We start from the raw sequence: 57,671 nt of genomic DNA, 5'->3' as shown, positions 1-57,671 counted from the left end.
GGATTGACGAAATTCGTTCGGGGTGTGCAATCCCCGATCCGGCCCGGTCGCCAAGGCGCCTCAACGGTAACGTCGAGGTCAAGGTCCCTACTTCCCTCTGGCAAATTGGACAGAGGAAGCATTGCCCCGGACAAAGGATTCACTCCAACTTCAGATCTGTATCGCTGCTGAATCCCTCCAAGCCAGTCGCGCACCAGCTCGAACTGCTGGAGATAGAAATCTAGCGCCTTCGTTGCAGCATGACCGTCGGTTGACCAATTACGTAGGTTCTCTGAGTAGTCGGTTCCCACGTCGAGGAGGTTCTGGAGTCGCTGAGGGGCAACGGTGTCGGCGAAAGCTGGATTTTCGAGCAACAGCCGGGCATAGGCCCGCGATGCGAGTGACCACTGCTGCATATTCGGAATTCGATCTTGGCTAAGAGGTGTGATCCCGGCGGCCGCTCCGGCACGTTGCAGGTAGTTCTCGTTACCGGCGTATGGCGCCTGAAGCTCTTTGAGGAGGTTGCTTGGATCGGTGGGACGTGAATCTCCTCCAATGGCTGCACGATCACTGGCAGTCCTCGTACCCCATGTGTAGAGAAGACTCTCAAGTTCCCTGAACTCAGCAGTGGTCATATCTCCAGCAGCGGTCTTAGCCCGATCTATGGCATCCAAAAGCGGGCGCACAGCCGCATCATAGTCTCGCTGCCGCTCATCAGTTTGCCAATCCGCGACATCCTGGAGTAACGCAACTAAAGTCGCGCGGATGGATCCCGCCTCCTGGCTCAGGCGACGGAGACCGTAGTTGATGTTGTTGAGCTGAGCAATAGTAATGTCTTGTATCGCCGCTAGCCGGCGATCTATCTGGTCAAGGCGAAGGCGCATGTCCGACCGAAGCTTGATGATCTCGTCATGGACTCGCCGAACCTCGGCTATGACTCCGTCCTCAGCGGTAGTCCCAGCGAACGCTGCGAAAAGGGCCAGAGCCGCCCCGACAACACCTGCCGTAAGAGCCGTTGCCGATGCGACCGCCGTGAGTGTTAGCGCAGCACCGGCTTCACCGAGTGCGGCGGCGCCCGTCGTAAACTCAACAAGCGCGACGGCCAAGCCAATACTGGCCATTCCCACCGCTTCGAACTGCTGACCTGCCCGCTGGTCGATGAATCCGATCATCGAGGACAAAAGGAATATGGCAGCGCGGGCTCCCGCGATCCGAGTTTGGTATTCACTGTGCTTTCGCTCTCGCTCATTGCGCTTTTCCTCTTCTTCAGCTGCCCTCAGGTCTCGGATAACCTGCGCTTCTAGATGTTTAAGAATTTGCACCTGAGTGTCGGAAATAGCGTTGAGGTCCTTATGTAGGGCATCGATATTTTCATGGACTTGCTTGAATTGATCTTCCAGGTTCTTTTTGAGGTTTTCGAGTGAGACCTGGACCTCTTTCACTCCGCGGTAGCTGCTGCCATGGATCTGCTGCAAGCGCTCGACCTGCTCTGAGATACCTTCCTGCGACAACAGGAGTCGGACGATTGGGCTGATGCTCGCGTAGTCGTCTAGATTGCCTTTCAGCGGCACACCGGTCGAGCGGCCAACGAGGATGTCGGCCGTGGTACAGAAGTTTTCTTGGCCGGAATCGTTGTTGCATTGGTGCCAAGCTTCGGCATACAGCCTCCGAGCATGACCGTGTAGGGCACCGCTAGAGTCACCACGTAGGGCGCGATTGTAGGCGGTCTCAAGATCGAGGTCGTTCTTCCAGCTCTCGATAAACGGGCGATCCACGAAGCCTAGGATTTCGGCCCCGGCGGCTCCTGCGCCTTCGAGAGGACCCACTCCCGTCGCCGTACCAACAGCCTCAAGGACTCTCATCGCGACGCCGAGTGCCTCAGACTGATTCTTATACTTAGCTAAATCGTCGTAGCCGAGGGCATCGGCCGCCTTCGCCCACTCGGACTTCATCGCCAGAAACTTCCTAGTCGCTTCGGCGCGATCCATCCCAGGATTTTCGCGATGGAGCTGCGCCAGATATGCGTAATCGATCGCGTTCTGAAGGTAGTCCGGGTGGTCTGCTCGTTCGGACACTGCAGCGAGATACGCAGCGCCTTCGGCCTGGCCCGGAGTTAGTTTGTCGTCCAGCGCTTTTGCTGGCAAAGCCGGAAAAACCGCGGACGAAACGAGTACTAGCGCAGCAGTCACCAAGACAGTGAAAGGGTTCTTCGCTCGCATGCTCGCACCTGGATTCGTTAGCAACCGAGCGCCAATTCGCTTCGGACGAATATAGCGGCTGGAGTGTCCATGACGAGCTGACACCCAAGCCCGTTACTACTGCGTTACTGTGTCCGGTCCTTCAACAGCAGTGCTTGGCTTGCAGCCGGACGGGTCGGCATGTGCCTCGGAGAGTGTGCCGCAGGGCTTTCCGGAGCCGTACTCAGATGGACGCCCTCATGTTTGGCAATAGCGGCAGCATCCTGCGGTCGATCTTCGGGCGCCGCGAATCGGGTTGACGAAATCTCCATTATCGGCGTTTAAAGCACGGGAGTAGAAGTAGTTGCGTGCACTCCCGTTTCATGACGGATCTAAAGTTTCCCAGAGTCAGAAATTGGCGCAGACCGCAAGCGAACTGCTGCAACCATTCTGATGGGCTGCATTCAGCACTGAAGCTGGAGGCTCCATGCATCTAGTGCATGTTGCCACGGTAGCTAAGTCACTTCTCACCAGTCAGCCTTCCTGAATTGCCCAAAAACCGGTCCGACGGGCGATGAGAGTCTGCGCGTCGAGGGCCACGCCGACCAGGCCAAGGGGCAGGTTGAAGCAGGCCGGCGAGAAGGTCAAGGACGCCGTCAAGAAAGGCCTGCCGAGACCCCGACAAAAGGGGCGCACTCACGGGGGGCGCCCCTTTGCTGTGCTCGGCGAAGATCGACGAGTTCCTAGGGCGTGCTGCGGGTTAAGGGTTTCGCTGGTTTCGCTCCCCACCCGGGGCAAATAACGGGGGCCGTCCGGCTTGGCCAGTGTCGTGGCCTGGGCGCGGAGTTCTTCGACGCGGGCCGCTGCGAGCAGGGCCATGGCCTTCTCGTGTTCCACGGCCGCCTTGCGCGTCTCTTCCTGGCTGCGGGCCAGCTCATCCTGCCGGGCCTTCTCCGTGGTGATGGTCTGAATCACTGACTCCAGATAGTCGGCGTCCGCGACGGCAGATCTCATCCTCAGTAGGCGGATTGATGCGCAACACCACTTCACTGCCCCACACCTCATCGGCGCCCACAATCAGAGCACCCGCTTCGGAATCATCACAGAAGAGGCCGACTCCCCCGCCTTTCTCGACCACAACGTCGTAGCCCATCTCCGCCAACTGCCTGACTGTGACAGGTGTCCCCGCCACCCTCGTTTCGAGACCTAACCGGGCCACGATGCCAATACGTGTCACTTTTGCCCTCTACTCTCTTAGATGGGTAACGTGGCCCAGCGGGAATCCGCGCGAGACAACCGACCGGGGTGGAACAACCGCCCGTTCATTCTTTCGGAGGCCCCCACCCGGTCCAGGTACGGTGTGATGCCGCCCAGGTGCAGCGGCCAGCCGGCCCCAGCAATCATGCACAGATCAACGTCTTCCGGAGCGGCAACGACGCCTTCATCCAGCAGAAGCCGAATCTCCTCCGCCAACGCCAGTTGAACACGTTCCAAGAGTTTTTCAGAGGTGATCGGTGACGTGCCGACCTCCAGCACGTCCAGCGTGGACTGCGGGACCTGACGGAGGCCGTCCTCGTCAGTGGCCCAGATCCCCTTGATCTCCCGGTCAATGAGCTTCTGCTGGTTCGCCGAGACAGGAAACCGGTCACCAAAGGCTGCATTCAGGGATTCGGTAACGTGCTGGGCCACCGGAATGCCGATCATCGCCAGTAGGGTGAATGGCGTCATCGGCAGGCCCATCGGTTTGAGAGCGTTGTCAGCGGTTTCGGCCGGAGTGCCTTCATCGAAGGCACGGATGACTTCACCCATCAGCCGCAGCAGGACGCGGTTGACCACAAAGGCGGTGGCGTCCTGTGTCAGTACCGTGGTTTTCTTCAGGGCCTTACCCAGCACAAACGCTGTTGCCTGGGCCACGTTGCTGGTCATGGGGGCCGGGACGATTTCCAGCAGGGGCATGACGGCCACGGGGTTAAAGAAGTGGAACCCAATCACCCGTTCGGGATGCAGCAGGTCCGCCGCCATCTTGGTGACGGACAGCGAGGAGGTGTTGGTGGCGAGAATGCACTCATCCGAGACGATGGCTTCGACCTCTGCGAAGACCTGTTTCTTGACGGAAAGCTCCTCGAAGACAGCCTCGATCACAAAATCCGCGTCAGCCAAGACTTCCTTGCTGACCGAGCCAGTGACCAGCGCCTTGATTCTCCTGGCGTCATCGGCAGAAATCTGTTTCCTGGCGAGGAGCTTATCCACCTCGGCGTGGACATAGCTCACGCCTTTGTCCACACGGCCCTGATCGATATCGGTCAGGGCCACCGGTACCCGAAGCTGCCGGGCGAAAAGCAGCGCCAACTGGCCGGCCATCAGGCCAGCACCAACGACGCCGACCTTCCGGACGGGCCGCGCGAGATCCGGATCTGGCGCCCCGGAGGGATTCTTGGCCCGTCGCTGGAGCAGATCCAGGAGTGCGTACACCGAATTCTTGAACTCGGGCGTCAGGATCAGTTCGGTGAGCGCTCGGATCTCAAGTTCCGCGGATTCGGATTGGGTCAGGGTCCGGCCGCGTTCCAGCAGATCCAGCACGCGTGACGGTGCCGGCGCGCTGGTGGCATTCCTCGCCGTGATGAAGGCGTAGCCCGCGTCCAGAGCGGCGTACCAGTCTTCATCGGAAACGCAGGCCTTTTCGCTGCGCCGGGCTGCCAGCGCATGGACGACCTGCCGGTCGCTGGCGATGATCGAGCCCGCCCAGGCGATGGATTCCGCCAGGAAATCGGCTGGTTCGTAGATGGTGTCGGCAATCCCCAGATCATGGGCCGCCGTGCTGCTGAGGGCCCTGTTATTGCTGAGCGCGTTCTCAATCATCACCTTGACTGCGTTGCGCGGGCCGATCAGCCGCGGCAGCCGGTACACGCTGCCCCATCCGGGGACCAACCCCAGATACGCCTCCGGCAATGCGATTCCGTTTGCGCCTGCGGAGACCGACCGGTAGTCGGCGGCGAGGGCTGTTTCCAGTCCCCCGCCAATCGCTGCACCGTTGATAAAAGCGAAAGTGGGTACCGTCATCTCCGCGAGGACACCGAATACATTGTGGCCAAGGGCCGCGATCTCCCGGGCCGCAGCCGCGTCCGTGAGGCTCCGCATGGCCGTCAGGTCCGCGCCAGCGACAAAACTTCTGCCGTGACCGGTAATACCGACCCCGGCAAACTCTCCCGCCGCTGCACGATCCCCGACCTGCTGAAGGAGTGTGCCGAGTTCGTTCAGTGACTCGGGGCTGAAGGTGGCCGGTTTGCGGTCGCGGCCCGTCAACGTAATAAGGGCGAACGTGCCCAGTCCGGGCAGCTGGATCTCCTCCAGGGACGGATATGCAGTGCTCACACCCGGTTCGTACTCCACCAGGTACTCGCCCGCCATTGGACCCGAATTCATGGAAGAACGTGCTTCGGCTGTCATGCCCTCATTCCTTCCCGACCGCGGCGGCGCCAGATGATGACGTCGACGTCGACCGTGAAGACGTCGGTGCCCTCCAGATCACACAGTGCGCCGTGGAGCAGCACCGGCGCTCGGATTTCCGAGGACAGGTCGACCTCGACCACGGTTACGGAGCCGGTGAGGGTACGCGCCTGCAACACTGGCTTCAGAAACCGAACACTCTGCAGGCTGCGTCCGGCGAGCACATCGAGCCGACTGTAAACGGACTCCACAGCGAGTCGCTGGAAGATGCCGAGAGTGTGCACACCGCTGGCGATGACATCGCCAAAGTAGCCGGTTCGGGCAGCCGCGATGTCGGTGTGAAACGGCTGTGGGTCCCACGCGGTGGCGTACTCAACGATCTCGTTGCGGGTCGGAGTGTGCTCGCCGAGCTGGAACACGTGGCCGACGATGAGGTCATCGGCGGTGAGCATGCCGCGGGCGACGGTCACCGGGCGCTCCATCCGCCGTCCATCACCCAAGACGCGCCGGTCGCCATCGAAGCAGCGTCGGAGGTGAACCAGGCGACGAGCTCGCCGATATCTTCTGGTTCGATCGGGCGTTTGATTGTGCTGCGCTTGAGCAGCACGGTCTCCACCACCTCCTGATCGGAGATGCCGTGCGCGGTCGCCTGGTCGCCAAACTGCTGTTCGACGAGTGCGGCGCGAACGTATCCTGGGTTGACGTAGTTGCTCGTAACCCCGCGAGGGCCGCCTTCAGCTGCGACAACTTTCGACAGACCCTCAAGGGCGTGCTTGGCGGTAACGTACGCGACGGTCACGTTCGCACCGCGGGCCGCAAGCGCGCGCACGCACGCCTCCCCGATCCCACCGCCCGCGCCAGTTACCAGCGCCACTCGGCCCTGTAATTCACCCATGATCACTCCGTTCAGTTTCTCAGATCGTCGCAGCCCGCGGGTGCCGCCAGGCCCCGCGGAGGTATTGCGGCGGGTATGGCAAGGTATCCCGGTCCAGCCCGAGTTCGTGGCCAGCGCGCAGCGGCCAGCTCGCGTCTCGCAGCGCGGCGCGGCCGATGAAGACGGCGTCCGCTGCGCCCGAAGCGAGCACCTCGTCGGCTTGGGTTGCCTCAACAATGAGTCCGACTGCAGCCGTCGGGATGCCGGCCCGCTCCCTGATCTCTTTGGCGAACGGTACCTGATAGCCGGGACCGACCGCGATCCCGCCAGCAGGGCCGACGCCCCCAGACGACGCGTCGATGAGATCGACGCCGAGCGGCTCGACGAGAGCGGCGAGTCGGGCGCAATCGGCCGTATCCCAGCCGCCGTCCACCCACTCCGTGCCAGACAGGCGCATGAACAGCGGCTTATGCGCAGGCCAGCGGCGGCGAACGCTCTTGACCACTTCGGTCGCGAAGAGGCTTCGGGCTTCAAAATCACCGCCATAGGCGTCAGTGCGGTGGTTCGACAGCGGAGACAGGAACTGGTGAATCAGGTAACCGTGGGCGGCGTGCAGCTCGACGACGTCGAACCCGGCCCAGTGGGCTCGTTCTGCGGCGTCGCCGAAAGCCTCGACCACTGTGCCGATGTCATCCAAAGTCATCGCATGCGGGGCCGGCAGCCCGGGTAGTGGCGTGGTGGTAGGACCCCAGGTCTGCCACCCGCCTTCTTCCATTGGCACCGCGCCACGGTGAGGTGCGTGGAGGGCGTACGTAGATGCTTTGCGTCCAGCATGCGCGAGCTGGATCCCGATCGCCGCACCCTGGCTGTGCACGAACTCCGCGATCCGCCTCCAGGCAACCGCCTGGATGTCACTCCACAGACCTGTGTCCTGCGGGCTGATTCGCCCGACGGGATCTACCGCAGTCGCCTCCGCCATGACGAGACCGAAGCCACCCGCCGCGCGGGCGCCAAGGTGCACGAGGTGCCAGTCGCTCGGAACACCGTCCATTGCCTCCACCGAGTACTGGCACATCGGCGACAGCCAGACGCGGTTACGCACCGTGAGCCCACGAATCGTGAGCGGCGCGAACAACCGGGATGCCGTAGCCGCGGCCCCACGGCTGCTCGCTCGCGCGATCACGACAGGCGCTCCAAAACAACTGTCATACCCTGGCCGCCACCGACGCACATCGTCACGAGGCCGGTCTGCTTGTCGTGCCACTGCAGCGAGTTCAGCATGGTCGTAACGATGCGGGCGCCGCTCATGCCGAACGGGTGACCAACCGCCAGCGCACCGCCGTTCACGTTGAGTCGGTCGAGTTCGATCCCGAGTTCTCGCTGGGACGCGAGAACTTGGGCAGCGAACGCCTCGTTGATCTCGACGAGGTCAACGTCGCCGATCGACATTCCGGCTCGCGTCAGAGCGCGCCGGGAAGCCTCGACGGGGCCAAGTCCCATGATCTCCGGCGACAGGCCCGAGACTCCCGTCGAGATGATGCGGGCCAGGGGAGTCACGCCGCGGCGCTTCGCTTCTGTGGCGCTCATGATCACGAGCGCCGCAGCGCCGTCGTTGAGCGGGCAACAGTTCCCCGCAGTTACCGTCCCATCCGGACGGAATATGGGTTGCAGGCCGGCGAGGCCCTCAGCGGTGGTATCCGGCCTGGGCGAGTCGTCCGCAGACACGGTCGTGCCGTTCGGCGTGACGACCGGGGTGATCTCACGCGCCCAGAACCCACTTGCGGCAGCTTCCTTTGTGCGCTGCTGGCTGCGGAGTGCGAATGCGTCCTGGTCTTCGCGGCTGACTCCCTTCAGCTGCGCGACATTCTCCGCGGTGTGCCCCATCGCGATGTAGATGTCGGGAAGGCCGCCCAGCTGGCGAGGATCCGACCACACTTTTCTGCCTTCGGCGAAGGTCGCGGTGCGCTGCTGTGCGGGGTCGAACTTCAGGTTGACCGTGTCGGGAAGGAAGTCGCTGGTGCCCTTGAAGGCGCGACTGACCGCCTCGACTCCGGCGCTGACAAAGACATCGCCCTCCCCCGCTTTGATGGCGTGGAAGGCCATGCGCGTGGTCTGCAGACTCGAGGCGCAGTAGCGCGTCACCGTCGTCCCAGGGACGGAGTCCCAGCCGAGCAGGGTCGTAACCACGCCGGCCATGTTGTACCCCTGCTCACCGCCTGGGCAACCACACCCAAGCATGAGATCTTCGATGTCGGAGGGGTCGAGCCCCTCGACAGATTCGACCGCGGCGCCGACTATCATCGCGGCGAGGTCGTCCGGGCGGACTTCTTTGAGCGAGCCCTTCATGGCGCGTCCTATCGGCGAACGTTTCGCCGCGACGATCACTGCTTCTACCATCTCATTTCCTTCCACATCGATGATTGGCCGGTCGTTCCGGCATCACTGCCACCGCAGCTGGTCTGCCGTCGTGGCCGCAAGGATTTCCACGTGGCGCGTGAGTTCGGCGGCGTCGACCACATCGCCGGCGCCTTCACCTGCGCGGTAGCGCCCCTGCACGCCGAGTGTAATGACTGCGAGGCGCCATGCGGCGAAAGCCACGTAGTACCCCAGGTCGCTGAGGTCCAGTCCGCTGGCTGCAGCGTACTGGCCCTCGATCGCATCGCGGGGGCTGAATCCGGGCAGCCCGCTCCCTTTCGGCAAAATGTCGGCAAGCTCCGCACTCGGCTGCCAGTACAACACCATCCAGCCGAGGTCTACGAGGGGGTCCCCCTGTGTTGAGAGCTCCCAGTCGAGTACCGCTAGCACGCCGCCCTCCGGCGATAGGACGCAGTTGTCGAGCCGGTAGTCGCCATGAATAAGGGCGGTGGTCTGCTGCGCGGGCATCGCCTTGAGGAGCTGCGTGTGCAGCCGGATCAAGTCAGCGGCACATGGTGCGTTCTCGTGGACCTGCACCGCCCAGCGTCGCAAGTTCCGCTCCAGGTAGCCGGTTGGCTTCCCGAGCGTCTCGAGCCCAGCTGCGGCCGGGTCGACCCTATGGAGCACGGCAAGTTCGTCGATCATGGCTGCACCGGCGCGTCCTCTCGCGGTCTGCGAGAGGGATTCTGCCGTATCAAGGTCCCGCACGATCACGCCGTCCACAAAATCCATGAGGTAGAACGGAGCGTCAATCGGCCCGTTGTCCTCCGACGCCGCTATCGGGATCGGAACCCGAACCGGTGAGGTCGCGCTGAGTGCGGTGAGGATGCGGTACTCCCGGAGGACATCATGTGCGCCCTGCGCCTCGATGCGTAGCGGCGGGCGTCGCAGCACGAGACGCCTGCCGGTCGAGTCGGTGAGCAGGTATGTCAGGTTCGACCGTCCTGCGGCGATGAGACGACTCTCGACGAACCCCGCCAGGCCGTCGACACGGTCCCGGGCCCATGCAGAAAGCGCGTCGAGCGGCAATCCGGCCGCCCGCGGCGATGCCGCCGCACTCATCATGACTTCGCCTCCCAGCGCTGTGCCTCGAGCTTCGCCGTAATGTCCGCCCGCAGCTGCTTCTTGGCGACCTTGCCGACGGGGGTCAGCGGCAGCTCGGTGACGAGTTCCACCCGTTCAGGGAGTTTGAACTTCGCAAGGCCCTGCTCCAAGAGGTAGGTGGCGATGGTCTCGACAGTCGGTGTTGGCTGACCGCCACGGGCGACGATGTAGGCGCACACCTTCTCCCCAAGCTCGGGGTCGGGCATTGCGACGATCGCGGCTGAGACGACAGCGGGGTGGGCACTGAGCTGCGACTCGATCTCGTCTGCGTTGATCTTCTCGCCACCTCGATCGATGTTGTCCTTGATCCTGCCCTCGATCGCGTAATAGACCCGGCCGTCGACCTCCGTCGCACGCGCGAGGTCACCGGTTCGGAAGAACCCGTCGGGGGTGAGGGCACCCGCGTTGTACGTCTCGGCGTCGTAGTACCCGAGAATTGTGTACGGCCCGCGGGTTGTAAGCTCGCCGACCTCGCCGGTTGCCACCTCGTTACAGTTCTCGTCAACGAGCCGAACCTCGTCGAGCGGATGAATCGGGACCCCGACTGTGTTACGCCGCAGCTCCGCAGTTGCGTTCCATGGAGTCGCCATGATGAGCCCCTCGCCCATGCCAAAGACGCCGAGGGCGCGTAAACCCAGCTCCTCCTCGAATCGCTTCGCGTGCTCTACGTTCTGCGGCCCGACACACACCCGACGCAGCGAGGAGGTATCGGCCGCGCGAAACTCGGGCGATTCCAACATCCGGAATGCGACGGTCGCGTTGATCACCATGTCGCTGACCCGCTCCTGTTCTATTAGCTTCGCCATTACCGCCGGGTCGACCCGGGGCGCCAGCACGGCGGTACCGCCGACCATGTGCGAGGCGACCAGAGAGAGCACGAGCCCCGCGTTGTGCATGATCGGCAGTACATGCATTGACACGACCCGCTCGTCCCAGCCCCAGAATGCGCCCCACGTTCGCGCGTTGCAAACGTAGTCGCAGTGCAGTCTGGGGATGAGCTTCGGGGTACCGGTGGTCCCCCCCGACAATTGCAGCAGAGCAAGTCCTTCCGAATTGAGTTCGGGCAAGGCACCGATCGGTTCGTTGACCAGTTCCTCGAGCGCGACGCCGCCGTCGATCCTGCCGCGGACGGCTAGCACGACCTCGAGGTGGTCGTGGCGCTCCCGCATGGTGACGGCGAGTGCCGCGAGGTCGGCGCGGGGCCAGTCAGCTTGTGCGACATGGACTCTTGCGCGCGTAAGCGCGATAAGGTCGCTGATCTCTTTCTCGCGATGCTGTGGCAGAGCGCAAACAGGCACCGCTCCCGCGAGAATGAGTCCGTAGAGAGCAACGATTGTTTGCACCGTGTTGCCCGACTGCATCACAGCGGGGTCGCCGGGCCTGATGCCGCGGCGGATCAATCCGCTTGCGACCGCCCAGGCCTGCGCGATTAACTCTCGATATGTGATCGACGAGCTGTCATCGACCACGGCAACCCGATCGGGGAACTGCTGAGCCACCTGGCGTAATTCATCCCCGATTGTGCGTCCCGCCCATGCCCCGGTCGATCGGTAACGCTCGATGAGCTCCTCCGATCGTCGTGGGAATGCACCGTCAGGCACTGGCGACCTCCATATCTGGAGCGTCGTGGGGCAACGGATGGTCGGCCGGAACCACCTGGCTGAGCAGCGCGGTCGCACAGCCAGGGCAGAAGATCTGCCGAAACACCACCAACTCGTCGATATAGGTCGCTGAGTCAGCCCAGATGTGCGGACCGGCCGCCGCAGGCGCGGCCTCGTCCCTCGGTAGGCGCGCAAGGTAGTCGGCTCCGGCCGCGCCGAGCGTCTCGCCGCAGTGCCGACAAGCGACGCTGGAGCCGCTCATTGTGACGTTGATGTCGAGCGAACCGTCACCGCCTGGTATCAGCGCCGCCGGGTCGAGCGGACGCGTCTCGCCCGCCACTTCGGCTCGCGCCAGACGGTCTCGCCTGATCGTCTCACGACGGAGGTGTGTGGCCGTATCATCGACTTCGCCGTCGTTGGTGAAAACCACTCCGTACAAGTCGTGCGCCGCCTGCTTCGACACTCTCGCCTCGGTGACGTCGTCGGCGACCGCCTTTGCTTTCCGTAGGATCGGGTCCCCGTAGCCACCACCGCTCTGCCAATGCACGAACACAGCATCATCCAGCCCGATGGACGTTTCGACCTCCGCGCCAATCACATCCTGCACCCCACCGAGATCGGTGACCTCCTGCGGAATGCGGCCGGCGGCGAACGCGGCGCGCACGTCGCTGCCACGGACGACGATGTCGAGCTGAGTATTGCCCGGGTATCCGCCGGCCAGGCCCGTGTTCATCGCTGTCGCCTTTCCAGATCCCGAGAACACGGCGCTCATCGGTTCGGGAGTGCCATGCGGTATCAAACACACGGAACCACTCATACCGCCTCGCTGCATGCCGGGGCCGCCGGAGTCCGTCTCCTCCCTTCGCCACAGAAGCAGGACGGGCGACGTGAGTTCGGTCATCTCGGCGTCGGGAGCCCGACCCATCGGGATGACGAACATGCCGCCGGTGTCCTGGCCGTCGCGAGTCACTCCGGCACCATAGCCGCCGGCCATCGTGTCCATCACCAACGAAACGAACGGAATCTGCTGGTCGTTGACGCCTGCCAGTGCGACCATGTCGAAAGTCCCGCCACAGACCGACTGCACGGACTCGCGCATGGCCGGCCTGGAATCGAGCATCTTCGCGAAGCACTCGTTCACGAGGTTGCCGACAGCCCAGGCCGGCCCAACGGGGCCCTTGCCGACAGCAGCGGGGAAAGACGCATTGATCATGGAGCCTTCGTCTACGATGATGTCGAAGCAGCGCATCAAACCGCCGGCCGCCCACGGAATGTCACCAGCGAGCACGGGGAGCAGCGTCGACATGATGCCGGCACGCACTCCCGAATACGGGCAGTTGATCATTCCCGTCTGCTCGCTTGTTCCGCGGAAGTCGAAGGTCAAGTGGTCGTCGGTCTTCGTGAGAGCGAGTTCAATTTTGTAGATGCCGCGGTCTCCCATGCCGGAGTGCTCCTGGTAGCCGGTGGCATACCAGGTGCCGTCGGGGAGTGACCGGAGTTTCGACCGAAGCCGAGTCTCGGCGTCGTTCATGATGCGCTTCATGACCGCCTTGACCGTGTCCGCACCGTAGGTCTCCAGCAGTTCGCGGAGCCGGCTTCGAGCCGTCATATTCGCGCCCACCTTCGCACGCAGGTCAAGCGCAACGAGTTGCGGCATGCGCGACCGTCGGGTCCAAACCTCCTCTACATCGCGTTGGATGACGCCGTCCCGTACGACCTTGATCGGTGGCGTCGGCAGTGACTCCCAGAAGATGTCCTGGGCGCGCGGCGTCCACGAACCAGGTGCGACACCGCCCACGTCGAGTTCATGTGCGACCGCTGACGACCAACCGAAAAGCTGACCGTCGAAGAAGTATGGAGCGAACACAGTCGCGTCGTTCTGGTGGAGACCGCCGCCGACCCACGGGTCGTTGCACAGGAACATGTCGCCGTCGTTGATCCCCGGGTTCTCGGCGCGGTTCTGAAGAGTCCAGTACACAGCGAGATCCAGCGAGGCGGACAGAAAGGTGTTGTAGAGCCCGATCTGTACCTCCTGACCGAGTTCGTCGCAGATGGCGAAGTCGAAGTCATTCGCCTCTGTTACGACGATCGAGCCGGACATCCTCTTCAGGGTGTCGCCCATCTCGTCGGTGATCGACCAGAGTCGGTGGCGGATGACCTCGTAGGTCAGGGGGTCCACACCGTCGATCACGTCCTGCGAGACGGTGTGGAGTTTCAAGTTTGCTGGGACACTTGCCCGCAGCACGTCGAGATCGATTGGACGGCTATTGAATATTTCCGAGCCTGGGATGCCGCTCATTTCTGAGTCTCCGTTCCATGAGTGAGAACCAAGTTTCCAAGGTGGTCGATCTTGGCTGTATCGTTCGCCGAGACCGTTACTGTGGTGGTGGGCACTTCCACGATGGCGGGCCCCGTAATGGTGTGGCCCGGCCGCAGCTTCAGATAGTCGTAGATCGGCGTCACCTCGAAGCCCCGTGCGGGGTCGATGAGCACCGGGCGATGCCCGACGATCGCCTGCTCGACCGTGAGACCGTTCGCCGGTTCCGCCGTCGGAAGTCGCACCTCGGTCGGCATGACTCCGACCGCTCGAACCCGATACGTGATGAACTGGAAGCCCGCACCGGCGAATCCGGTGCCCTTGCCGAAGGCCTGAGCGTAGCGCTCCTCGAATGCCGCAACGATACCCGCAACGTCTGTCTCGGTTAGGATGCCGCTCGGCGCCGGGGCGGCCAGCTCTGCCAGCTGCATTGTGTACCGCACGTCGACCTGGCGGTGAATCACGATTTCGGTAAAATCGATGTGCTGCTTCGCCAGCGCCTCACGGGCGTCCCGTTCCAGCCCCTCGAAGACCTCATTGACCTTCGCGGAAGGCACCGGGTAGAAGCCCGGGTCCGAGATCTCCTTCACGATGGAGACATCGCTCGCAGCCAGCCCATACGCAGAGAAGGCCGCCGCAGAAGAGCCGAGTGGCACCACGGTCGCCTGCACGCCCAGATCGGCACCGTATGCGAAGCAGTGGACGGGTCCGGCACCGCCGAATGCATACATGACGAACTCGCTCGGGTCACGCCCTGACTCTACGACGACCTTGCGGACGAGGTCCGCGGTCTGCGCGTTCTGCACTGCGAAGATCGCCGCAGCTGCCTCGTCCACCGTCATGCCGAGCGGGTCCGCGATGTGTTCCCGGATGGCCTCCCGCGATCGCTCGATTGAGAGCCTTTTGCGCCCGCCAAGGAAATTCTCCGGGTTGAGGATGCCGAGCACGAGGTTCGCGTCCGTAACGGTCGGCTGTGTCCCGCCCTGGTCGTAGCACGCCGGCCCAGGAACGGCCTGCGCGCTGTTCGGGCCGACTCGCAGGTTGCCGCCCGCGTCGAGGTGGGCGATCGCGCCCCCGCCGCTGCCGATAATCTGCACCTTCAGCATCGGTACGTCGACCTCGTGCTGGTTGATTACCGCCGACGATGAGGCGAGTGGCTCGCCGTTGATGACGAGCCCGACGAGGAAGGTCGTGCCGCCCACATCGGTGCAGATCACGTTGCGGTGACCAAGCTGCTCGGCGAGCCGGGTGGCGCCGGAAACTCCGCCGCTGAGCACAGAACCCACCGTCGTAATGGCGCTCTTCGGCGCCTCGCTCGCGGCGACCGTGCCGCCGGTGCCCTGCATGACGAGAAGCGGACCGGTGAGCCCGCGGTCGCGCAGCTCATCCTCAAGTCCGGTGAGGTAGCGACCGAGGCGCGGGCCCACCTGCGTACTCATGATCGTCGTCGCATTCCTGGAGAACTCGCGGATTCGGGGCGACAGCTCGCTTGAGAGCGTCACGTACATGCCCGGCTCCTGCTCGTGGACGAGTTCCCGTAGCCGGCGCTCATGCACCGGGTTGCGGAAAGACCACAAGAGCGAGATAGCAATCGCCTCGACGCCCTGCTCGAGCAGATCTGCGATCTGACGGCGCGCCTGATCCTCATCGAGGGGTACGACGACAGCGCCGCTGCTGTCGATCCGCTCGATAATCTCTTTCGCCCTTCGCTTCGGTAGCAGCGGCTGCGGCTTTCGGGTCGAGAGGATGTCCTGAATCTGCTCGGGGCTGTTACCCGCGTAGCGACCGACGACATTCATGATGTAGATGGAGTCGCGGTGTCCCATGGTGGCGAGCCACCCGATCTTCGCGACATCGCGGGTCACCAAGGCGTTCAGCGTAGAAGTCGTGCCGTGCGCGATGTAGCTGGTGTCTCCCAAGAGCTCCTTCGTGGACACCCCGATTCGCTCGGCAAGGTCGTCGAGCACCGAAACGACGCCCTTGGCGTAGTTCTCAGGTGTCGACGGCGACTTCGTCGAGTACATAGTGCCGTCGTCGCAGGACGCGACGGCATCCGTGAACGTCCCTCCGACGTCCACACCGATCACATAGCTCATGCCAGTTTCTCCTCGTTGAGTTCGACTTTTAACTTGTGGCCCTGACTGCCGTCAGGGGTGGATCGTTCCCGATTCCGCTCGTTCCGGCGCTGGGTGCGCCGTTCGTCGCGGCGTTCGGCAGGCGGGAAGGTCTCCAGCAGCTTCGCCGGTACGCCTAACGGGTCAAGGCAGATGCCGAACCGCTCGAGGTTGTGGGCGTGTGCGAGCTGGTGAAGGGCGAACGCCGCCTTGATCGCGCCTGGCTGACCGGTCGCATCCGTTGACTGGTTCACCGCCTCCTTGGTGAGCCGGAGGGCGAACATTGGCTTCGCCGCGATCTTTCTCGCCAGCTGAAGAGTGAAGTCCGCGAGGTCCTCCCGCGGCACAACGTGATTCACCATGCCCATCTCGCGGGCCTCCTGCGCATTCCAGAAATCCGCAGTGAAGAGCAACTCCTTCGCCTTCCTACTGCCCATCTCCCAAGGGTGGACGAACCACTCGACGCCGCACACACCCATGTCGACGACCGGATCGGCAAAGGAGGCGTCGTCGGCGGCGACGATCAGGTCGCACACCCAGGCAAGCATGAGCCCCCCGCCGATCGTCTTACCGTGCACTGCTGCGATGGTCGGCTTAGGGATGTCCCGCCACCGTCGACACATCCCGAGGTAGATCTCCTCCTCGCGTGCCACCCAGCCCTCGGCGCCGGGCTCATGGAACCCGCCCCACGTGCTGGTCGCGTCGAACTCGTCGTGCCATACGACATCGCGCAGGTCGTGACCGGCGGAGAAGTGGTTACCGTCGCCGGCCAGAATGATGACCTTGATGTCGTCGTCTGCGGCGGCACGTTCGAAGGCAGCGTTGAGCTCGTAGGTCATCCGCACGTCTTGCGCGTTCGCCTTCTCGGGCCGCGAGAGCGAGATCTTCGCGATCCCGGATTCGACGATCTCGTACCGAACATGGTCAGCGCTCATGAGTCTGCTCACTTTCTCGTCTATCACGACTGTTCGAAGGGCCGAGTGGCCATCGCCAGTGCTGTCTTGCGTAGGGTCGGGAGGTGCTCGGAAGGAACGCCGTCGGCGGGCGGCTGCACATTGCGCAGGAGCAGTCTCGCGGCGGTTTGGCGATGCACCTCATCGGGGCCGTCCAGAATGCGTGCACCGCGCGCCCTGCGGTACATCGACTCCAGCGGCAGATCGGCAGAGAAACCTAGCGAGCCGTGCACTTGTACTGCACGGTCGATCACGTCGTGCAGCACTTTGACGTCGTAGAACTTGATCAATGCGATGTCTGCTCGCGCGTCCTTCGCTCCGACGGTGTCGATCCGCCACGCTGCGTGCAGGGTCAGCAGGCGTGCAGCGGCGATCTCGGCTGCTGAGTCAGCGATCCAATTCTGAATCGTCTGCTTCTCGGCGAGCACCGAACCGTGCGATTCTCGGTAAGTGACCCGCTCGCAGAGCATGTCGAAGGCCCGCTGCGCTTGACCAATCCAGCGCATGCAGTGATGCAGGCGTGCGGGGCCCAGCCGTTCTTGCATCATCGCGAACCCGCGACCAGGATCGCCGAGCACGGCTTCCGCGGGTAAATCGACATCGGTGAACTCGATCTCACAGTGGTTCTCGATCTGCCCCGCACGCGGCTCCGGGTCTTCCATCGAAGGGATATCGCGCAGCACGTTCACTCCGGGTGCATCACGATCGACGATGACGATCGTCGCGCGTTCCCGCGGCGCGGCAGCGGGATCGCTGACCCCCATCACGAGAAAGAAATCGGCCACAGACGCGTTCGATGCGAACCACTTTCTCCCATTTAGCCGCCACCGGTCACCGACGCGCTCCAGGCTGGTAGTCAGCAGGGTGGGGTCGGAGCCCGCACCTGGCTCCGTCATGGCTACGGCAGAACGTGCCGTGCCGGCCACGAGCGGCTTCAAGTACTGCTCGCGCTGCTCCAGGCTTCCATGGGCGCCGAGCATCTCCATGTTGCCGGAGTCCGGCGGGTTCGTGCCGAAGAGGAGCGGTCCGATGCGGGAACGCCCGACGATCTCGTTCATGAGCGCGAGCCGCAGCTGACCTCGGCCGGAGCCGCCGTGGGCGGGGTCGAGGTGCGCCGCCCACAGCCCGTGCGCCTTTACCTCGGCGATGAGTGGTGCGGCTACCCGCTGGAACTCCTCGGTCGGCAGGTTTATGGCCTCGAGCGGCACGGCTCGCGTATCGATGAAATCGCGGATCCACGCGAGCTCGACGTCGGTGTCGGCGTCCGTACTGAAGTCCCAGCTCACCGCAGCACCCCCCTCGTCGTCCAGAGGTCGCGCTCCCGCTCGGCGATCTCTAACAGTAGGTTCGGCTGCGCAGTCGGCGAGTCGAGGCGGCGCACCCCGAGCGGGTCGATCCGCCCTCGGATCCAAAGCAACTCCTCCTGTGTGGGCGGCGCAGTGCGCGGCACTTCGCCCTCAGGCACGAGGACCTCAAAGCCACTCGCGGCCTGCACGTCGTCGACCGTCACCCCAGCGTGCAGAGAACGGATGCGCATCCCCCTGCCATCGCGATCGAAGTCGAATACGCCCAGGTTCGTCACGAGCATCCGGATGTCACCGTTCGCCAATCCGCTCTCCGCGCGCCCGGGCCCGTAGCCAATCCCGGAGCGAAAGTCGACCTGGGCGACGACGCTGCGCGGATTGTGGTTCCGCACGTGGTAGGTGAGCTCCTTCAGCCGGGCCTGATCGTCTGGGATACCGCGCGACCCGATGAGCTGGACCTTCGGGCTGTGCCAGTCGCCGAGAACGGAGATGTTGCAGTTGCCGTATTGATCGACCTGGACGGGTCCCATGCAGATGGCGTACTTGCCGGCGGCGATGAGGTCGAAAGTCTCGATCCAGTCGGAGCCCCGCAGCGAACTGCTACGGCCGATCCACTCGTCATTCAGGCCCTTCGGCGCCCAGTCGCTATCGTATCCGGCCATGCTGCCTCCGGCCATGAGCACAACCTCTGGGGCGTAAAGCGCCTTCGCCAGCCGCACCGCGATCTCCGCAGACGCGGTCGCACCGACGGCGATGACTTCGCCACGGTAGATCTCGGTCAGCACCGAGATCACCTGCTCCTCGACGGTGTATTCCGTCGTCAGTTCCGATGCGGTCATCGCACGGCTCCCATCACTAGGTCTTCGCAGTATCGCTGCAGCCAGTTGCGATCTCGCGCGTTCTGGACATACTCATTGGCGGCGCGGTAGTCGAGTGGGTATTGCGGATAGACAGACGTGAACCCGCCCCCACCGGGCACTTCGGCGACGGCCGTGACCCATATCCGCGAGATGGTGGTCTCGTGGTCAGTGATGTCTTCCGGTAGCCGGTCGACAACCTGGTCGGCAGTCACGAGCACTTGCTTCGCAGCGCGCGCGATGTACGGGTCGAGGAAGCCGTCGCCCTCGATCCGGACGTTGCCCGCGTGGTCGGCCTGGTTCACATGGAGCAGCAGCACGTCCGGCACAATCGCAGGGACGGCGGTGAGCGGGGCACCTGTCAGGGGGCATACGAATCGCACGAACGGCGCTTCGGGGAGCTCCATCAGTTCCGCGCCCGGGCCGCTCAGTGTCGGCATGAACGGAAGGCGCCGGGACGCCGCCTCCGTGCCTGCGATGTACATCGCCTCGGTCCACTCGACGACGGGAAGGCCACCCTTCTCACGCGCCTGGCGAAAGTTCGGCGCGAGTCCGAGCGCATCCATTCCTACGTAGGCAAAGTCGAGCTTGTTCACCGCGCCCATGCCGACAAGCAAATCGACTTCAGGGCCGCCGAGGAACGCGGTCAGGTCGAAGCGTGCGTCACGCAGCGCCAGCGCAGCGCACGCGGCAAGCGGCTTGCGGACCATGCCGCCACCGCCGAACGAGACGAGCGATCCGGGGGCGACGTGCGCCACCAATTCCTGCAGAGAACGAACTTTGTTCATAGCAGCTTTTGCACCCCTTCGTGCGTAAAACATATGCGCATGCACCCGTTGATGCGTAATACATATGCGTAGAATATTTGACTATTTCGTCGATTCTGACGGGTTTGACGCTCTGTGTCAAGCGTTACACCGCGCCACGCGGTACGCGACGTCCAGCGCCGTTTCAGGGCACTCACCCGAGGTCCTCGACGAGATCGATCCGACGTGTTAGTAGTACAGTTTCGACCGCGTCGAGCTGAACTGGGTCGCTGAGCTGCGCCGCGAGCGCCACCGGAACACCGAGTGCTTGTCGCAGTCGATCGGCCAGCATCGCACCCGGCAGCGCCTCGTGGAAGCGCGGAGCGCAGGTGGGCCGCAACTGCACGATCGTTCCCGCGGGAAGGTCCGCTGCTCGCAGTGACTCGATGAGTGCGTCGGACGCGGCAGACTCCGGATCCGTGTCGGTGATGTCCACCCGGCGCACGCGCTCCACGTTCCCTGACATCAGCACTCGTCCGGACAGCTCGCGATCGCCAACGCGCAGGGATTGCGACAAGACCCCGGTCGCCCCGCGGTACTCCCTCGGCAGGGTGCCCCTGGCCTCGCTGACGATGTCAGCGTCGTGACTCAGTATGCGGTGAATGCCGTACCGTCCCGTTCTCGTGGCGTAGTGCAGTGCGAGGAGCGGGAGGGGGAGGTCGAGGCGCCGTGCAAACGTCTCCCACCAGCGCTGACTGGCGAATGCCGCATCCTGCAGGCGTTCCACGGCAGGACGCCGTTCCGCCTCATAGGCGGCTAGCGCAGCGGGAAGGTCGTCGTGGCTGACGAGTGCGCGGCTGAGCGCCAGCGCATCCTCCATTGCCATTCGGGTCCCCGATCCGATCGACGGGTGCGCGGTGTGCGCCGCGTCGCCGACGAGGACGACATTGCCGGCGTGCCAGGAGGCGTTGCGTACCATGCGGAAGCGCGACCAGCGCGATGCACTGGTAACGATCTCGGCACCCTGCAGGTGATCGGCAAAGAGGAGCTCAAGGTACTGGCGCGTGACATGGTCCGACTCCGCAGGCTTCAGTCCATCAGCGATGCCGTCGAGACCGGCCTTCTTAAGCGTCGCGGCGTCGGCTTCGAACATGAAGCCGGACATTCCGCCGTTGTAGGGGTACGAATGCGTCGCGAAGCCGCCATGCTCGTTCTCCTTGAAGGCAAACACCGGGCCGGGCAGGTCCACCCGTGCGGCGCACCAATAGAAGTAGCCGTGCCCATACTCGACATCGGGCCCGAGCTCAGCGGCCCAACGCTGCCGAACCGCGCTGTTGCTGCCGTCTGTGGCGACCACGAGGTCGGCGTCGGCGACCTCGTCGTATGATGCAGCGCGCTCGAACTCGAAAGCCACGCCGACCTCCTGCGCCCGCCGCTGCAGACAGGAGACCAGGGTCTTGCGGGCGATCGATAGGGTCGTCCAGTCGCCCCAGTGCCAGGTGATCTCCTGTCCACCGAGATGGATCCGCTGCCGTGAGGTGTGGCTCAGCCCCGACGAGCGAAGCTCCTCGACTAGCTCCGGGTCGATGCCTTCGAGAGGCTGCAGCGCTTTGGGGCCCAGCCCGATGCCGAAACCGTACGTAGCTCCAGCAGGATCACGCTCATAGACGGTGATATCCCACTCGGCGCCCTGCATCTTCAGCAAGCGCGCAAGCAGTGCCCCGGCTGGACCACCCCCGATGATCGCCATGGTTCGGTTGCCCTGTCGGCTCATGTCCACCCTCCCTTGAGATGCATTTCAACTTACATGTAAAATATCCAACAGCAGCGTTGATGTCAAAAGGCGCTTACCAACCGGCACGAAAATGGGCCTCTCCCACGTTCACGGCGCGCTGCGGCAGCTGGAGCGCTGATTCGAAGTGTCGGTCCTTTGAGGGCGAGGATTCGGTATCTAAAGAGGACCTGTGCCGCTGCGATACATAGAAAAGGCTGGTGTACTGATCAGTGCGAAGAGTCAAATTTAAAGCGGAAGCGCGATGTAACCGGGATGCGTCCCACTCCAGATCAAAAGAAAGGGATCGGAATTTTCGTTCCCGAGCGACAACCCTTCTTGCCTCGCGTCCAGCAACGTTTGCAACCATTTGCTGGGGGTTCGCCGCGCGTCTAACGTCGGAGCCCTGGGTTCTCGGTCGTCGCCCTCATGGGTGGAGCACCCTTCTCGACACTCTCTTTCATGTCGACTTTGGGCGACCGCTATTCGTGTCGTTTTCCGCATTGATCTTGTACCCGATTGCGGCTGCGTTATCAGATCACTGGGACGCCGGCCCTTCATCGTCGCGGCAGCGGTCGATGGTGCGAGGGGCGCCAAGCGGCACATGGGGGTGCGTTTTGGTTCCCGTCAGAGACGCTGCATGAGAAACGGTCTGGAATGTCACTTCCTGCGCCTGTCCAGCCGGTCTTTCCCGGTTCGGCGCATCCGTAAATTAACTGATCAACGTATGTGTCAAATTTTTGACCAGCTGACGATGGCATCGGTATGATTGCCTAATGAGCACATCGAAACAACGCGCGTCCACTGTCGGCCCCGCGGGAGCACCCGCGGGCGTTCAGGAGGGCGACGAAGGCCGCACGAATATGAGGCATGAACTTGTCCAGCAGGACATCTTTGACAACGCGACCCGCCTCTTCGCCGAGCGCGGGTATGCGGGCACCAGCTTCCAGGACATCGCCGAGGCCGTCGGCCTCACCCGCCCGGCGCTCTATCACTATGTCAGCAGCAAAGAAGCCTTGCTTGCCAAGCTCATCACCGAGACGACCGAGGAAGCCGCCACCTCCATCCAGTCGATCGCTGCCCGTCAAGATCTCGGCCCAGCCGAGATCCTCCGTGAGATCGTCGCCTCCGGAGTGCGACGCCAGGCGCTGTGGTCGGAGCGCTTCAAGCTCCTGATCCGCTCGGAAGCTGACCTTCCCGCCGACATCGCCGTACAGCACGAGTCGGACCGTCGCCATATACTCCGCACCGTTACCACCGTCATCGAGATCGGAATTCGCGACGGCATCTTCCGGCCACTTGACCCCCGGATCGCTGCATTCGCAATCCTCGGAATCAACAACTGGGTCGCTTGGTGGTATCACCCCGACCCGAAGACCGACCTGGATCTGGTGTGCGACCAGCTCGCCGATATGGCGGTGGCGTCGCTCATCACCGCCGAAGTTCGCGAAGCACACAATGCGGGCATGCCGGGCGCGCTAGCGATGATGCGCCAGGACCTCGACCGGCTTGAGCGCCTATACGTAGAGAGCGAAACCAAACCATAGACCTGAGGAGGCCTATCCTTCTCGTATCGCAGTGAGCTTGTATTTCTTGCTCGACGATGTCCTCTGCAGCACCGCCAGGGTACGCGAACGCAGCCCACGCGACTGGTCCGCGAGTCACACCCAGAGCCAAATGTCACATTGGAGAACGCGTGGATCAGTACGAGACTTTGTCTTATGAGGTGCAAGACGGCATCCTTACGCTGTGGCTAGATCGACCACGCCAACTTAACGCCTTCACTGTGGAAATGGCGGCCGAGCTGGTTGGCGCCTTCGATCGGGCATCTTCGGACGACGAGGTTATCGCAGTCGTAGTGACAGGGAGGGGCCGAGCGTTTTGCGCCGGGATGGACTTGACGTCGCCTGGCAACGTATTCGGTCTGGATGAGTCGCTGAGGCCGACTTTAGAAGATGTGCAGCAGAGATTTGACGACGACCCGGTTCTGCATGGGGTGCGTGATCCAGGCGGGCGCGTGACGTGGGCGATTTTCAACTGCACAAAGCCCGTGATCGGTGCGGTTAATGGGTCAGCTGTGGGCATTGGCGCTACGATGACCTGTGCGATGGACGCTCGTCTCGTTTCAACTGATGCCCGTATTGGTTTCGTGTTCGGACGGCTCGGGATCGTGCCCGAGGCGTCTTCTTCTTGGTTCCTCCCCCGAATCGTTGGCCTCGACACAGCACTCGACCTGATGTACTCGGCTGATATTTTGAATGCGTCGGAGGCGCGAGAAATCGGTTTGGTGCGGTCAGTTCACGAGCCGAATGATCTGCTGCCGGCCGCCTATGATCTGGCTCGTCGCTACACCCGTGGCAGGTCACCGGTGTCCGTCGCACTTACGCGGCAGATGCTTTACCGCAACGCGGCGCTGGCATCGCCGCTGGAAGCCAGTCGGATCGAGTCGCTCGCCATGTTCTACACGTCGATCGGCGACGGAAAGGAGGGGGTGGCCGCATTCTTGGAGAAGCGTACTCCGCGGTTCACCGAGTCCACGAACGAAATGCCGCCATTCTACCCGTGGTGGTAACTGTCGGACCCGGTCTTAGACACCTTCGGCTTGTTGCGCGCAGCGGCGTTCCACACGGCCGCAGCTTGAATAGCCAGGTGCGGGGAGTAAATCCATTCTTCACGCAGAGCACCAGGCGCACGACCTGACCGCCTCACACCCCAATACCAGGTGGGTATTCCGCGGCGCCTCTCCCGGGCGTCACATCCACCCCGGACACCTCACAACCCGCCTCAGCAAGCTGTTCAGTACACGGGCCGCACGGCTGGGAACTCTCCACGAACTCACGAAACTCGCACCCGTGGCCATCATCGCCGAAACCCTCGGATACTCCCCTGCAACCATCGAACGCCACGCCACCGACTCGGCCGCCGCTTACGCCCAGTACGTCGCTGCAGCAAAAGCTGTCAGGAAAAACCCCTAAAACCCCATCACTCTCGGCCATGTCGGCGAACTTTTCCCAGTCCATATTGGCGATGTTCAAGGCCGGTCCGAGACACGACTCGATGTTGTTTGCGCCCCGGGTGGTACTCCCGGCCCATGAATACCCGCGTATGCCAGTTAAAAATCCCCGGAAAAGCGGGGGAGAAGCCGCATCCGGCGACCGTTTCGGCCACCCGTCCGACGATTCGGCGGTGCAGATCCGGACTTGCCGTGGTGGGAAAGGTTGCGCGGCCGCCGCGCGCCCGGCGCAGTTCGCGTCATCCCTCTATCCGGGGGCCTCTCGCCAGGTATATTGGGCCGACTCGACGACTACTCGACGATCCGCCAACTCAGACTTTGGCGGTTTGGACGCGCCTTCCTGAATGTAGGAAATCCAAACATTCTTCATTGCTTTCCCGCGTTCGACTCGACCCAGTTGCGTAGGTGGGCAAGGGGTTCCGCTGCGCTCCTGCCCAACGGGGTCAGGGAGTATTCAACATGGAGGGGAACTTCGGGATACACGGTGCGGTCGACCAGCCCGTTGTCTTCGAGCTTTCTGAGTGTCTGGGCCAGCACCTTGGGGCTCACGCCTTCCAGCGTCTTTCTCAGAACGCCAAAGCGCAGAGGCCCCGCCTCCAACGCGCCAATTGCCAAAGCGGACCACTTGTTGGCCAGCAGATCCAACATGTCACGGCAGGGGCACGCCGCCATGTAGACGTCGTTCCGTTCACAGGAATCAGTAGTCACCATGCCTTCATGGTAACCAAAAGGAACTAAGGGTCCTTGACGGTAACTACTCCCCTGGGATCACTATGGGTTCATGACCGAAACCATGAACGCCGTTGCCTACACGAAGAACCTTCCGATCTCTGATGATGCCAGCCTTGAAGATGTCCTACTCCCCATACCTGAAGTCGGTCCGAAGGATCTTCTGGTGGAAGTCAATGCGGTCTCCGTCAATCCTGTTGATGTGAAAGTACGTTCCGGCAAGGACCCGGCCGGACGGCCCACGGTGCTTGGCTACGACGCAGCCGGCACTGTCCGCGCCGTAGGCGCCGACGTGACATTGTTCAGGGCAGGTGATGATGTCTTTTACGCGGGGGCCATCGACCGTGGCGGAAGCAACGCACAATTCCAGGCAGTGGATGAGCGGGTCGTTGGAGGCAAGCCGAAGACCCTTGACTTCGCGCAGGCCGCCGCACTTCCGCTCACGTCCATCACAGCGTGGGAGGGTCTGTTCGTCAAACTGGGCCTGTCCGCGGACAGTGCCGGGACATTGCTCATGATCGGCGGTGCAGGTGGCGTCGGGTCCATGGTGGTCCAGCTGGCTAAAGCCCTCATACCGGGTTTGCGTGTCATCGCCTCCGCCAGCCGCACAGAAAGCCAGGAGTGGGTCCGTTCCCTCGGAGCCGATGAGACCGTCAGGCATGGAGAAGCCCTGCGGGAGGATGTCCAGCGTGTGGCACCCGAGGGCGTTGACTACATCTTCACCACGAACTCGGCCGGCCAACTGGCCGCTTTTGTGGAGATCCTGAAACCGTTCGGCCAGATCGTGGCCATCGACGACCCGGGTCAGGTCGACGTGGCACAGCTCAAGAGCAAAAGCCTCACGTGGCACTGGGAGCTCATGTTTACCCGCTCCTTGTTCCAAACACCGGACATGATCGAACAGCACCACCTGCTCAACAAGGTCGCCTCGATGGTCGACGCGGGGATCATCCGCAGCACGATCACCCACACGCTCCACCCGATCAACGCCGAGAATCTTCGCAACGCACATGCCATGGTCGAATCCGGCCACACGCTAGGCAAAATCGTCGTTGCGGCGAGCGATCCTCACTAACCGAGGGCCAGCTGGAAACGGCGGCCACAGTCATCGTGGCCGCCGCCCCGTTCTGATCTTCCAAGGTTCTGGACGGAATACTGCCGGTACCCAAATACCCTCCAAGGACTCACCAACAGGCAGTCCTTCCCGTGAATGGCTCCGAATGGATGTCCCGCCGGAGGTTTGCCAGTTCTGGTCTGTCGAACCTACTCGCGTTTCGCACGACCGTATCTCGCCTCAGGTCGCGTTAGGAACGAAGGCCGCTGCCTGGCCCTGAACGCACTTTTGCTCGTCGTGTTGGCGGTGGCAATGACCTTCGGGCCGCGGGTGAGTCCCGCGGCGGGCCCCTGGAGACAATCCGTGGGGAACCAATTGTCGGGGCTCGGCCGGGGGTGAGAACACCGCTGGCTCCTGCTGCACTCTCGGCGCCAGCCGGCTCTCGTGCCTCAGACGGGCTCAGCCCCGTGCGGGACGGGCGCGGACCGGAGGAAGCGCTCGAACTCCACACGCGCGGGTGTCGGCTTCAGATCCTTGCGGCGCGCGAGCACGATCTCGCGCATAACCTGGGGTTCGGTGATGCGGATGATGCGGATACCTTCGACGCCGGTCAGGTCGAGACCCAGCCGGCTCATGACGCCGACCCCGAGCCCGACCCGGACAAGTGAGGCCAGGGTGTTGGGCGAGGCGACCCGCCGGGTGGCTGCCGGGACCACGTCGGCAAGGAACGGAGCGACCTCGGGTGAGATCCCTTGGGCGCCGTCGCCGCTACCGGGCGTGATGACGGTTTCACCGTTGAGTTCGCGGATCGAGGCCTCCTGCCGGTCGGCGAGGCGATGGGTCGGCGCAACCAGGAGATAGAGCGCCTCGCGCCAGAGCGGGACGTATTCGATCTCCGGAACCGACTCGACATACGGGCGCGGGACGAGGGCGAGAACGGCAACGTGCTGGAGCAGCTGCGCGGCCAGGGTTCCTGTTGCTCCCTCGACCACCTCGACCAGGACGTTCGGAGCGCTGCGGCGGAACCTGTCCAATAGCCCCGGGAGGACGAGACCGGCAATGCTGGGGGGAACCGCGATGCGCACGGTCCCGTAGGCGGCGCCGCCGAGCGCGGCGATCTCTGCACGGGCGGCCTGCACTTCGCGGAGGATGTCACGCGCCCGCCCGATGAACACCTCGCCGGCCGCGGTGAGTGTGACCGGGCGCGTCGTCCGGTCAATGAGTTTGGAGCCAAGCTCGCGTTCCAAATTCTGTACCTGCGTACTCACTCTCGACTGGCTGCGGCCGAGCACGAGCCCAGCCCGAAAGAATCCCTGCTGGTCGACAACACCAACCAACGACTCGATCCAATCCAGATGCACAGTCATCCTTTCTATCCGGAAAACGAATACAGTCTATCCGGATTACGTGGATTCAGACCTGCCCTGCCGCGCCTAGAGTCGACATCATCGCCGAGCAGGTGAACAAACAAGGAGCAAACAATGACAATCAACGATGCAGCACCCACCATCGTCGGCACGAGCCACGACCGCACCCGCTACACGAATGCGATGGGCCCCCGAGGCGTCATTGGCATCATGACGCCCGGTCCGAATGTCATCGTGGAGAACGAGATGATGGACATGCGCCCCCCGGGCGTCATCAACGCAGTCGACCGCTACTACGTACCGAACCAGCCCATCTCAGAGGACGAGGACTGGGCCATTATCATGCGCCACGTCGCCGCCAACCTGGGCGAGTCAGTCCGGCGCCTGAACGAGGCACTCATCGATCATCTGATCCTGGGCATGTCCTCGCAGAGCTTCATGGGCGGGGTCAAGGGAAGCTTCGCGCTCCTCGAGCACCTCCAGGAGACTTCCGGGGTCCCCGTCACAATGGGCGCACAGGCAGCCGAGGCAGCGTTCGAGGAAGTCGGAGCCAAAAAAATTGCCCTGGTCACGCCCTACTATCCGATTATCGAACGGCATGCGGCCAGCTACTTCACCGACCGCGGCTACGAGATCGTCCACATCGAGGGCCTCAAGTGCAAGAGCATCATCGAGGTCGCCTCCCAGACTCCGGAGCGCCTGAGAGAGGCCGTCCTGGCAGCCGAGCAGCACCGGCCGGACGCAATCCTCCAGCTCGGCACGAACCTGCGCTTCGCCGAGGTCGCTGCCACCATGGAGTCGGAGCTGAAGAAACCGGTCTTCGCGGTGGGGACCGCCATATACTGGAAGGCCCTGCGGGACATGGGGATCGAGGACCAGTACCCCGGCTTCGGCAGCCTGCTCGAGCGACACTGACCTCCGTCCCCGCACCCGACCTCGGAGCCAATGATGCCTCTTGAACTAATCTCGATCGCTGTTCTTGTTGCGATCTTTTTGCTTTCGTCCCTCCTGAAGCTGCACATGGGCGCCCTGGCACTTGTGGCCGCCTTCGTCCTCGGGGTCGGTGTCGTTGGGGAGAGCGCCGACGACGTCCTCTCCGGCTTCCCCTCGGGCCTGTTCGTCATCCTCGTGGGGGTGACATTCCTGTTCGCGATTGCCCAGGGCAACGGCACGATCGACTGGATCGTTGACCGAGCCGTCCGACTTGTCGGGGGCCGCGTCTGGGCGCTGCCGTGGGTCATCTTCGCCCTGGCCGCAGGGCTCGCGGCGGCCGGCGCCGTGCCACCGGCCGCCGTCGCCATCATCGTCCCGACGGCGATGGGACTGGCATACCGGAACGGGATCCCGCCGCTCTATATGGGCCTTATGGTCGCGAACGGGGTCGGGGCCGGGGAGTTCTCGCCGATCGGCGTGTTCGGCGTGATCGTCAATGGCCTGGCCGCACAGAGCGGACTGGAATACTCCGCCGGCCTGCTTTTCCTCTCGACCTTCCTCTTCAGCACCTTCATCGGCGTCGGGCTGCACTTCTGGTTCGCCCGCCCGGCTGCTCGCCGGGCCCGCGCGGCCGAGCCGGACAGCCCCGACGCCACGCCGGACCACGGTTTCTCGAGTGGCGCCGGAGGCCGGTCGAAAGGAACGATCCTAGCCGCCGCGCCAGCCCCAACGCTCGAGCGCACCCGCCTGACGACGCCGATTGTGGTGACCCTCCTGGGCATCATGGGCATGGTGGCCGCCGTCCTCTTCTTCCGCGCTGACATAGGTTTCACCGCCCTGACCGTGGCGCTGATCGCCTCGGTCGCCTCCCCCGAGGCGGGCAAGCAGGCGATCCCAAAGATCGCCTGGCCGACAGTTTTCCTCATCGTGGGCATCGTGACCTACGTCGGTCTTCTGAGCCGCATGGGGACGATCGACTACGTCGGCCAGAGCGTGGAATCGATCGGCGCCCCGCTCCTCGGCGCACTGCTCCTCTGCGTCGTCGGCGCGGCCGTTTCGGCATTCGCCTCGACCACCGGCATTCTCGGTGCCCTTGTGCCGCTCGCCGTGCCGTTCATCCTCGCCGGCGGCGTGAATTCGGTGCCGATGCTCATCGCCCTGAGCATCGCGTCGTCGGTCGTGGACTCCTCGCCCTTCTCGACCTCGGGCGCCCTCGTAATCGCCAACACAGATCCGGCGGACCGCGACCGGGTGTTCACTCAGCTCCTGCGCTGGGGCCTGAGCATGATAGTTGCGGCCCCCCTTACCGCCTGGGCCATCTTCATCCTGCCGGGATGGTGATGTCTGACCCACAGGAAGAGCAGGACAATAAGGACCGCCTGAGCGACGGTTTCTAGGGGTCAATGCAACATCGTTGGTGGCTAAGTAAATGTCAGCAGAAAACGCTCGGCTGGGGTATCCCAGCCGAGCGTTTTGCGTGTACGCGCGTTGAGTTCCTGGGCGACGTGTTCGAGGCATTCTCACCATCCTTGCGGCCTTCCTGTTCATGCCCCATGAAACCGGGGCAGTTTGGACCTGCGGACGAGATCCGCGACGAGCAGGTCAAATGATCGCCGGCGTCCCGAAGGGTCAAACAACTTTAAGGACCCGGGCAACGTTTAGTCGCCGCTGCGGTGAAGCGTACGGCCAGGGAATCGTCTTTTGGCCTCTCCCGCTCGCCCTACGGCCAAGGGTCAACCTCGGCCAGAAACACGATGGCCAGAACGTTCAACATGGAAGGACACGTCCACATGCGACCTCAACTAACGGAACATTCCGAAGTAATTGTCACCGCACCTGAACTGCTGCACGAATTGCTTACAAAGGCAGAAGCGGCTCTCCGCCTGACCGCCATGGCCAGGGGAAATGCCGGTATTCTCGTCACCCGCCACGACGCCCGTCATTACACCCTCGCACTTGATGATGCGGTCCCGTTTGGGGAAACGTACGAACGATCACTCTTCGAGCCTCCAAAGCGGAAGCGTCACGGTCCCTGATCCGGGATCATGATGGAGATTCACCTTGAAAGACCGAATATCACGAATCGAGTCCTGGCGCCTCTTATCAGTCTCGAAACACAGCTTGGCAACGCCACCGCTCTCGCGGCCGGACGTACGCAGTTGCGAGACCCGGAGGCTTGAATCTTGACGAGGAGAGCACGTCTTGCGGACCTGTCTCGCAATACCTCATGTTGAAAGACGAGTGGGAGCGGATGCGGCCGCCACTCCCCCGTCGGCCCGCCAGCCCAACTGGGCCGACATATGGTCCGTTATCAGCGTTCAAACAACGGGAGTGGAAGTAGTTGCGTGCACTCCCGTTTCATGACGGATATAAAGTTTCCCAGAGTCAGAAATTGGCGCAGACCGCAAGCGAACTGCTGCAGTCATTCTGATGGGCTGCATTCAGCACTGAAGCTGGAGGCTCCATGCATCTAGTGCATGTTGCCACGGTAGCTAAGTCACTTCTCACCAGTCAGCCTTCCTGAATTGCCCAAAAACCGGTCCGACGGGCGATGAGAGTCTGCGCGTCGAGGGCCACGCCGACCAGGCCAAGGGGCAGGTTGAGGCTGGCAGGCGAGAAGGTCTAGGTGTATTGACCACGGACGTTAGGAACGCTCGGCGTGGATAGGTGACAAGAAGAAGACCTCCGAGTGGAGTGGGGCTTGTCGAGAGTCCGATCCACAAGGAGGTCTTCAATGTCCCATGCTAACGCGCTCCTGACGCCGAAGGGCAGGCTCCGGCTGGCCCGGTGCGTGGTCGAAGACGGGTGGTCCCTTCGCCGGGCGGCTGAACGATTCCAGGTATCTGTTACGACAGCGGCGCGCTGGGCTGCCCGTTACCGGGCCCATGGTGAGGACGGGATGGAAGACCTTTCCAGTCGGCCCGTCAGCTCGCCACGGCGGACCTCTGTGCGGCGGGAACGGCGGATCATCGCGATCAGGGTCACCGCCGGTGGGGGCCCGCCAGGATCGGCTATCTGCTGGGCATCCATCCCTCCACGGTGCACCGGGTCCTGTCCAGATTTGGGCTGGCCAGGCTGTCCTGGCTGGACCGTGCCACCGGCCGGGTGATCCGCCGCTACGAGCACCACAGCCCCGGGGACCTGGTCCACGTCGACATCAAAAAACTTGGGCGCATCCCGGACGGCGGCGGCCACCGCATCACCGGCAGGGCCGCCGGAAACCGGAACAAGACCGGCACAGACGCGAACCGGCGCCCGGGCTACGCTTTCCTGCACAACGCCGTCGATGACCACTCCCGGCTCGCCTACACCGAGATCCTGACCGATGAGAAGAAGGAAACCGCAGCCGGATTCTGGGCACGTGCCAACGCCTATTTCGAGTCTCACGGAATCACTGTAAAACGGGTCCTGACCGATAACGGCTCCTGCTACCGCTCTTATGCGTTCAAAGACGCGCTGGGCCCTGAGATCAAGCACAAACGCACCCGTCCCTACAGGCCTCAGACCAACGGCAAAGTCGAGCGCTACAACCGCACCATGCTCGACGAATGGGCCTACGCCCGTCCGTACCGCTCAGAGACCGAGCGTGTTGCCGCTTTCGCCGACTGGCTCCATCACTACAATCATCATCGAGGCCACACATCACTCAAAGGTCAGCCACCGGACAGCCGCGTCACCAACCTCTCAGGTCAATACACCTAGGCCGCCGTCAAGAAAGGTCTGTCGAGACCCCGACAAAAGGGGCGCACTCACGGGGGGCGCCCCTTTGCTGTGCTCGGCGAAGATCGACGAGTTCCTAGGGCGTGCTGCGGGTTAAGGGTTTCGCTGGTTTCGCTCCCCACCCGGGGCAAGTAATGGGGGCCGTCCGGCTTCTCAGGCTTGGAGACGGAGTCCCGCAGCGCGGATCGCCTGATCCATCTCCGTTTGGGCCTCGGTTACTAAGGCGAGAGTCCTCGGGTCTCGGAGAACGTCGGCTCGGGAGGCCGGCACGAGAACCGCGAAGGAGGCGAGCACACCGCCGTCGGCGCTGTGAAGTGCCATGCCAAGCGCGTGAAGTCCGACTTCGGTTGCTTCCTCATTAAGCGCGTATCCGAGCCGCTTGGTCTCTTCAAGCGTGCGCACCAGGCCACCGAATTCCGCGTCGTTCAGGTAGCCGCCAGCGAGCTTCGCTGAGTTGCTTCTGTATAAGCGCTCGAGAAAAGCCTGATCGTGTTCGGCAAGAATTGCTTTTCCGCCCGCTGTCAAACGAGCATCCTGCACTAGGCCCGTTCGATCCCCGACGCGTAGGGGCTGACGACCCTCGAGGGTCGTGAGAACGCGAGTCCGCACTCCCGTCCGGAACATCAGGCTGACGCTCTCGTCGAGGCGCCCGGCGAGGAGTTCCAGGTGCGAACTGAGAAGACTCTTGAGTTTGCGGGTCCAAGGCGAAGGTGATGGCGGGGCGCCCATCGACGGACCCGGCGTGTAGGCACGAGATTCATCCTGAACGGCGAAATCGCGGTATACGAGCATCGTCAGCAGCCTGTGGGCGGCCGACGGCGAGATGTCCAGTTCCCGCGCGATGTCGGAGAGCCGGGCGCCGCCTGTGTCGCGCAGAATCTGAATCAGGCGCAGCACGTGATCGACCGAGCTTAAGGCATACCGCGGCCGCTGGTACACATCTTTTTGTTTGGTCATGATGGAAATAGACGATACAGCTTTCAAAGTTTTGGATTCCCCGTCTTCGGCCTGCGTGGGCTCTCCGCCTCACCAAGGTGCATCACGGAGAGCCCACGTGTAGATCGTGCAGTGTCTAGCGAATTTCGCTCAGCTCAGACGTGTGGTTTTCTTTGAGCCACCGAACGAACAGCAGTGAAACAAGCAGCACCACCACGTTTATCGCGGCGATCAGCCAGAAGTTGCCGGTGCTGGCGATAGCGGCGGCAACAATCGGTGCTGGCGCGGAGAAGAGCACCTGGGAGAACGAAAGCGACAGCGCTGATCCCGAGAATCGCATATTCGTGGGGAACTGCTCCGCGTAGAGGGCCGGCTGGGAGCCGAACTCGAACTGTACGCCGCTGATGGCCACGGTGACAGTGAGGATGATCAGGAAGATGTTCCCCGACTCTGCCGAAGGGAAGAAGGACGCCACTGCGATCAGTTGCGCGATGATCGCGATGACGAGCACAGGCTTGCGGCCTATCCGGTCGCTCACGAATCCCCCGAGCAAGCCGATGCCGACGGAAATGCCGTTGGCAACAAGAATCATGATGAACGCATCCCCCTTGCTGAAGCCTGCGTGGGCGGTCAGGTAGTTCAGGCCGTAGACGGAAATGGTGTAGAAGGTCACGTTAGAGCCGGCGCGCACCAGCATCAGCTTGACGATCATCCAGGGCATGGTCTTGAGCACCTGTAGACCACTGACGGATTCGCTGGCGGCTGCCTTCTGTTCAAGAAAAACCGGCGTCTCCTCAAGACGCATGCGGATGTAGATGCCCACGATGACAAGGAGGATGCTCATGAGGAAAGGCACGCGCCAGCCCCAGTCCCGGAAGGCAGCTTCGCTCATGGAGGTACTCAGAATGACGAGCGTGACATTGGCCAGAACCTGGCTGAGCGGGGAGCCGACGTTGATGAAGGCCCCGAGGAGCCCACGCTGGTTGGCGCTAGCGTGTTCGAGCGCCATCAGCTGGGCACCGGTGGCCTCGCCGCCGAGGGAGAAGCCTTGAAGGAACCGCAGGGACACCAGAACGATGGCAATTGAGATGCCTTGGTTACCGGGGAGCAGTCCAATCGCCAGCGAGCTGACGCCCATGAGGATAAAGGTGGCAAGGAGAACAGGCCGGCGCCCGTATTTGTCCCCGAAATGGCCGCAGATGATGGCCCCGAGGGGGCGTGCCAAAAATCCTACGCCGAACGTTGCGAAGGAGGCGATCAGCGCAGCCGCCTCACCGAGTCCCGAAAAGAAGATCGCAGGAAAGACCGTAGCGGACAGTGCACCGTAGACCGCGAAATCGAACCACTCCAGCGCCGAGCCGAGCGCGCCGCTGGTGACGGTCTTTGTTTTCTGGGAGCGCTGGGAGGAGGTTTCGATCGAGTTGCCGCCGGGGGGCGTGGTGGGGGAAAGGGTTTCCCGAGTCATGTTTCAAGCCTTTCACTTCGTAGCCAGGTGCTGGCACCGGCGCATCTCGCCGTCGAGACGGATATGAACTTAGTTACAAATTCAGGCTTCACCAACAGTATTTCTGCCATGTGGAAAACTGTGGTTCTACCGTCACGGCTTAGAGCGGCGAAAACCGGCTGAAATTCTGTTATCTGGAAAACTGCGTGCCAGACACCGGGTGAACCGCCTATGGTCACTGTGGCCGCACCGGGAGTCACGGTATCCGGAGGCATCTACTAGGGAGTTGGTATGACAGAAATGTCGTCCGTGGACGTTGTGGTCATCGGAGGCGGGCTGGCCGGCCTGCGGGCTGCATCGGTGGCTGCAGAAGAAGGTGCAAGTGTCACTCTTCTGGAGAATCAGGATCGCCTTGGAGGTTCGTCCGAGCTGTCTGCCGGCATGTACTGGACCGCTCCCGATCTCGCTTCATACCGCCGGCGAATTCCGCACGGCGACGTGCGGCTGGCCAAGCGCATGATCGCGGACTACGAGCCCGGCCTCGCGGCGATTCGCGCTACCGGCGTTCACGTCGACGCCGGTGCAACGAACGGCGTCATGGGGTTTGGCCGCGGCTATTCGTTCGACATCAAGACATACCTGAAGGTTCTTGAAGAGAGGTTACGGGCTTCGCGCGGAGAGGCGCATACCGGCATCCGAATTCAGTCCGTGACTTGGTCCGGCACGCGCCGGTTCCGCATCAGTACGGATTCAGCAGACGGCCACCGCGAAATCAACACTGACGCCATCGTCCTGGCCACAGGAGGATTCCAGGGATCAACAGCACATCGGGCAATCCACATGCCTGCCGTCGGCGCCGACATACTGCTCCGTTCAAACCCCGGTAGTCAAGGCGATGGACTCGGCCTGGCAGTGTCCCTCGGGGCCGCGCTGGCCGGTGACATGGGAACGTTCTACGGACATCTTGTGCCCCACCCCGTCGCCGACTTCACGCCAGACCGATTCATGCTTTACTCCCAGTACTACTCCAATCACGGGATCCTTGTCGCAGCCGATGGCCGGCGGATCTCCGAGGAATCCCGTGGCGACGAAATCCTCAACCAGGACCTCGCCGAGGTCGATGGGATGAAGGCGTTCCTCATCTTTGACGAAAGCGTGCGGTCCACCGACGGAGTGTCAGAACCCTTCGCCAATTTCGGGCGGATGGACCGGTTCACGTTTGCGGTGGAGGGCGGGGCTCGACACGCAAAGGCTCAGACTCTCGATGAACTTGCACAACAGCTCGGCGACCTCGGTGTGGACGGGCGGCAGCTCCGGAAGACACTGGCGGGCGACATCCAGGTGTCGTCCCTGGCGCGCCGTGTCTCGCGCGGTGAACCGCCATCCGTCCAGCAACTGGCGAAGCTACGGAAGCCGCCGTTCTACGCTCTCGAGGTGCAGCCCACGATCACCTTCACGCTCGGAGGGATTGCAATTGACGACAGCACCTCCGTGTTGAATTCTGCCGGCGAAAGGATCACCGGGCTCTACGCTGCGGGCGCCGACCTCGGCGGGTTTTCCAACTACGGCTATGCGGGCGGGCTTGCCCCTGCGCACATCACAGGCAACATCGCCGGCAGCGGCGCGGCGCGCTTGGTTGCTGACACGCCCCACAGCCTGTCCCAAGAACAGATGGCGACTGCCATGGAAGGAAATACATCATGCTAAGAAAGCGCATTGCGTTGCTGCAACGCCGGCCCGATATGTCGTTTCGCGACTTCGACTCGCATTGGGCGACCGGGCATGCGGAAATTATCTCTACACTGCCCGGTCTGAAAGAGTATGTGCAGAATCCCGTTCATTCTTTCTGGACCAACGGTGACCCCACGGAGACGATCGACGGGATCGTCGAGGTCTGGTTCGATGACGCCGTCGTCTCATCCCCGGAAAACCACACGTCCATGGCTCAGCAGGACGACGAGGTCAGCTTTATCCGGACGCTTACCGCATTCACTGTGACAAACCGCAACAGCTACGACGCCCAAGGGAAGGTGTGGCTGTTGTCGCCCGGACCGCTTAGCGCAGGCGAGATGGCAGTGCTGACGGCTGGCGATGACGTGATCGTTACGCAGCCCGAAGAGGGCGTTCGCCAAATGAAGAGGCCGAGGCTCCTGCAAGAACCAACAGCACCGGCTTCAATGCTCGTGTATCCAGAGCCCGCAGGAGACACCGGTGACCTTTTCAAGGCAGTTGTGGATAGGGCTTCGAGCGCCTCGATGAATAGCGGGATCAGGGTACTGAAGACAGTTTCGAGGCGCGTCCGCTGACCTCAGATTGCTGAGGGCCGGTGCCAGGTGAAGGCGATGGTGGCAAAGATCAAGCATTTCCTGGGGCCGTGCTGCAGGTTAGAGTTTCGCTCCCCACCCGGGCAAAGGATGGACCTGGTCACCGCAGGGACCGGCAGCCCGCTGGCGTCGGGCATCACACCCGTCGACGTTGCTAACGATATTGCCCGTCGCCAGTCTCCAACCGACTGAATGTTCCCCTATGTGGATCTCCCGATCCAGCTCTACCGCCAACCTGTGGCGGCTGGACCGGCCTGGATCCCACTATCGTTTTCGGGCCCGCCAAGCCGGCGACGCCTGTCCACGATGTACCACTGAATGTATCAAGCTCGGCCCGCCGTCCCTTGTCCCAGTCGTACAGTACTCCCACTTTCGTGTCGGGCAGTGAGTAGCTGGTAAGGAGCGCATCAAAGAGGTGCGGCGTACTGGTCGCCCGCCGGCCGCACTATCGTGTCCTCGCCGCGGTGTCGGCTGGCTAGCCCGCCGACGACGTTCGATCCCAAGCCTGACTGCGCCGGCTCGGACTACAGCCATAGCGGGACGTTGCTTCCAATTCGGGGGCCTTTCGTCTCGTTGAGAGGATGGGGCCCCGTTGGACAAGGCTCAGACATTCTCGGCATCTACATGGCTTGCTACTGGGCGGGGCTCGGTACCTTAGTCCATTCCCCTCACCCAAGCCCCTGAAGCACTACTGACGTTTTGACGTGCAGGGAATTCCTCCCACCCCGTGCAGAGCGAAAGTTTCCACGGAGAGTACCCCTACCTTGTCCAGTCTTGAGAGGTCACTAATGCTTCAGTACTCCACCCAAATTACCCCGGTATTCCGCGTCGACATTGTCGTCGGTAATCCACGAGATGTGAGTCGGCTTCTGATCGAGCAGTGCTGGAGTAAGCAGTGCAGCGTCTAATTCCGACAGCTTTAGAACGTGGGCAGGGCATCCTCGTTTCTCAGGGTTTTCCCCGGCAGGTACATCGTTGAAGTAGACGAAGGCGTAATGTGCGGGGGTGGTTCAGGAAAAACGACTCGACCCTGCTGCGACGTAAGCCCTCACTGGCAAGGCGGCCGCTACGGCGGTGTTGCTCGCGACTTCGGACAGCACGATCAGTACTGCGGCCACCACGCCCCCGCAGGATGACCGTGGGTGGAAGGCGTCCAGCCACCCCATTTGTCTGCCGATCCAAGGTGCTCAGTCCGCTCGAATCAGGTGTCATTTGCTCCGTCGGCTTTTTCCGTTTCAGCCGTCGTCGCGGCTACGCGCGCGTCGAAGTGGGCGGCCAGCAATTCGCCTGAGTGGACGATGTGCTGCTGCATTGCCGCCCGGGTTGCCTCCGCGTCCTGTGCCTGGATGCCCTTGAGTAGTGCGGCGTGGTCGTTCATGGTGGCCTGGGGCCAGCCGGGGATGGTGGAGTAGAACTGCCGGGGGACGTAGCGGGTGACCAGGCCCAGGACCCAGACGGTTTTCCGGGAATTGGCCATGAGGTTGATCTCGCGGTGGAAGGCGTGGTTTTTCTCTTCCAGGAGTTCGTGGTTGTTCCGGGCAGCGGCAGCGCTCAGCTCGTGATGCAGTGCTTCGAGTTCGGCCACGTCCTGCTCGCTCGCGTTGGCGGCGGCGCGGGCGGCAAGTTCGCCGCCGATGAGTGCCTGGACTTGGAAGAGGTCGCGGATGTCCTGTCCGGTCAGCGGCGCCACCACGAATCCATGCCGTGGCACGAGTTCCAGGAAGCCCTCCACCCGCAGGGCCTGCAGCGCCTCACGGGCCGGCGTAGTGGAAATGCCCAGGTCCTCGCCGATGGTCTCGGGCCGGACCAAGGTGCCCGGCCGCAGTTCACCGGACATGATGAGGCCGCGGATATGGGCGGTGGCCTTCTCGCTCAGTTGCGGGCGTGCGCTCCTGCGCGGGCTGCGGCTGGTCATGGCTGCGGACTCTTTCTGATCAATTTCCCCACCTAACATACGGCATCAGCCACGGCCCTCCTGCGGGGCAGGCGGGCCGTGGCTGATGCGCAACCAGGGGAGATTCAGTTGATGTTGTGGAGCGGGGCAAGGCCCGGTGCGCCGAGTCCCAGTTCGGCCAGGATTTTTTCGGTGTGCTCGCCGATCTCCGGCACCGGATCCATCCTGATATCCACTTCCCGGGAGGTGACCGGGGGGATCAGGCTGCGCAGCGGGCCCACGGGGGAATCGACGTCCCGCCAGCGGTTGCGCTCGGCCAGCTGGGGGTGGGCGGAGAACTCTTGCATGTCCCGCAACTGGGCGTTGGCGATGCCTGCGGCATCGAGCCTTGCCAGGACCTCGGCGGCAGACAAACCGCCGAGGACGGCGTTGATGGCTTCGTGCAGTGCCGGGCGGTTGTCCACGCGCAGTGCGTTGCCGGCAAAGCGTGCGTCCTGGGCCAGTTCGGGCTGCTGGAGCACGTCGGTGCAGAACTTGGCCCATTCGCGCTCGTTCTGGATGCCGAAGAACACGGTGCCGTCGGCGGCACTGAACGGTCCGTAGGGTGCGATGCTGGCGTGCTGGGCGCCGCTGCGGGCCGGCGGGGCTCCGCTGTATTCGGCGTAGAAGTACGGCTGGGCCATCCATTCGCCCAGGGCTTCGAGCATGGAGATTTCCAGGACGTCGCCGCGGCCGGTGGTGGCCCGCTGCAGCAGCGAGGTCAGGATGCCCGAGTAGGCGTACATGCCGGCAGAGACGTCGGCGATGGACACGCCCACCTTGGCGGGGGACTCCGGGGTGCCGGTGACGCTGAGCAGGCCGGCCTCGCACTGGACCAGCAGGTCGTAGGCCTTCTTCTGCTCGTAGGACCCGCCGCGGCCATACCCGGAGATTGAGGCGTGGATCAGCCGCGGGTTCAGCGCCAGGGCCTCGTCCGGGCCCAGGCCCAGGCGTTCGATGGCGCCGGGTGCGAGGTTCTGGACCAGCACGTCCGCGGTGGAAACCAGCTTGCGCAGCACGGCGATGCCTTCGTCGGATTTCAGGTCCAGGACGATGCTTTCCTTGGACCGGTTCAGCCAGACAAAGTAACTGGCCATGCCGTGGACCTTGGTGTCGTAGCCGCGGGCGAAGTCCCCGGTGTCCCGTTCCACCTTGATGACCCGGGCCCCGAGGTCGGCGAGTTGCCGGGTGGCGAACGGGGCCGCGACGGCCTGTTCCAGGGAGATGACGGTGATGCCCGCCAGGGGGAGGGTGCCCATTACTGTTCCTTCCCTGCGCGCTGCAGGATACGTTTGGCCCGCTCAGTGACGGGGCGGTCGATCATCTGGCCGTCCACCTGGGCGGCACCGCCTTCGGTCCCGATCACGGACAGCGCCCACTCTACGTCTGCCTCCGTGGGCGCGAACCCCCCGTGCACGGTGGCCAGCTGGGCCGGGTGGATGCAGAGCTTCCCGCCGAAACCGAAGTTCCGGGCGAGCAAGGCTGACTCCGCCACGCGGGCGGTGTCCTTGATGTCGGTGGACGGCGAATCCAGTGGCGCGGCGATGCCGGCCGCCCTGGATGCGAGGACCAGGTGGGCGCGGGCGTGGTCCAGGAACCGGTCGCCGCCGTCGGCGTCGATGTCCAGGGCGAAGTCGATGGCGCCGAACGCCAGCCGGGTCACCCCGGGCACGCGGGCAAGTTCCAGCGCGTTGATCACGCCTAGGGCCGATTCGATCAGAGGGACCAGAGCCAGGTATTTTGGCATGTCTGCACGGAGCTGGCGCAGTGCGCCGGGATCTTCGGTCTTCGGCACCATGATGCCGAGCAGACCCGAGCCTGGCGTGCGGGCGGCGGAGAGCAGCAAGGTGATGTCGGCGTCGTAATGGGCGGAACCCTGCGGGTTCACCCGCACCAGCGCACGCACCGGTGCGCCGCCGTCGGACGGTGCCACGGCTTCGAGCGCCGCGGTCAGCGCTGCGGACTTGGCGTCCGGCGCGACGGCGTCCTCCAGGTCAATGATCACGACGCCGGCGCCCGCGGCGGCTGCCTTGGCGAACCGTTCGGGACGGTCGCCGGGAACGAACAAAGCTGTGATTGCGCTGGCGACGGTTTCCCTGGCGGTCAGGCCGGCTGCCGTGAGGCCTGCGGGCGCCGTCACTGGAAGTCCCCGATCGAGGGCAGCGTTGACTCATCCGGGCGGGCGGATTCGACGCCGGGAAGGTGACCCTGCCGGTACACCATGAACGTGCGCCGGTAGCTGATCACGATTTTGCTGTCCTGGTTGAAACCCTCGGTGGCGACGGTGACCAGGCCGAGGTTGGGGCGGGACTTCGATTCCCGAACGGAGAGGACCTTGGACCGCGAGTAGATGGTGTCGCCTTCATAGACCGGGTTCGGCATCCGGACCTCGTCCCAGCCCATGTTCGCGAAGACATTCATGGACAGGTCAATGGTGGACTGACCGGTGACCAGCGCGAGCGTGAACGTGGAGTTCACCAGCGGCAGGCCAAACTCGGTGGCCTTCGCGAAATTACGGTCCACGTGAGTCTTCGCCACGTTCTGTGTCATGAGCGTGAAGGACTGGTTATCCGCCTCCGTCACCGTCTTCCCGAACGGGTGGTAGTAGATGTCACCGGGCGAGAAGTCCTCAAACAGCCTGCCCGTCCAGCCTTCCACTACGCGGCCTTCGGTTGTCATTGACTGTGATGTCTTGTCGGTCATCGTTGATCTCCTTCAATCAATATATTACTTCTCCTTGGCTAGTCTGGCGCCATTTTCCTCTGATTGTCAAGGAATTGCCGCGCTGATGGGCGGGGAAAGTACATCTTGCCAGCCTCTAATATATTGGCGTATCGTCATGTCCCAGAGGTGACGGATGGTCGCCAGCAACGATTCGAAGGAGCACCGATGCAAACCCTCACCGCCGGACTGGACCAGCTGCGCGAGCAGACCCGCCTCCTGTGCGAAGGCTTCCCGGACGAGTACTGGCGCGAGACGGACCGCAACCGCCGCTATCCGCAGGAGTTCGTCAACACCCTCACCGAGGCCGGCCTGCTCTCCGCGCTGATCCCTGCCGAGTACGGCGGCCTGAGCCTGGGCCTGACCGAGGCCAGCGTCATCATGGAGGAAATCAACAAGTCCGGCGGCCACTCGGCGGCCTGCCACGCGCAGATGTACACCATGGGTGCGCTGCTGCGGCACGGCAACGCGGCCCAGAAGCAGGCGTACCTGCCGCAGATCGCCGCCGGCTCGCTGCGGCTGCAGGCCTTCTCCATCACCGAGGACAAGGCCGGCTCGGACACCACCAGCATTGAGACCGCGGGCGTGCGCGACGGGGACCACTTCGTCATCACCGGCCACAAGAGCTGGACCAGCCGCATCGAGGAATCAGACCTCCTCTTTGTCCTCGCCCGCACCTCCGAAAAGCCCCGGGGCAAGGGTGCTGACAAGACCCACGGCCTGACCCTGTTCCTCGTGGACCTGCGCCAGGTCCGGGCCGAACAGCCGGACACCCTCGAGGTAGTCAAAGTCCGCACCATGTTCAACTACGCCACCAACCAGATCCACTACCACGGCATGCGCGTGCCGGCGTCTGCCGTGATCGGCGAGGTGGGCAAGGGCTTCCGCTACGTCATTGACGGCTGGAACGCCGAGCGGATCCTGCTGGCCTCCGAAGCGATCGGCGACGGCTACTGGTTCACCAAGCGGGGCGTGGACTACGCCAACAGCCGCGAGGTGTTCGGCCGCAAGATCGGCACCAACCAGGGCGTGCAGTTCCCTATCACGGACGCCTACATGAAGGTCCGCGCCGCGGACATGATGCGCTACGAGGCGGCCCGGCTCTTTGACGCCGGCGAGCCCTGCGGCGCCGAGGCCAACATGGCCAAGCACCTCGCCTCCGAAGCCAGCTGGGCCGCCGCCAACGCCTGCCTCGACACCCACGGCGGGTACGGCTTCGTGGACGAGTACGACGTCGAACGCAAGTTCCGCGAAACCCGCATGTTCCAGGTGGCCCCGGTCAACAACAACATGATCAAGAGCTTCGTGGCCACCAAAGTCCTGGGCCTGCCCCGCTCGTACTGACCGCAGCGGCAGGTAGGTCCAGATCGTTCACAAGCTACGGCCCGCCTGTTGGGTACCTTCCTGAGCTCCGGCTAAGACGGATTACTACGCCCACGAAGGAGGAAGCTGATGGCCTATCACCTTCAGCATGAATGGTTCCCTATCCTAGGTGAACAGGTTGAGATTAGGGCCAGGGGAAGAACTGTTGATTATGGACGGGTCGATTCAGTTACGTACGACGATGAAATCCTTTGGCTCGCGGCCGAAGGCTCCAGTACCCGCCGTATGATCGAACGCCGAAACCAGCTCGAAGTTTGGGTCAACTACAAATGGGAAGCTCCTGGCGACCAGCCCTGATTACGTGGGCGCCCAAGAAGTTGGTTGCCAGTCCGGGTCGGAACAACGTCTTGGCTTCAACCGCCGAGGCACCGGCAGGGCTCCGCCCCACTTGCCCTCCCCCACGCAGAGGAATTTGTCTGACTGCCCTGATCGCCTCTGCACGCAAGGGCCTCCCTCACTGCGAAGAATCGGAAATTTCTTGCCTGGAATCAATCCGCTGGCCGCTGATGGCCGCAGAAACGACGTCCCTCACATTGGTGGCCGCCTCAAGGTCCATAATGCTTTGGACAAGACGGTGGTACTGGTCGGCCGATAGGTTTGCTTCTGTGCGCAGTCGCTCACCGTTGGCCACAACCTGCGGGAGTGTCCAGGAAAGGAGTGAATCAGAGTCGTCTATCCCATCCTTGAGGACCGAACCGTCCGTTAGGTGGGCAGTTGCTGTTGCGGTTTTCGGCAGCTGGCCCCTTTCAGCAACCAGTTTAATTTTGCCAACCATTCCCATAACTTCGGGAATGTCGAACCGCGACAGTGATGCAAGGGTGATGTCCCCCTCAACCAAGGCAGTGGCAAACGCGAATCTTGCGCTCATCAACGTCTGAGCCACGGTCTGGAAGGGTCCCTCGGCCGGCATGCCTGGGTAGGTCGCCTCGCGCTTGTTCATTCTTAGGGTGATGGATTCCACGTGCTCGGCCCGCAACCCTTCGGAACGCATCCGGACGGCGAGTAAGGAAGGCGCTTGGTTGAAGGCACAGACTGGAAATGGCTTGAATGTCACACCCAAGACGTTCCAAACACGGCCCAAATCTGTGAGAAGATCTTCTGCATCTACCCCTGCGAAGCACTCAAGGAACCCTGCGTGCGCCTCGAATGCTGTCGCAGAGCCACGGACTCCTTCGGCAGCCAGGGAAGCTGCCATGAAACCGTTCATGGCAGCCTTTGCAGGCTGGAAGCGCCACTCATCCGTTCCTGCCCCGAACGATTCAGACGTGCCGCCGGAACTGGCCGTAGCTATAGCGATGGCCGATGCCATTTGCTCCGCGCTGAGCTGAAATATCCTCCCGACTGCCGCCGAGGCAGCTATCGCTCCGAACACGGCTGTGGCTCTGAACGGAGGCGTGGTTCTCTCGGTGAGGCGGGCTGAAAGCACCGTTCCAACCTCATAGCCGGCCAGGACAGCGTCCATGAACGTCATTCCGTCACACATCTTCGACTCAGCCGCGGCGAGGGCCGCCGGTATGACTGTGATCCCCGGATGGAACGTACCGTGCGTGTCCTCTTGTGCCCGGGCATGAAAGAGAGACGCGTTGATAAATGCTGCTACGTGCGGACTATGGTAGTCGCCCGTGACAAGTGATCGTGACTGTCCTGCCCGCAGTTCCCGACCTCCCGGACCCATCGCCCTTTCGGCTGCCATTCCGTAAGGGGCGTCAATACCCGCTGCCCCCACTATGGTGGCGTGAACCAGGCACGCCTTCACCCGCTCAACTACCGATTCCGGAGCATCACCAACGTTGACTTCGCATGCAAATTCGGCGAGCCGTTCGGCGATTGTCCTCGTCTTGGTCGGTTGCTCGTGCTGAAGCCCCGTTGCTCCCTGCCGCATCTCTTAACTCCTTAGTCCTGCACCTTGGTAGTGGCGCTCTCTTTCCTAATCCAGTCGATCAAGGCCGGCAAACGGCTCATTGAATCGTCCGTACCATTGTTACCCTAAGCCGGGAAACGCACCCAGTCAATGATGATTCCGGGCCCCCGCTCATACTTCCAGCATGCAATGTCCTGCCCTATATTCCGCTGAATTAAGCTCCCGCGACAGGACAAACGGCAACCCCTTGACGAAGTGCGATGCTGGCGATAGATTCGTCCGTACAACTATTACCTGGGTCACAGAGTAAAGGCGGCGACGCGACTACTGCCTCTCAGTGACCGCCAATGACGCCCCCACGGATGAGGCGACCCCGACCCCCTCGGTCGCGGTCAAGCTTTGGCAACCTAAGAACACAGCCATAAACGACCCTTCTCAAAGGAGAGAATCAATGAACGCAGAGATGACACCTCACACTGAGGTTCCACCCGAACCCCAGAGCACCTCAGCGATCGCTGATGGAGCACTCGCTCCGCAGGTCTCCAAACGGGTTGCCGTTGCGGCTGGTATCGGTCATTTCCTGGAGTGGTTCGACTTCGCCGTTTACGGCTTCCTCGCAGTGACGATCGGGCAACTCTTCTTCCCTTCCGAGAACCCGACCGTCTCCCTGCTTTCCTCCCTTTCTGTCTTCGGTGTTGCATTCCTGTTCCGGCCTATGGGTGGCCTGATCATCGGAGCCCTGGGAGATCGGCTGGGGCGCCGAGCCGCGCTCTCATTAGCAATTGTGTTGATGGGCGTATGCACCCTCGCGATCGGCCTGCTGCCGACGTATGAGACGATCGGGATCGCAGCACCTATCCTTCTCGTGATCTTGCGCTGCGCACAGGGTTTCTCGGCTGGCGGGGAATACGCGGGCGCAGCGACCTTTCTGATCGAATATGCCCCGAACGGGCGCCGAGGTCTCTGGAGCAGCGTTGTCTCCGCAGGTGCCGCCTTGGGAGTCATGGGTGGTGGAGTTGTAACCCTCCTGCTGGCGAGCAGCATCAGCAGTGAGGAAATGTCTGCTTGGGGTTGGCGCGTGCCGTTCGTCGTAGCCGGGCCACTGGCGGTTTTGGGGTTGTACCTGCGAATCAAGCTTGAAGACACTCCAATTTTCCGCGAACTCCAGCAGGCACACGAAGTCGAGCACGCTCCTTTGCGCTCCGCGAGTAAGAAGAGTCGTTCAGGGATCCTTCTGGTCTTCACCTGTACTGCAGTAACAGGACTGGGTTTCTACTACTTGGCAACTTTTGTCATCACTTTCTTGACGGTCAAGGTGAATATGGCCCGCACCGACGCCCTGCAACTTTCAATCCTGGCCCTGCTGATCTACGCCACCATGTGCCCTTTCGCCGGCATGATCGGCGACAGGATCGGGCGAAGGAAGACTATGCTGATCGGCACCATCGGTATCGCCCTTGTAACCATTCCGTGCTTTATGCTCCTAGGCACCGGCAATTGGTTCCTCGGATTGGCCGGGCTTGTGATCTTCGCAGCCTTTGAAGCGCTCGTGAACGTGATGCTTGGCGTTCTGATGGTGGAATTGTTCCCGGCAAGGCTGCGCGTCAGTGGCAGCTCCATAGGTTTCAATGTCGCGCAGGCCATGATTGGCGGCCCAGGACCCTTCGTGGCAACGGCTATTGCGTCTGCTTTTGCCCTCATAGTGGCGCCAGCCTTCTATCTCGTGGTCGTAGCATTCATCTGCTTCTTCGTTCTGCTGCGGTTCCTTCCGGAAACAAAGGGCGTGTCCCTCTCCTCCAATGAAGCGGTTGCAACGCATTCACAGATCTCTGTATAAGAACTCCCGGACAGGTGGGGAAACTCCACCTCCACCCGCACTCTAGCCATCCGTAGGCTCGCGCGAACAACGTGAAACTTGAGGGGCCACAGCAGGCCCGACAGCAGGAAGTAGGAAGACTATGAATTTGAACCAAACATTGGCCGCTGCCGACAGTGAGGCAACCCGGCTTGAACACCGCAGCATGTACATCGGCGGGGACTGGGTCGAGGCGGAATCCGGTCAGACATTCGAATCCGTCAACCCATATACCGGGAAGCCCTGGGCAACTGTTCCTCTGGCAGGGCCGGCCGACGTCCGCAAGGCCGTGAGCGCAGCCCAGGCCGCTCTGGAAGGCCCCTGGGGGACAATGTCAGCGGCGCAGCGCGGAGTCCTCATCCGTCGTTTGGCTGCCCTCATTGAATCCGAAGCCGACTCCTTGGCCGTCATCGAAACCCGGGACAACGGTAAGGTCATCCGGGAGACCCGGAGCCAAATGGCGGGCCTGCCCGCAACCTACGAATTCTTTGCAGGTGCGGCGGACAAAATCTCCGGGCAGACCATCCCAGCCCCCCAGACGAACTTCTTCACGTACACCCGCCGGGAACCCATCGGCGTCGTAGCGGCTATTCTCCCGTGGAACAGTCCGCTCTTCCTTCTGGCAAGCAAGCTGGCACCGGCCCTTGCCGCGGGCTGCACCTTCATCGCCAAACCCGCAGAACAAACACCCAATTCAACACTAGAGTTCGCAAGGCTCGTCCACGAGGTGGGGTTCCCGGCAGGTGTCTTCAACGTCCTGACCGGCGCCGGCGATACTGGCGCCGCCCTGACGGCCGATCCTGGCGTTCACAAGATCACTTTCACCGGATCTACGGCCACAGGAATCGCAGTCATGAAGAGCGCGGCGGACCACATCGCTGAAGTCACACTTGAACTCGGCGGCAAATCGCCGAACATCATTTTCCCCGATGCTGATCTTGACGCCGCCGTCAACGGAGCGATGGCCGGCATCTTCGCCGCGACCGGCCAGACCTGTATCGCGGGGAGCAGGCTACTTGTTCACAGCTCCATCCATGACGAAGTGGTCAGGAGGCTTGCCGAACGTGCACCACAGATCAAAATGGGTGACCCCTTGGAAATGGCAACGGAGATGGGCCCCATCGCTTTCTCCGAACAGCTGGACAAAGTCCAGTACTACGTGAACCTGGGCGTCGAAGAGGGAGCCACTATCACTTCCGGCGGGCGGCGACCAAAGGCAAGTGGCCTGACCGAAGGCTACTTCTTCGAACCAACCATTCTCACCGGAGTCAGCAACACCATGCGGGTGGCCAGAGAAGAAATCTTCGGGCCCGTACTGGCAGTCATCCCCTTCGAGGACGAGGCGGAAGCAGTCCGCCTCGGCAACGACACGTCCTACGGTCTCGCAGCAGCTGTATGGACTAAGGACGTACAGCGCGCACACCGGATCGCGCACCAGCTGAAAGCCGGCACAATCTGGGTGAACTCTTACCGCGTCCTAGCGAACAACGTTCCCTACGGAGGATTCGGTCAGAGCGGCATCGGCCGTGAAAACGGGCTGGAAGGCCTGGACGCATACCTACAGACAAAGTCCGTGTGGGTCGAACTCACGGGCGAAAGCCGTGACCCGTTCAAACTCGGCTAACACAAAGGAAGAAATCATGACAAACAAGACTCTCGAGATACCCAGGACGAGCCGTGCGGCAGTACTTGCCAAACACGGGGAGGAGTTGGAAATACGCGATATCCCCGTCCCCCAGGAGCTGGAAGCCGGGGCACTGCTCGTAAAGGTCGAAGCAGCGACAATCTGCGGCTCAGACCTCCACCTATGGGACGGCTCGCTCGGCGGAAGCCAAGGGGTAGATCTTCCGGTCATCCCCGGCCACGAGATGGTCGGCAGCATCGTGGCCTTCGGGCCCGGAGCCGAAAGGGATACTTTCGGCACTCCCCTGGAACTGGGTGACCGCATCTGTTTCACACACGCATCGTGCAACCGCTGTGACCACTGCCGCCTCGATAACCAGCCCACCTTGTGCACGAATCGGCAGTACTACATGTTCACAAACTGTGAACGTCCTCCTTACCTCGTCGGTGGGTTTGCCGAATACTGCTATGTCTTTCCTAATTCCGGCCGAGTACGGGTCCCCGACGAGGTTCCGACCTCATGGGCATCGGCAGCCAGCTGCGCGCTGCGAACCGTAGTTCACTCGTTCGAACGTATTGGGAAAATGAACCCTTGGGAGAATGTTGTGATCCAAGGCGCTGGCCCGCTCGGGCTGTTCGCCACGGCACTTGCCGATCACCTGGGCGCAGGGCGGATCATTACTATAGGTGCTCCTGAAGGTCGACTGGCAATTGCCAAACAGTATGGAGCGACGGACACCATCTCAATCGCGGACGCGCCCGAACCCGAGGACCGGATCAGCGCAGTAAGAGAACTGCTGGGCGGACGGGGTGCCGAAGTCGTTTTCGAGTTCTCGGGTGCACGCACCGCCTTCACTGAGGGCCTAGGGATGATCAAGGAAGGCGGCCGGTATATGGTCACCGGACAAATTGATGGTCCCGGAAAAGAAGTACCCGTGCGCCCAGGGTTCATCACCCGTCAGCAGCTGACGATTATGGGCACCTGGTCAGGCCACATCGCCGAATACCGCAAAGCGTTGGACTTTATGAAGAACTCTAAGGGCAAATACGACTTCGGCGCGCTCGTTCCCAACCAATACGGGCTCGACCAGGTAAATGAGGCCATGTCCAGGATGCGGTCCCAGGAAGACATTAAGCCTCTGATCGTCCCCCACGGTGCGGCGGCGTTGTCATGAGACCCCTCGAAGGGCTCCGGGTGCTGGAGCTGGGACAGTACATAGCCGCACCATACTGCGCAATGGTGCTCGCAGACCTGGGTGCCGAAGTAATCAAGATTGAAAAACCCGGCAACGGAGATCCCCGGAGGGTTTACGACCCGCTTGTACAGAACGATGCAGGGGCACTGAGCGGCGGGTTCTTGAGCTACAACCGGAACAAAAAGTCGGTAACTCTGGACCTCAGCAGCCCTACGGATCGTGCTGCCTACCTTACTCTGGCAGGAACAGCGGACATCATTGTCGAAAACCTGCGACCGGGTGCAGTCGACAAACTCGGGATCGGTTATGACGTGCTGCGGAAAGAAAACCCGCGGCTGGTCTACTGTGCTATCAGCGGCTACGGACGTCTGAAAAGCCACCGAGGGGAATTTTCAGACCGCCCCGCATTCGATACGGCGATCCAAGCCATGGGTGGGCTCATGTCAGTCACCGGTGAAACGTCCGGTCCCCCGCTGCCCACGGTCACCGGCTTCGCCGACATATACACCGCCGTTTACGCGTCCGTTGGCATTCTTGCAGCAATTCAGGGGCGGGAACGAACAGGTGCGGGTACGTTTGTGGACCAAAGCATGTATGACACAGTCGCATCCCTGCTGGAGCGGGAGCTGATGCTCTGGGACTTCACGAAAGAGAGACGTGTCAGGGGCGTGGACCGATACGCCCCCTTGGGTTCACTGCAAGCCAGTGATGGATTCGTGGCACTGATCCTGCCTACAGACGAAATGTGGCGCAGGCTGTGTAATGCCATTGACCGGCCGGATCTGCTCGATCATCCCCTCCTGAGCTCAGTAATGGAGCGGGCCGAAAACTTCGCAATGGTGATCCGTCCCGAAGCCGAAAAGTGGACACACACACGGACGCGGCGGGAGATCGTCGAATCCTTCGCGGCTTCCGGACTGCCCGCAGGTGAAACTCAAACCATTGACGAGCTTTATGAATGCCCCCATCTGGACGCCAGGCACATGTTCATCAGCATCAACGACAAGTTTGCGGGCGAGCACCGGATGATAAGGACGCCAATCCTCATGGACGCCTATGACGAACCCCGCCCTGACTCAGCGCCGGAGCTGGGCGCCAACAATAAGGAACTGCTCCAAGATCGGGAACCACGATCCGCGGACGGGCGAACAGGAACCTCGCCCCAGGGCCACATCCTCTTAGGAGCAAAGCCATGACACCTGTAGATATGCCGCTTCGTGAAGACGTAGTGAACCTGGCAGGCGGCATGCAGGGTATTTATTGCGTCGCCTGCCAACGGCATTCATTTCCGCAGCGACCGCTCTGCCTCCACTGCGGCTCGGACCGTGTCGAAAACGTCAGCTTACCCAGGCAAGGCCGCGTTTGCAGCTGGACCGTTGTTCGTCAGGCCCCTTCCCACTTAAAGACTCCCTACACACTAGTCACGGTGGATTTCGAGGATGGTAACCGGGTTCTGGGCGCGGCAGAAGGCAACGTCGAGATCGGGTCAGTCGTTACGGTCGAGTTGTACCCCAAAACTACTGACGAGGCCGGCAACTCTCTATGGTGGTACCGCTTCCGAGGAATTGAGGAAACAAATGAGTGAAACATTCATCTCAGGGGCAGGAATGGTCCGATTCGGGAAGTATCCCGCAGACATCACCTTTGAAAAGCTCGCGGTGGGGGCGGCGCGGGCGGCGATGGCAGACTCATGTGCGGTCCCTGCCGATATCGAAGCCGTATACATGGGGCATGTCTTCGGTGGCCCGGTAGCGGGTCAACGCGTCGCGGTCCAGCTCGGGCTCGGCGGACTGCCCGTCTCGAACCACGAAAACTATTGCGCCAGTGGAGCAACAGCCATTCGTGAAGCCTGGATAGCAATAAAGGCCGGAATCCACGACGTCGTCCTCGTCATAGGTGCCGAGAAAATGACGGACCGTGTCGCCGGTGGAGTCATGCCAGACCCGACTGACCTTGACGCCATCAATGGACTGGTCATGGCGGCCAACCACGGGATGAGCGCGCGCCGGTATATGCACGATCACGGCGCAACCCGAGAACAGATCGCAGCCGTTGCCGTCAAGAACCACGCACACTCAGTTCATAACCCGTTCGCCCAATACCAGCGTCCAGTCAGTCTCAGCGAAGTACTTGAGGCACGCACTATCGCTGAACCGCTTGGGCTGCTGGACTGCAGCCCCATCAGCGACGGAGCAGCGGCGGTAATCCTGTGCAGCAAGGCGGGCCTGGCAAAACTGAAAGTCCGCTCCGCCCCCCGTATAGCAGGATGCGCACTCGTCAGCGGGAGCGTCGTATCATCCGCCGCCGGCCTTAACGATGAGGACGTCTCACGGCGGGCCGCAGAGCAGGCATGGAACATCTCAGGCTACGGACCGAAAGACGTCGATCTTGTTGAGATGCACGACTGCTTCACGATCGCTGAAATCGTTAGGCTGGAGGGGCTCGGTCTCATTCCAGTAGGCGAAGGCGGAATCTGGTCCGAAAACGGCAGCACATCCCTCGGGGGAAAGATGCCCGTAAACACCAGCGGGGGCCTTCTTAGCCGCGGACATCCCGTCGGCGCCACGGGCGTTGCCCAAATATGTGAGCTGACATGGCAACTAACTGATCGCGCCGGCGCACGCCAGGTGGAGGACGCCAACCTCGGCCTAGCTTACTGCAAAGGCGGTACCGTCAGCGGCACTGATGGCGGTTCAGTAACGGTATTGATGGTCGAAAGATGACTTTCCTCAGGTTCCCTGTAGTTCTCAGACGTCAGGGAACCTGGGGACGATCCGGCGCCACACTCAGGAGAAATTCGTCCGGACATATGCTAGATTTGGTTGCGTTCGGCAGGTTCCGAACCGGCCGAATCCAACGGAAGGTGCAGGGTGGAGGTACATACCCAAGAGGAGCGTGCAGTTCCTGCTTATCGGTCCCTCGCTGCGCAGATTCGGGCCGATATAGCCGCGGGAGTTTATTCCGAAGGGCAGAAGCTTCCGACCGAGAGTGAGTTGCAGGCTGCCCACAAGGTCAGCCGGCACACCGTTCGAGGAGCTCTCCAAATCCTGCTGATGGATGGCCTGATAAACCGGGTTCAAGGCAGCGGCACCTACGTCAATAGCCGCCAGGATTCCCAAGGCCGTTACCTGCGGTCCATCGGATCTCTGGACGAGATTATCGTCTGGCCTGACACGACGACTGAGGTCATAGAACCTTTTTCCGTTGTCGTAGAGCCATCGATAGCTGCCCGAATGGGGCTTACTTACATAGAGGTGAGCCGGGCCACCGTTCGCCGATCCTACAATGGGGTGCCGTTCGTCGTGACCCGCCACTACGTGGAACCAACTCTGGGGGCAAAGTTAGCCGAGCTCGGAGATAAATCACCGGGCGAAGGTACGGTCATCGGAGCCGCCGAACGCTTTCTGGATAAGCCCATAACAGGGGCACGCCAAGACATTACCGCTATGAATGCGCCGGAACATGAGGCGGGCCTGATCGGGTGCGAAGCTGGTGACGCGATCTTGCTGATCGAACGTCTCTACTACGATGCGAACGGGAAGTTCATAGAGTTCACCTCCTCACACTTCAACCCCAGACGCTACGCATATCGTATGGAACTGCACAGAAACGCCAAGCGCGGTCTTGATTAGTTCGTGCTGGTGCGCCACCCCCATTTAATCAAGCGAGCCAAAGCTTGGGAGCTCCAAGAAACTGTGGTAATTGACAGGCGGCATGGGTTCGGAAACTGGTGGAGGGCGGCCGGGGGGCCGACACTTGAAGTATAAAGTTCCGCATTCGACCCGCACTCTGGAGCCACGTAACCGGCTCTACGTGGCCTGCACCTGTGAAGAACAAGCGGCTCCTTCTTGGCTCGGAATTCAATCGCTGATCCGGCCGGCTGTTCGCCCGTCCCTTGGAGTGGCGCCTGGCCGTGCAGGTCGTCGCGATCGACCCTCCGCAGCCTTCCGCAAAGCGTTGTGGATGTGGCTTCCGCGCACCGCTGTCGCAGTCGATCACTTCCATCTGATCTCGCTGGCCAACCAGGCCATGACCGAGACCCGGCAAACCTTTCCCAGCAGGTCAAGTGCCGCCGCGGGAGAGCAGTGGACAAGGCATGGGCGCACCGTATGCTCCTGCTGCGCGGCGGCGACACACTTAGCTGCAGGGCCGCCTTCCGGCTTGAAGAAGTATTCGCCGCGGACGATCCGACGGCACCCTCCAAGCGGTGTGGAAGGTCAAGGAACAACTCAGGACCCTGCTGCGCACCGCATCCCTGGAAGACGCGGCAACTGCGAAAACCGAGCTCGAGGAATTGGTAAAGGCAGCCGCATGTCCGGAGACGAACAGGCTCTACCGCACTGTCTGCCGATGGTGGAAAGAGAGCGAGGTTCTCATCATCACCGGAGCTACGACAGGCAAGGTAGAGGCCAACAACACCGCAATCAAGAACACAAAACGCACCGCCCGTGGCTATCGCAACCCAGCCAACTACAAATCGATTCTTCTCTTGAGAAGTGCCGTCCGGACGGCGGCATTACACTCATCTCAGGGATTCATTTCCCCATGAACCGTGAAGAGCCGCGTAAGTCTTAGGGACAGAAGAGCGCGCGGGATACTGCGAACTAGATTTTTCGCTAGGTCCGGAGTAGGCATACCGGGCGTTAGATTGAGTTCATGCTTTCAAAGTTTTCAGGTACGGATCCCGATAGCCTGCAACGAGGGTTTGCATCCTCTCGATGCTGAGGTAAATGGCCTCATCCAATGACGGATATTCGGGGTGGAGATAATCGATTTCTAGGGCCAGGATCCCGTCAAAGCCGCTCTCGTCTAGGGCTGCCAAGGCATCCGGGAAATCAATGATGCCGTCGCCTACCGGCACACTGGGCCAAAACGCAAAGGTCTGAGGGTCGCCGAGGTGGGGGCGTGCGTCTTTGAAGTGGCAGGCCTTGGCATAGGGGGCCATTTTGCGGATGGCCAACTGCGGCTCTTCTAGCATCCGCAGCTGGTTGGTGGTGTCCAGACAAATACCTAGATGATCACTGCCCACCTCTGCCACGATCTCGATAATCTGGTCGGAGGTAAAGTCGAGGTGATTTTCGAGAGCGAGGATCACCCCACGGTCTTCGGCGTAATCCGTGGCTTCGCGGAGCAATGGAAGCAGCCCACGCCGGTGGTCATCCCATACATCCAGCCTGGTACGGCGTCCGCCGCCGCAGATCCTCATGACCTCGGCGCCCATGTAGGCTGCGATCTCCACATGCTTTTTGAGACTAGACAATTCCTCTGGTCGCTGTCCGGAGCCAAGCCCATCGGGGTGTCCCCATGCCCACATCAGGTCCAGAGGGGCATCCTGCAGTTGGGCACGGAGAGGCTCGAGGTCTTCGCCGGGGGCGAGCATGAAGTGTTCGATCGACAGTGCTTCAGCTCCGGCCGCACTAGCGGCTTGGATGAGGTCGCTGACTGTCATCCGATGGCCAGGCTCCTCTTCGAGACCCGGATAGACCTCGCCGAAGAATCGATGGTAGCAGTATCCGTCGATGCCGATTTTCATAGAATCCTAACTGACAATTCGTTCGCGGTTGGTTGGCAGCAGATACTTGGCATAGTCCAGCCTTGCTTCGGAAAGGCTGCCCGCTTCCTCCTGCAGCAAGGGAAGAATGTCGTGGATCTTTTCATCCGTCATCTGCATTGTTAGTCCTGCTACAGACAGCACACCGGTAGCCTGTCGCAGTCGTGGGTTTACGATAGGCACGGCAATTGCCGAGACTCCATCTTCATACGAATCGGTGACTCTGGCGTAGCCGTTGTCTCTTGCGGTGCGGATGAGTTCCAGCACCTCCTCAACGGTCCGTGGCGCATTTGGCCCAAAGCCTTCGAACTTCAGACCCTGCCGAAAGACCAGTTCCAAGGCCTTTTCATCGCTGAGAAGAGACAACCAGGCGTGCCCGCTGGCTGAGCAGGAGAGCTGGACTTCGTGGTGCATTGGCGGGTCGTATCGGATGTTGGAGGTCGATCCCTGTGACTTCAGAACCCAGATGAGCCGCTTGTCATCCACGATTCCCAACCGCGCAAGGGCTTTCGAACCTCTTGCAATCCGGTCAACGGATGGCTTCGCCTGCTCGACGAGATCAATTTCTGACAAGTATGTCAGGGCGAGCGAGGTCATCTTCATACTAAGGGCGTAGTCCCCGACGTCTGAGCTACGGCGGAAGTAGCCCAGCTCGATCAGCTCGTTCGCCAGACGGTGCGCTGCGCTGGCAGGAATCTTTAGCCTGTCCGCGATTTCGCCCAACGGCATACCTCCGGGAACGCCAGAGAGGAGTTCCATCATGCCTAACGCCCGTGCTAGCACTGTGCTCATTGCGATCCCCTTATGTCTCCAGGTCAAGCTTACCTAGACTGCACCAGCAGTTCTAGTTGCGAATCGCATTTCATATTGAAACGCTATTCTACTTAAGGGCCCTCGGCTGGTATGTTTCGTTGCGAGACTTCGTCGGCGCCTATGGCAGGTCTGCCGACAGGTCATTTAGGCCCTGCTTGTCGTCCCAAAGGAGCGCACGATGACTATCCAAGCCACAGTTGATGTCGAAGAAGTTATTGACCGAAATCGAGTCGGAAAGAGCCAGAAAGCCGTCCTGATACTGTGTTTCGCTGTCCTCATCCTGGACGGGATCGACACCACGATGGCGGGCTACTTGGGACAGGCTCTCATCGCCGACTGGGGTATTACGAAGGCTGACCTGGGACCTGTGTTCACCAGCGGCCTGGTCGGCCTAGCCGCAGGTTCTCTAATTGCCGGACCACTCGGCGACCGGTTCGGCAGACGCAATGTCATTCTCTGGTCGGTAATTTTCTTCGGGGTTATGAGCGCCCTGACTGCGCTTAGTACCGATGTAACGTCCTTCACTCTTCTGCGTGCACTTACCGGTTTGGGGCTCGGCGCCTCAATGCCGAACGCTGCAACTATGGTCGCGGAGTACGCACCCAAGCTCCGCCGTGGCGTGATGATGACGTTCATTTACTGCGGATTCACGCTTGGAGCAGCCCTCGGCGGGTACTTCAGCAGTTTCCTGATCGAACTTTTTAGCTGGCACTGGGCATTGATCGGTGGCGGCATAGTCCCGCTCCTGTTCGTTGCCTTCGCATGGTTCAAACTTCCCGAGTCCCCCAAGTTCCTGGCCCGGACCGGGAACCAGCACGCCCGGCTAGTGGCAATCATGAACAAAATTGAACCTGGCGTGGCCGCTAACGACACGGTCTTCACCGTCGATGAAACATCAGTGGTGAATCAGAAGAGCCCTGTCTCTGCTTTGGTATCAAAGCCCCTCCGACTCGGCACCGCGATGATTTGGACAGGCTTCGTCGCTGCGTTCTTCACGGTTTACCTGATGAACAGCTGGCTGCCGATCCTCATGGGAGACGTCGGGTTCACCCTCACGCAAATTGCTACTATCGGATTCCTGCTGCAGATCGGCGGGACCCTAGGCAACATCGTCATCGGCTATGCAATGGATCGATTCGGCCAGCATCCCACCCTCGTCGTGGCCGGCGTCTGCGCTACGGTAATGCTCCTGCTGATCGGCCTATCAGGCGCACGCACAGTGGAAATCCTCGGGCTTATGATCTTCGTCCTGGGCATCTTCACCAACTCCATTGCTACAGGATTCCCGGTCATGGCTGCCAGCTTCTACCCGACACGCATTCGGGCCACTGGCACCAGCTGGGCGACCGGCATCGCCCGATTCGGTGCCATCGGGGGGGCCGCTGTAGGAACCGTTATGGTCGCCGCAGGCTATGGATTCGAACAAGTCTTCGTCACCCTGACCGTACCTGTGTCACTCGGGATCCTCGCGGTCGCTATTAAGGGACTCAGGAGTCGCGCGAAGGCAGACCCCTTGGCCAGCGCACCTCGTCTCCCGTCTCCCATTCGTGACCGTA

The 57,671-nt window shown here is 62.0% G+C and carries 48 protein-coding genes and 2 pseudogenes (1 of these 50 running past the window's edge); 22 read left to right on the top strand and 28 right to left on the bottom strand.

The features are described 5' to 3' along the window. From ACFC25_RS16810 to ACFC25_RS16730, 17 genes are all read right to left on the bottom strand, one after another. A protein-coding gene (locus tag ACFC25_RS16810; RefSeq protein WP_376047162.1) for a hypothetical protein crosses the window boundary here: on the bottom strand, positions 1–2,198 show its 5' portion. 1,039 nt of this gene lie to the left of the window's left edge; the window shows 2,198 of its 3,237 coding nt (coding positions 1–2,198); it begins with the start codon at positions 2,196–2,198; its stop codon lies beyond the left edge, outside the window. A gap of 654 nt (positions 2,199–2,852) precedes the next feature. Further along, positions 2,853–3,170 carry a hypothetical protein gene (locus tag ACFC25_RS16805; RefSeq protein ID WP_376047384.1) on the bottom strand — a complete coding sequence of 106 codons (318 nt, stop codon included), beginning with the start codon at positions 3,168–3,170 and terminating at the stop codon, positions 2,853–2,855. Further along, on the bottom strand, positions 3,091–3,309 hold the full coding sequence (locus ACFC25_RS16800) for a hypothetical protein (RefSeq protein ID WP_376047374.1): 219 nt from the start codon (positions 3,307–3,309) through the stop codon (positions 3,091–3,093). Before ACFC25_RS16800 ends, ACFC25_RS16805 begins: the two co-directional genes overlap by 80 nt. Before the next feature lie 101 nt (positions 3,310–3,410). Further along, complete coding sequence (locus tag ACFC25_RS16795; RefSeq protein WP_376047371.1) at positions 3,411–5,564, bottom strand: 3-hydroxyacyl-CoA dehydrogenase NAD-binding domain-containing protein; 2,154 nt, start codon at positions 5,562–5,564, stop codon at positions 3,411–3,413. A 35-nt stretch (positions 5,565–5,599) separates the two neighbouring features. Continuing rightward, positions 5,600–6,073, bottom strand: a complete 474-nt coding sequence (locus ACFC25_RS16790) for a MaoC/PaaZ C-terminal domain-containing protein (protein ID WP_376047159.1) — start codon at positions 6,071–6,073, stop codon at positions 5,600–5,602. Then, positions 6,070–6,498, bottom strand: a complete 429-nt coding sequence (locus ACFC25_RS16785; protein ID WP_376047156.1) for an SDR family oxidoreductase — start codon at positions 6,496–6,498, stop codon at positions 6,070–6,072. Before ACFC25_RS16785 ends, ACFC25_RS16790 begins: the two co-directional genes overlap by 4 nt. A 19-nt stretch (positions 6,499–6,517) precedes the next feature. Further along, entirely contained in the window at positions 6,518–7,660 is a 1,143-nt protein-coding gene (locus tag ACFC25_RS16780) for an NADH:flavin oxidoreductase/NADH oxidase (protein ID WP_376047153.1), read from the bottom strand. Next, a complete protein-coding gene (locus tag ACFC25_RS16775; protein ID WP_376047150.1) occupies positions 7,657–8,874 on the bottom strand; it encodes an acetyl-CoA C-acetyltransferase in 1,218 nt (405 codons plus the stop codon). The genes ACFC25_RS16780 and ACFC25_RS16775 overlap by 4 nt, the downstream gene beginning before the upstream one ends. Before the next feature lie 42 nt (positions 8,875–8,916). Further along, positions 8,917–9,954 (bottom strand): phosphotransferase family protein, encoded by a 1,038-nt coding sequence (locus ACFC25_RS16770; RefSeq protein ID WP_376047147.1) that lies wholly within the window; start codon positions 9,952–9,954, stop codon positions 8,917–8,919. Continuing rightward, positions 9,954–11,495, bottom strand: a complete 1,542-nt coding sequence (locus ACFC25_RS16765; RefSeq protein ID WP_376047144.1) for a (2,3-dihydroxybenzoyl)adenylate synthase — start codon at positions 11,493–11,495, stop codon at positions 9,954–9,956. The genes ACFC25_RS16770 and ACFC25_RS16765 overlap by 1 nt, the downstream gene beginning before the upstream one ends. A gap of 94 nt (positions 11,496–11,589) precedes the next feature. Continuing rightward, positions 11,590–13,896, bottom strand: coding sequence for a hydantoinase B/oxoprolinase family protein (locus ACFC25_RS16760; RefSeq protein ID WP_376047141.1), 2,307 nt, complete (start codon positions 13,894–13,896; stop codon positions 11,590–11,592). Continuing rightward, complete coding sequence (locus ACFC25_RS16755) at positions 13,893–16,010, bottom strand: hydantoinase/oxoprolinase family protein (protein WP_376047139.1); 2,118 nt, start codon at positions 16,008–16,010, stop codon at positions 13,893–13,895. The genes ACFC25_RS16760 and ACFC25_RS16755 overlap by 4 nt, the downstream gene beginning before the upstream one ends. Beyond that, positions 16,007–16,963: an enoyl-CoA hydratase gene (locus tag ACFC25_RS16750; protein ID WP_376047136.1), complete on the bottom strand. Its 957-nt coding sequence runs from the start codon at positions 16,961–16,963 to the stop codon at positions 16,007–16,009. Before ACFC25_RS16750 ends, ACFC25_RS16755 begins: the two co-directional genes overlap by 4 nt. A gap of 23 nt (positions 16,964–16,986) precedes the next feature. Continuing rightward, positions 16,987–18,267, bottom strand: coding sequence for an acyl-CoA dehydrogenase family protein (locus ACFC25_RS16745; protein ID WP_376047133.1), 1,281 nt, complete (start codon positions 18,265–18,267; stop codon positions 16,987–16,989). Then, positions 18,264–19,124, bottom strand: a complete 861-nt coding sequence (locus ACFC25_RS16740) for a CoA-transferase (RefSeq protein ID WP_376047131.1) — start codon at positions 19,122–19,124, stop codon at positions 18,264–18,266. Before ACFC25_RS16740 ends, ACFC25_RS16745 begins: the two co-directional genes overlap by 4 nt. After that, positions 19,121–19,930 (bottom strand): CoA transferase subunit A, encoded by an 810-nt coding sequence (locus tag ACFC25_RS16735; RefSeq protein ID WP_376047128.1) that lies wholly within the window; start codon positions 19,928–19,930, stop codon positions 19,121–19,123. Before ACFC25_RS16735 ends, ACFC25_RS16740 begins: the two co-directional genes overlap by 4 nt. Before the next feature lie 172 nt (positions 19,931–20,102). Continuing rightward, on the bottom strand, positions 20,103–21,662 hold the full coding sequence (locus tag ACFC25_RS16730; RefSeq protein ID WP_376047125.1) for an FAD-dependent monooxygenase: 1,560 nt from the start codon (positions 21,660–21,662) through the stop codon (positions 20,103–20,105). Positions 21,663–22,435: 773 nt separating this feature from the next. Between ACFC25_RS16730 and ACFC25_RS16725 the strand changes: the two genes are divergently transcribed. From ACFC25_RS16725 to ACFC25_RS16715, 3 genes are all read left to right on the top strand, one after another. Further along, positions 22,436–23,206: a TetR/AcrR family transcriptional regulator gene (locus ACFC25_RS16725; RefSeq protein ID WP_376047122.1), complete on the top strand. Its 771-nt coding sequence runs from the start codon at positions 22,436–22,438 to the stop codon at positions 23,204–23,206. A gap of 149 nt (positions 23,207–23,355) precedes the next feature. Continuing rightward, positions 23,356–24,231 carry a crotonase/enoyl-CoA hydratase family protein gene (locus tag ACFC25_RS16720; RefSeq protein WP_376047119.1) on the top strand — a complete coding sequence of 292 codons (876 nt, stop codon included), beginning with the start codon at positions 23,356–23,358 and terminating at the stop codon, positions 24,229–24,231. Between the two features lie 280 nt (positions 24,232–24,511). Next, entirely contained in the window at positions 24,512–24,634 is a 123-nt protein-coding gene (locus tag ACFC25_RS16715; protein WP_376047116.1) for a hypothetical protein, read from the top strand. 404 nt (positions 24,635–25,038) lie between these two features. Here ACFC25_RS16715 and ACFC25_RS16710 read toward each other — a convergent pair whose 3' ends face one another. Further along, complete coding sequence (locus tag ACFC25_RS16710; RefSeq protein WP_376047113.1) at positions 25,039–25,383, bottom strand: winged helix-turn-helix transcriptional regulator; 345 nt, start codon at positions 25,381–25,383, stop codon at positions 25,039–25,041. A 70-nt stretch (positions 25,384–25,453) separates the two neighbouring features. Here ACFC25_RS16710 and ACFC25_RS16705 point away from each other — a divergent pair, with 70 nt between their 5' ends. Beyond that, complete coding sequence (locus ACFC25_RS16705; RefSeq protein WP_376047110.1) at positions 25,454–26,476, top strand: zinc-binding alcohol dehydrogenase family protein; 1,023 nt, start codon at positions 25,454–25,456, stop codon at positions 26,474–26,476. Positions 26,477–26,904: 428 nt separating this feature from the next. Here the strand turns inward: ACFC25_RS16705 and ACFC25_RS16700 are convergent, their stop codons facing one another. Beyond that, on the bottom strand, positions 26,905–27,822 hold the full coding sequence (locus ACFC25_RS16700; RefSeq protein WP_376047108.1) for a LysR family transcriptional regulator: 918 nt from the start codon (positions 27,820–27,822) through the stop codon (positions 26,905–26,907). Between the two features lie 114 nt (positions 27,823–27,936). Between ACFC25_RS16700 and ACFC25_RS16695 the strand changes: the two genes are divergently transcribed. The 4 genes and pseudogenes from ACFC25_RS16695 to ACFC25_RS16680 all read left to right on the top strand — a co-directional run bounded on the left by ACFC25_RS16695 (position 27,937) and on the right by ACFC25_RS16680 (position 32,457). Then, on the top strand, positions 27,937–28,737 hold the full coding sequence (locus tag ACFC25_RS16695) for a hypothetical protein (protein WP_376047105.1): 801 nt from the start codon (positions 27,937–27,939) through the stop codon (positions 28,735–28,737). Positions 28,738–28,770: 33 nt separating this feature from the next. Beyond that, positions 28,771–30,096: an SLC13 family permease gene (locus tag ACFC25_RS16690; RefSeq protein WP_376047102.1), complete on the top strand. Its 1,326-nt coding sequence runs from the start codon at positions 28,771–28,773 to the stop codon at positions 30,094–30,096. A gap of 449 nt (positions 30,097–30,545) precedes the next feature. After that, complete coding sequence (locus tag ACFC25_RS16685) at positions 30,546–30,791, top strand: hypothetical protein (RefSeq protein WP_376047099.1); 246 nt, start codon at positions 30,546–30,548, stop codon at positions 30,789–30,791. A gap of 698 nt (positions 30,792–31,489) precedes the next feature. Beyond that, a pseudogene (locus ACFC25_RS16680) lies at positions 31,490–32,457 on the top strand (IS481 family transposase). Positions 32,458–32,628: 171 nt separating this feature from the next. On the opposite strand, the gene ACFC25_RS16675 reads toward ACFC25_RS16680, so the two are convergent. Both ACFC25_RS16675 and ACFC25_RS16670 read right to left on the bottom strand, forming a co-directional pair. Then, complete coding sequence (locus tag ACFC25_RS16675; protein WP_376047097.1) at positions 32,629–33,432, bottom strand: IclR family transcriptional regulator; 804 nt, start codon at positions 33,430–33,432, stop codon at positions 32,629–32,631. Positions 33,433–33,547: 115 nt separating this feature from the next. Next, the gene (locus ACFC25_RS16670; protein WP_376047094.1) at positions 33,548–34,876 is read right to left on the bottom strand and encodes an MFS transporter; all 1,329 of its coding nucleotides are present in this window, start codon (positions 34,874–34,876) and stop codon (positions 33,548–33,550) included. 270 nt (positions 34,877–35,146) lie between these two features. Here ACFC25_RS16670 and ACFC25_RS16665 point away from each other — a divergent pair, with 270 nt between their 5' ends. Both ACFC25_RS16665 and ACFC25_RS16660 read left to right on the top strand, forming a co-directional pair. After that, on the top strand, positions 35,147–36,562 hold the full coding sequence (locus ACFC25_RS16665) for an FAD-dependent oxidoreductase (RefSeq protein ID WP_376047091.1): 1,416 nt from the start codon (positions 35,147–35,149) through the stop codon (positions 36,560–36,562). Continuing rightward, positions 36,556–37,161, top strand: coding sequence for an EthD domain-containing protein (locus ACFC25_RS16660; RefSeq protein WP_376047088.1), 606 nt, complete (start codon positions 36,556–36,558; stop codon positions 37,159–37,161). The genes ACFC25_RS16665 and ACFC25_RS16660 overlap by 7 nt, the downstream gene beginning before the upstream one ends. Before the next feature lie 1,219 nt (positions 37,162–38,380). Here the strand turns inward: ACFC25_RS16660 and ACFC25_RS16655 are convergent. The 4 genes from ACFC25_RS16655 to ACFC25_RS16640 all read right to left on the bottom strand — a co-directional run bounded on the left by ACFC25_RS16655 (position 38,381) and on the right by ACFC25_RS16640 (position 41,815). Further along, positions 38,381–39,094, bottom strand: a complete 714-nt coding sequence (locus ACFC25_RS16655; RefSeq protein WP_376047085.1) for a GntR family transcriptional regulator — start codon at positions 39,092–39,094, stop codon at positions 38,381–38,383. A 104-nt stretch (positions 39,095–39,198) separates the two neighbouring features. Continuing rightward, positions 39,199–40,371, bottom strand: a complete 1,173-nt coding sequence (locus ACFC25_RS16650; RefSeq protein ID WP_376047082.1) for a CaiB/BaiF CoA transferase family protein — start codon at positions 40,369–40,371, stop codon at positions 39,199–39,201. Next, positions 40,371–41,252 carry an HpcH/HpaI aldolase/citrate lyase family protein gene (locus ACFC25_RS16645; RefSeq protein ID WP_376047079.1) on the bottom strand — a complete coding sequence of 294 codons (882 nt, stop codon included), beginning with the start codon at positions 41,250–41,252 and terminating at the stop codon, positions 40,371–40,373. Before ACFC25_RS16645 ends, ACFC25_RS16650 begins: the two co-directional genes overlap by 1 nt. Continuing rightward, positions 41,249–41,815: a MaoC family dehydratase gene (locus ACFC25_RS16640; RefSeq protein WP_376047077.1), complete on the bottom strand. Its 567-nt coding sequence runs from the start codon at positions 41,813–41,815 to the stop codon at positions 41,249–41,251. Before ACFC25_RS16640 ends, ACFC25_RS16645 begins: the two co-directional genes overlap by 4 nt. Before the next feature lie 186 nt (positions 41,816–42,001). Between ACFC25_RS16640 and ACFC25_RS16635 the strand changes: the two genes are divergently transcribed. Continuing rightward, the gene (locus tag ACFC25_RS16635; RefSeq protein ID WP_376047074.1) at positions 42,002–43,177 is read left to right on the top strand and encodes an acyl-CoA dehydrogenase family protein; all 1,176 of its coding nucleotides are present in this window, start codon (positions 42,002–42,004) and stop codon (positions 43,175–43,177) included. Positions 43,178–43,285: 108 nt separating this feature from the next. Beyond that, entirely contained in the window at positions 43,286–43,513 is a 228-nt protein-coding gene (locus tag ACFC25_RS16630; RefSeq protein ID WP_376047071.1) for a hypothetical protein, read from the top strand. 157 nt (positions 43,514–43,670) lie between these two features. On the opposite strand, the gene ACFC25_RS16625 is transcribed toward ACFC25_RS16630, so the two are convergent. Continuing rightward, entirely contained in the window at positions 43,671–45,098 is a 1,428-nt protein-coding gene (locus ACFC25_RS16625; RefSeq protein WP_376047068.1) for an MmgE/PrpD family protein, read from the bottom strand. A 430-nt stretch (positions 45,099–45,528) separates the two neighbouring features. Here ACFC25_RS16625 and ACFC25_RS16620 point away from each other — a divergent pair, with 430 nt between their 5' ends. The 9 genes and pseudogenes from ACFC25_RS16620 (at position 45,529) to ACFC25_RS16580 (ending at position 54,300) form a co-directional block, all read left to right on the top strand. After that, complete coding sequence (locus ACFC25_RS16620; RefSeq protein WP_376047065.1) at positions 45,529–46,914, top strand: MFS transporter; 1,386 nt, start codon at positions 45,529–45,531, stop codon at positions 46,912–46,914. Between the two features lie 121 nt (positions 46,915–47,035). Then, positions 47,036–48,556, top strand: coding sequence for an aldehyde dehydrogenase (locus ACFC25_RS16615; protein ID WP_376047062.1), 1,521 nt, complete (start codon positions 47,036–47,038; stop codon positions 48,554–48,556). A gap of 16 nt (positions 48,557–48,572) precedes the next feature. Further along, positions 48,573–49,730 (top strand): zinc-binding dehydrogenase, encoded by a 1,158-nt coding sequence (locus ACFC25_RS16610; protein WP_376047059.1) that lies wholly within the window; start codon positions 48,573–48,575, stop codon positions 49,728–49,730. Further along, positions 49,727–50,947, top strand: a complete 1,221-nt coding sequence (locus ACFC25_RS16605) for a CaiB/BaiF CoA transferase family protein (protein ID WP_376047057.1) — start codon at positions 49,727–49,729, stop codon at positions 50,945–50,947. Before ACFC25_RS16610 ends, ACFC25_RS16605 begins: the two co-directional genes overlap by 4 nt. After that, a complete protein-coding gene (locus ACFC25_RS16600) occupies positions 50,944–51,336 on the top strand; it encodes a Zn-ribbon domain-containing OB-fold protein (protein WP_376047054.1) in 393 nt (130 codons plus the stop codon). The genes ACFC25_RS16605 and ACFC25_RS16600 overlap by 4 nt, the downstream gene beginning before the upstream one ends. Continuing rightward, positions 51,329–52,474, top strand: a complete 1,146-nt coding sequence (locus ACFC25_RS16595; protein WP_376047051.1) for a thiolase family protein — start codon at positions 51,329–51,331, stop codon at positions 52,472–52,474. The genes ACFC25_RS16600 and ACFC25_RS16595 overlap by 8 nt, the downstream gene beginning before the upstream one ends. 147 nt (positions 52,475–52,621) lie before the next feature. Continuing rightward, positions 52,622–53,383 (top strand): GntR family transcriptional regulator, encoded by a 762-nt coding sequence (locus ACFC25_RS16590; protein WP_376047048.1) that lies wholly within the window; start codon positions 52,622–52,624, stop codon positions 53,381–53,383. Positions 53,384–53,465: 82 nt separating this feature from the next. Further along, positions 53,466–53,768, top strand: a pseudogene (locus ACFC25_RS16585) (hypothetical protein); the annotation flags it as partial. Between the two features lie 190 nt (positions 53,769–53,958). After that, on the top strand, positions 53,959–54,300 hold the full coding sequence (locus ACFC25_RS16580) for a transposase (protein WP_376047045.1): 342 nt from the start codon (positions 53,959–53,961) through the stop codon (positions 54,298–54,300). A gap of 105 nt (positions 54,301–54,405) precedes the next feature. Here the strand turns inward: ACFC25_RS16580 and ACFC25_RS16575 are convergent, their stop codons facing one another. Further along, positions 54,406–55,284 carry a sugar phosphate isomerase/epimerase family protein gene (locus tag ACFC25_RS16575; RefSeq protein ID WP_376047042.1) on the bottom strand — a complete coding sequence of 293 codons (879 nt, stop codon included), beginning with the start codon at positions 55,282–55,284 and terminating at the stop codon, positions 54,406–54,408. A 6-nt stretch (positions 55,285–55,290) separates the two neighbouring features. Continuing rightward, positions 55,291–56,094, bottom strand: coding sequence for an IclR family transcriptional regulator (locus ACFC25_RS16570; RefSeq protein WP_376047039.1), 804 nt, complete (start codon positions 56,092–56,094; stop codon positions 55,291–55,293). A gap of 199 nt (positions 56,095–56,293) precedes the next feature. On the opposite strand from ACFC25_RS16570, the gene ACFC25_RS16565 reads away from it, so the two are divergent. Then, the coding region (locus ACFC25_RS16565) for an MFS transporter (protein ID WP_376047036.1) at positions 56,294–57,671 on the top strand (1,378 nt) is incomplete at its 3' end.

The organism is Pseudarthrobacter sp. NPDC055928, assembly GCF_042270935.1.
In the GTDB taxonomy this organism is placed as follows: Bacteria; Actinomycetota; Actinomycetes; order Actinomycetales; family Micrococcaceae; genus Arthrobacter.
This window is presented reverse-complemented; position numbering and strand designations above follow the sequence as displayed.

Excerpts from the sequence above, each read along its gene's own strand:
- ACFC25_RS16710 (WP_376047113.1), bottom strand. The coding sequence starts at position 25,383 with ATGGTGACTACTGATTCCTGTGAACGGAACGACGTCTACATGGCGGCG.
- ACFC25_RS16640 (WP_376047077.1), bottom strand. The coding sequence starts at position 41,815 with ATGACCGACAAGACATCACAGTCAATGACAACCGAAGGCCGCGTAGTG.
- ACFC25_RS16795 (WP_376047371.1), bottom strand. The coding sequence starts at position 5,564 with ATGGCGGGCGAGTACCTGGTGGAGTACGAACCGGGTGTGAGCACTGCA.
- ACFC25_RS16670 (WP_376047094.1), bottom strand. The coding sequence starts at position 34,876 with ATGACTCGGGAAACCCTTTCCCCCACCACGCCCCCCGGCGGCAACTCG.
- ACFC25_RS16625 (WP_376047068.1), bottom strand. The coding sequence starts at position 45,098 with ATGCGGCAGGGAGCAACGGGGCTTCAGCACGAGCAACCGACCAAGACG.
- ACFC25_RS16760 (WP_376047141.1), bottom strand. The coding sequence starts at position 13,896 with ATGAGCGGCATCCCAGGCTCGGAAATATTCAATAGCCGTCCAATCGAT.
- ACFC25_RS16620 (WP_376047065.1), top strand. The coding sequence starts at position 45,529 with ATGAACGCAGAGATGACACCTCACACTGAGGTTCCACCCGAACCCCAG.
- ACFC25_RS16730 (WP_376047125.1), bottom strand. The coding sequence starts at position 21,662 with ATGAGCCGACAGGGCAACCGAACCATGGCGATCATCGGGGGTGGTCCA.
- ACFC25_RS16615 (WP_376047062.1), top strand. The coding sequence starts at position 47,036 with ATGAATTTGAACCAAACATTGGCCGCTGCCGACAGTGAGGCAACCCGG.
- ACFC25_RS16685 (WP_376047099.1), top strand. The coding sequence starts at position 30,546 with ATGCGACCTCAACTAACGGAACATTCCGAAGTAATTGTCACCGCACCT.
- ACFC25_RS16655 (WP_376047085.1), bottom strand. The coding sequence starts at position 39,094 with ATGACCAGCCGCAGCCCGCGCAGGAGCGCACGCCCGCAACTGAGCGAG.
- ACFC25_RS16635 (WP_376047074.1), top strand. The coding sequence starts at position 42,002 with ATGCAAACCCTCACCGCCGGACTGGACCAGCTGCGCGAGCAGACCCGC.
- ACFC25_RS16650 (WP_376047082.1), bottom strand. The coding sequence starts at position 40,371 with ATGGGCACCCTCCCCCTGGCGGGCATCACCGTCATCTCCCTGGAACAG.
- ACFC25_RS16570 (WP_376047039.1), bottom strand. The coding sequence starts at position 56,094 with ATGAGCACAGTGCTAGCACGGGCGTTAGGCATGATGGAACTCCTCTCT.
- ACFC25_RS16750 (WP_376047136.1), bottom strand. The coding sequence starts at position 16,963 with ATGAGCGCTGACCATGTTCGGTACGAGATCGTCGAATCCGGGATCGCG.
- ACFC25_RS16660 (WP_376047088.1), top strand. The coding sequence starts at position 36,556 with ATGCTAAGAAAGCGCATTGCGTTGCTGCAACGCCGGCCCGATATGTCG.
- ACFC25_RS16755 (WP_376047139.1), bottom strand. The coding sequence starts at position 16,010 with ATGAGCTATGTGATCGGTGTGGACGTCGGAGGGACGTTCACGGATGCC.
- ACFC25_RS16605 (WP_376047057.1), top strand. The coding sequence starts at position 49,727 with ATGAGACCCCTCGAAGGGCTCCGGGTGCTGGAGCTGGGACAGTACATA.
- ACFC25_RS16630 (WP_376047071.1), top strand. The coding sequence starts at position 43,286 with ATGGCCTATCACCTTCAGCATGAATGGTTCCCTATCCTAGGTGAACAG.
- ACFC25_RS16610 (WP_376047059.1), top strand. The coding sequence starts at position 48,573 with ATGACAAACAAGACTCTCGAGATACCCAGGACGAGCCGTGCGGCAGTA.
- ACFC25_RS16600 (WP_376047054.1), top strand. The coding sequence starts at position 50,944 with ATGACACCTGTAGATATGCCGCTTCGTGAAGACGTAGTGAACCTGGCA.
- ACFC25_RS16705 (WP_376047110.1), top strand. The coding sequence starts at position 25,454 with ATGACCGAAACCATGAACGCCGTTGCCTACACGAAGAACCTTCCGATC.
- ACFC25_RS16775 (WP_376047150.1), bottom strand. The coding sequence starts at position 8,874 with ATGGTAGAAGCAGTGATCGTCGCGGCGAAACGTTCGCCGATAGGACGC.
- ACFC25_RS16690 (WP_376047102.1), top strand. The coding sequence starts at position 28,771 with ATGCCTCTTGAACTAATCTCGATCGCTGTTCTTGTTGCGATCTTTTTG.
- ACFC25_RS16575 (WP_376047042.1), bottom strand. The coding sequence starts at position 55,284 with ATGAAAATCGGCATCGACGGATACTGCTACCATCGATTCTTCGGCGAG.
- ACFC25_RS16725 (WP_376047122.1), top strand. The coding sequence starts at position 22,436 with ATGAGCACATCGAAACAACGCGCGTCCACTGTCGGCCCCGCGGGAGCA.
- ACFC25_RS16770 (WP_376047147.1), bottom strand. The coding sequence starts at position 9,954 with ATGAGTGCGGCGGCATCGCCGCGGGCGGCCGGATTGCCGCTCGACGCG.
- ACFC25_RS16735 (WP_376047128.1), bottom strand. The coding sequence starts at position 19,930 with ATGAACAAAGTTCGTTCTCTGCAGGAATTGGTGGCGCACGTCGCCCCC.
- ACFC25_RS16740 (WP_376047131.1), bottom strand. The coding sequence starts at position 19,124 with ATGACCGCATCGGAACTGACGACGGAATACACCGTCGAGGAGCAGGTG.
- ACFC25_RS16805 (WP_376047384.1), bottom strand. The coding sequence starts at position 3,170 with ATGAGATCTGCCGTCGCGGACGCCGACTATCTGGAGTCAGTGATTCAG.
- ACFC25_RS16700 (WP_376047108.1), bottom strand. The coding sequence starts at position 27,822 with ATGACTGTGCATCTGGATTGGATCGAGTCGTTGGTTGGTGTTGTCGAC.
- ACFC25_RS16695 (WP_376047105.1), top strand. The coding sequence starts at position 27,937 with ATGACAATCAACGATGCAGCACCCACCATCGTCGGCACGAGCCACGAC.
- ACFC25_RS16675 (WP_376047097.1), bottom strand. The coding sequence starts at position 33,432 with ATGACCAAACAAAAAGATGTGTACCAGCGGCCGCGGTATGCCTTAAGC.
- ACFC25_RS16595 (WP_376047051.1), top strand. The coding sequence starts at position 51,329 with ATGAGTGAAACATTCATCTCAGGGGCAGGAATGGTCCGATTCGGGAAG.
- ACFC25_RS16785 (WP_376047156.1), bottom strand. The coding sequence starts at position 6,498 with ATGGGTGAATTACAGGGCCGAGTGGCGCTGGTAACTGGCGCGGGCGGT.
- ACFC25_RS16665 (WP_376047091.1), top strand. The coding sequence starts at position 35,147 with ATGACAGAAATGTCGTCCGTGGACGTTGTGGTCATCGGAGGCGGGCTG.
- ACFC25_RS16800 (WP_376047374.1), bottom strand. The coding sequence starts at position 3,309 with ATGGGCTACGACGTTGTGGTCGAGAAAGGCGGGGGAGTCGGCCTCTTC.